Annotated in this window: 46 protein-coding genes (2 of these 46 only partly in view); 20 read left to right on the top strand and 26 right to left on the bottom strand. The window is 53.0% G+C overall.

The genetic code is table 11. From position 1 onward, the window contains the following. Window positions 1-128, top strand: the 3' portion of a protein-coding gene (locus OLTU_RS19910) for a 7TM diverse intracellular signaling domain-containing protein (RefSeq protein ID WP_141734517.1). Its footprint begins 2698 nt before the window's first position; the window shows 128 of its 2826 coding nt (coding positions 2699-2826); its start codon lies beyond the left edge, outside the window; it ends in the stop codon at window positions 126-128. Between the two features lie 15 nt (window positions 129-143). Here OLTU_RS19910 and OLTU_RS19905 read toward each other — a convergent pair whose 3' ends face one another. Continuing rightward, window positions 144-935: a sterol desaturase family protein gene (locus OLTU_RS19905; protein WP_141734516.1), complete on the bottom strand. Its 792-nt coding sequence runs from the start codon at window positions 933-935 to the stop codon at window positions 144-146. A 14-nt stretch (window positions 936-949) separates the two neighbouring features. Beyond that, window positions 950-2002: a DUF2804 domain-containing protein gene (locus OLTU_RS19900; protein WP_176736785.1), complete on the bottom strand. Its 1053-nt coding sequence runs from the start codon at window positions 2000-2002 to the stop codon at window positions 950-952. Between the two features lie 198 nt (window positions 2003-2200). On the opposite strand from OLTU_RS19900, the gene OLTU_RS19895 reads away from it, so the two are divergent. The 4 genes from OLTU_RS19895 to OLTU_RS19880 all read left to right on the top strand — a co-directional run bounded on the left by OLTU_RS19895 (window position 2201) and on the right by OLTU_RS19880 (window position 6943). Further along, window positions 2201-2734, top strand: coding sequence for a (2Fe-2S)-binding protein (locus OLTU_RS19895; protein WP_141734514.1), 534 nt, complete (start codon window positions 2201-2203; stop codon window positions 2732-2734). Continuing rightward, window positions 2731-3726, top strand: a complete 996-nt coding sequence (locus tag OLTU_RS19890; RefSeq protein WP_141734513.1) for an FAD binding domain-containing protein — start codon at window positions 2731-2733, stop codon at window positions 3724-3726. The genes OLTU_RS19895 and OLTU_RS19890 overlap by 4 nt, the downstream gene beginning before the upstream one ends. Next, entirely contained in the window at window positions 3723-5954 is a 2232-nt protein-coding gene (locus OLTU_RS19885; protein ID WP_141734512.1) for a xanthine dehydrogenase family protein molybdopterin-binding subunit, read from the top strand. The genes OLTU_RS19890 and OLTU_RS19885 overlap by 4 nt, the downstream gene beginning before the upstream one ends. A gap of 266 nt (window positions 5955-6220) precedes the next feature. Continuing rightward, window positions 6221-6943 (top strand): M12 family metallopeptidase, encoded by a 723-nt coding sequence (locus OLTU_RS19880; RefSeq protein ID WP_141734511.1) that lies wholly within the window; start codon window positions 6221-6223, stop codon window positions 6941-6943. Window positions 6944-6970: 27 nt separating this feature from the next. Here OLTU_RS19880 and OLTU_RS19875 read toward each other — a convergent pair whose 3' ends face one another. Then, window positions 6971-7645 (bottom strand): class I SAM-dependent methyltransferase, encoded by a 675-nt coding sequence (locus OLTU_RS19875; RefSeq protein WP_141734510.1) that lies wholly within the window; start codon window positions 7643-7645, stop codon window positions 6971-6973. 394 nt (window positions 7646-8039) lie between these two features. Between OLTU_RS19875 and OLTU_RS19870 the strand changes: the two genes are divergently transcribed. Next, on the top strand, window positions 8040-10061 hold the full coding sequence (locus OLTU_RS19870) for a neutral/alkaline non-lysosomal ceramidase N-terminal domain-containing protein (RefSeq protein WP_141734509.1): 2022 nt from the start codon (window positions 8040-8042) through the stop codon (window positions 10059-10061). Here the strand turns inward: OLTU_RS19870 and OLTU_RS19865 are convergent. Further along, entirely contained in the window at window positions 10052-10516 is a 465-nt protein-coding gene (locus OLTU_RS19865; protein ID WP_141734508.1) for a hypothetical protein, read from the bottom strand. The genes OLTU_RS19870 and OLTU_RS19865 overlap by 10 nt on opposite strands. 22 nt (window positions 10517-10538) lie before the next feature. After that, on the bottom strand, window positions 10539-11459 hold the full coding sequence (locus OLTU_RS19860; RefSeq protein WP_141734507.1) for a patatin-like phospholipase family protein: 921 nt from the start codon (window positions 11457-11459) through the stop codon (window positions 10539-10541). Between the two features lie 361 nt (window positions 11460-11820). On the opposite strand from OLTU_RS19860, the gene OLTU_RS32420 reads away from it, so the two are divergent. From OLTU_RS32420 to OLTU_RS19850, 3 genes are all read left to right on the top strand, one after another. Then, window positions 11821-12180 carry a hypothetical protein gene (locus OLTU_RS32420; RefSeq protein WP_218110148.1) on the top strand — a complete coding sequence of 120 codons (360 nt, stop codon included), beginning with the start codon at window positions 11821-11823 and terminating at the stop codon, window positions 12178-12180. A 79-nt stretch (window positions 12181-12259) separates the two neighbouring features. Continuing rightward, window positions 12260-12514 carry a hypothetical protein gene (locus OLTU_RS19855; protein WP_141734506.1) on the top strand — a complete coding sequence of 85 codons (255 nt, stop codon included), beginning with the start codon at window positions 12260-12262 and terminating at the stop codon, window positions 12512-12514. A gap of 56 nt (window positions 12515-12570) precedes the next feature. Next, complete coding sequence (locus OLTU_RS19850; protein ID WP_218110147.1) at window positions 12571-12906, top strand: hypothetical protein; 336 nt, start codon at window positions 12571-12573, stop codon at window positions 12904-12906. A 94-nt stretch (window positions 12907-13000) separates the two neighbouring features. Here the strand turns inward: OLTU_RS19850 and OLTU_RS19845 are convergent, their stop codons facing one another. The 5 genes from OLTU_RS19845 to OLTU_RS19825 all read right to left on the bottom strand — a co-directional run bounded on the left by OLTU_RS19845 (window position 13001) and on the right by OLTU_RS19825 (window position 19998). Next, window positions 13001-13612 (bottom strand): hypothetical protein, encoded by a 612-nt coding sequence (locus OLTU_RS19845; RefSeq protein ID WP_141734504.1) that lies wholly within the window; start codon window positions 13610-13612, stop codon window positions 13001-13003. Window positions 13613-13760: 148 nt separating this feature from the next. Next, window positions 13761-15434 carry a GH3 auxin-responsive promoter family protein gene (locus tag OLTU_RS19840; protein WP_141734503.1) on the bottom strand — a complete coding sequence of 558 codons (1674 nt, stop codon included), beginning with the start codon at window positions 15432-15434 and terminating at the stop codon, window positions 13761-13763. After that, window positions 15431-16069 carry an HAD family hydrolase gene (locus OLTU_RS19835; RefSeq protein WP_141734502.1) on the bottom strand — a complete coding sequence of 213 codons (639 nt, stop codon included), beginning with the start codon at window positions 16067-16069 and terminating at the stop codon, window positions 15431-15433. Before OLTU_RS19835 ends, OLTU_RS19840 begins: the two co-directional genes overlap by 4 nt. Before the next feature lie 294 nt (window positions 16070-16363). Further along, window positions 16364-18919, bottom strand: coding sequence for a DEAD/DEAH box helicase (locus OLTU_RS19830; protein ID WP_218110146.1), 2556 nt, complete (start codon window positions 18917-18919; stop codon window positions 16364-16366). A gap of 155 nt (window positions 18920-19074) precedes the next feature. Next, entirely contained in the window at window positions 19075-19998 is a 924-nt protein-coding gene (locus tag OLTU_RS19825; RefSeq protein ID WP_141734501.1) for a serine protease, read from the bottom strand. A gap of 139 nt (window positions 19999-20137) precedes the next feature. On the opposite strand from OLTU_RS19825, the gene OLTU_RS32000 reads away from it, so the two are divergent. Further along, the gene (locus OLTU_RS32000; protein WP_176736784.1) at window positions 20138-20311 is read left to right on the top strand and encodes a hypothetical protein; all 174 of its coding nucleotides are present in this window, start codon (window positions 20138-20140) and stop codon (window positions 20309-20311) included. A 12-nt stretch (window positions 20312-20323) separates the two neighbouring features. Here the strand turns inward: OLTU_RS32000 and OLTU_RS19820 are convergent, their stop codons facing one another. Further along, window positions 20324-20674 (bottom strand): VOC family protein, encoded by a 351-nt coding sequence (locus OLTU_RS19820; RefSeq protein WP_141734500.1) that lies wholly within the window; start codon window positions 20672-20674, stop codon window positions 20324-20326. A 112-nt stretch (window positions 20675-20786) separates the two neighbouring features. Between OLTU_RS19820 and OLTU_RS19815 the strand changes: the two genes are divergently transcribed. Then, entirely contained in the window at window positions 20787-26711 is a 5925-nt protein-coding gene (locus tag OLTU_RS19815) for a protein kinase domain-containing protein (RefSeq protein WP_141734499.1), read from the top strand. A 43-nt stretch (window positions 26712-26754) separates the two neighbouring features. On the opposite strand, the gene OLTU_RS19810 is transcribed toward OLTU_RS19815, so the two are convergent. Then, window positions 26755-29334 carry a TonB-dependent receptor plug domain-containing protein gene (locus OLTU_RS19810; RefSeq protein WP_141734498.1) on the bottom strand — a complete coding sequence of 860 codons (2580 nt, stop codon included), beginning with the start codon at window positions 29332-29334 and terminating at the stop codon, window positions 26755-26757. 231 nt (window positions 29335-29565) lie between these two features. Here OLTU_RS19810 and OLTU_RS19805 point away from each other — a divergent pair, with 231 nt between their 5' ends. Both OLTU_RS19805 and OLTU_RS19800 read left to right on the top strand, forming a co-directional pair. Then, window positions 29566-31014 (top strand): FecR domain-containing protein, encoded by a 1449-nt coding sequence (locus OLTU_RS19805; RefSeq protein ID WP_141734497.1) that lies wholly within the window; start codon window positions 29566-29568, stop codon window positions 31012-31014. A gap of 277 nt (window positions 31015-31291) precedes the next feature. After that, window positions 31292-32797, top strand: a complete 1506-nt coding sequence (locus OLTU_RS19800) for a hypothetical protein (RefSeq protein ID WP_141734496.1) — start codon at window positions 31292-31294, stop codon at window positions 32795-32797. Between the two features lie 305 nt (window positions 32798-33102). On the opposite strand, the gene OLTU_RS19795 is transcribed toward OLTU_RS19800, so the two are convergent. The 6 genes from OLTU_RS19795 to OLTU_RS19770 all read right to left on the bottom strand — a co-directional run bounded on the left by OLTU_RS19795 (window position 33103) and on the right by OLTU_RS19770 (window position 38646). Continuing rightward, window positions 33103-33519 carry an MAPEG family protein gene (locus OLTU_RS19795; RefSeq protein WP_141734495.1) on the bottom strand — a complete coding sequence of 139 codons (417 nt, stop codon included), beginning with the start codon at window positions 33517-33519 and terminating at the stop codon, window positions 33103-33105. 127 nt (window positions 33520-33646) lie between these two features. Beyond that, entirely contained in the window at window positions 33647-34837 is a 1191-nt protein-coding gene (locus OLTU_RS19790; protein ID WP_141734494.1) for a response regulator, read from the bottom strand. 220 nt (window positions 34838-35057) lie between these two features. Beyond that, window positions 35058-35846 (bottom strand): hypothetical protein, encoded by a 789-nt coding sequence (locus OLTU_RS19785; RefSeq protein ID WP_141734493.1) that lies wholly within the window; start codon window positions 35844-35846, stop codon window positions 35058-35060. A 199-nt stretch (window positions 35847-36045) separates the two neighbouring features. Further along, entirely contained in the window at window positions 36046-37203 is a 1158-nt protein-coding gene (locus tag OLTU_RS19780; protein WP_141734492.1) for a hypothetical protein, read from the bottom strand. Then, on the bottom strand, window positions 37200-37886 hold the full coding sequence (locus tag OLTU_RS19775; protein ID WP_141734491.1) for a hypothetical protein: 687 nt from the start codon (window positions 37884-37886) through the stop codon (window positions 37200-37202). The genes OLTU_RS19780 and OLTU_RS19775 overlap by 4 nt, the downstream gene beginning before the upstream one ends. Next, window positions 37864-38646, bottom strand: coding sequence for a hypothetical protein (locus OLTU_RS19770; protein ID WP_141734490.1), 783 nt, complete (start codon window positions 38644-38646; stop codon window positions 37864-37866). Before OLTU_RS19770 ends, OLTU_RS19775 begins: the two co-directional genes overlap by 23 nt. Before the next feature lie 245 nt (window positions 38647-38891). Between OLTU_RS19770 and OLTU_RS19765 the strand changes: the two genes are divergently transcribed. After that, window positions 38892-39134, top strand: a complete 243-nt coding sequence (locus OLTU_RS19765; protein WP_141734489.1) for an Imm32 family immunity protein — start codon at window positions 38892-38894, stop codon at window positions 39132-39134. 191 nt (window positions 39135-39325) lie between these two features. Here OLTU_RS19765 and OLTU_RS19760 read toward each other — a convergent pair whose 3' ends face one another. Together OLTU_RS19760 and OLTU_RS19755 are read right to left on the bottom strand one after the other, a co-directional pair. Beyond that, window positions 39326-39973, bottom strand: coding sequence for a dihydrofolate reductase family protein (locus OLTU_RS19760; RefSeq protein ID WP_141734488.1), 648 nt, complete (start codon window positions 39971-39973; stop codon window positions 39326-39328). A 69-nt stretch (window positions 39974-40042) separates the two neighbouring features. After that, window positions 40043-40597, bottom strand: coding sequence for a dihydrofolate reductase family protein (locus OLTU_RS19755; protein ID WP_141734487.1), 555 nt, complete (start codon window positions 40595-40597; stop codon window positions 40043-40045). Between the two features lie 867 nt (window positions 40598-41464). On the opposite strand from OLTU_RS19755, the gene OLTU_RS19750 reads away from it, so the two are divergent. Continuing rightward, entirely contained in the window at window positions 41465-42502 is a 1038-nt protein-coding gene (locus OLTU_RS19750) for a hypothetical protein (protein WP_141734486.1), read from the top strand. 424 nt (window positions 42503-42926) lie between these two features. Here OLTU_RS19750 and OLTU_RS19745 read toward each other — a convergent pair whose 3' ends face one another. Next, window positions 42927-43700 carry a DKNYY domain-containing protein gene (locus OLTU_RS19745; RefSeq protein WP_141734485.1) on the bottom strand — a complete coding sequence of 258 codons (774 nt, stop codon included), beginning with the start codon at window positions 43698-43700 and terminating at the stop codon, window positions 42927-42929. 99 nt (window positions 43701-43799) lie between these two features. On the opposite strand from OLTU_RS19745, the gene OLTU_RS19740 reads away from it, so the two are divergent. Then, complete coding sequence (locus OLTU_RS19740) at window positions 43800-44210, top strand: DUF2384 domain-containing protein (protein ID WP_141734484.1); 411 nt, start codon at window positions 43800-43802, stop codon at window positions 44208-44210. 23 nt (window positions 44211-44233) lie between these two features. Next, window positions 44234-44896, top strand: coding sequence for an RES family NAD+ phosphorylase (locus OLTU_RS19735; RefSeq protein WP_176736781.1), 663 nt, complete (start codon window positions 44234-44236; stop codon window positions 44894-44896). A gap of 280 nt (window positions 44897-45176) precedes the next feature. Here the strand turns inward: OLTU_RS19735 and OLTU_RS19730 are convergent, their stop codons facing one another. Continuing rightward, on the bottom strand, window positions 45177-46604 hold the full coding sequence (locus tag OLTU_RS19730) for a PQQ-dependent sugar dehydrogenase (protein ID WP_218110145.1): 1428 nt from the start codon (window positions 46602-46604) through the stop codon (window positions 45177-45179). A gap of 344 nt (window positions 46605-46948) precedes the next feature. Between OLTU_RS19730 and OLTU_RS19725 the strand changes: the two genes are divergently transcribed. The 3 genes from OLTU_RS19725 to OLTU_RS19715 all read left to right on the top strand — a co-directional run bounded on the left by OLTU_RS19725 (window position 46949) and on the right by OLTU_RS19715 (window position 53051). Beyond that, on the top strand, window positions 46949-48139 hold the full coding sequence (locus OLTU_RS19725; RefSeq protein ID WP_218110144.1) for a hypothetical protein: 1191 nt from the start codon (window positions 46949-46951) through the stop codon (window positions 48137-48139). A gap of 19 nt (window positions 48140-48158) precedes the next feature. Further along, window positions 48159-50024, top strand: a complete 1866-nt coding sequence (locus OLTU_RS19720; RefSeq protein WP_141734481.1) for a TolB-like translocation protein — start codon at window positions 48159-48161, stop codon at window positions 50022-50024. A 168-nt stretch (window positions 50025-50192) separates the two neighbouring features. Beyond that, complete coding sequence (locus tag OLTU_RS19715; RefSeq protein ID WP_141734480.1) at window positions 50193-53051, top strand: ATP-binding protein; 2859 nt, start codon at window positions 50193-50195, stop codon at window positions 53049-53051. On the opposite strand, the gene OLTU_RS19710 is transcribed toward OLTU_RS19715, so the two are convergent. The 4 genes from OLTU_RS19710 to OLTU_RS19695 all read right to left on the bottom strand — a co-directional run. After that, window positions 53048-54106, bottom strand: a complete 1059-nt coding sequence (locus tag OLTU_RS19710; protein WP_141734479.1) for a c-type cytochrome domain-containing protein — start codon at window positions 54104-54106, stop codon at window positions 53048-53050. The genes OLTU_RS19715 and OLTU_RS19710 overlap by 4 nt on opposite strands. Window positions 54107-54118: 12 nt before the next feature. Continuing rightward, window positions 54119-54955, bottom strand: a complete 837-nt coding sequence (locus tag OLTU_RS19705) for a hypothetical protein (RefSeq protein WP_141734478.1) — start codon at window positions 54953-54955, stop codon at window positions 54119-54121. Between the two features lie 525 nt (window positions 54956-55480). Beyond that, window positions 55481-57232 carry a coiled-coil domain-containing protein gene (locus tag OLTU_RS19700; protein ID WP_141734477.1) on the bottom strand — a complete coding sequence of 584 codons (1752 nt, stop codon included), beginning with the start codon at window positions 57230-57232 and terminating at the stop codon, window positions 55481-55483. 169 nt (window positions 57233-57401) lie between these two features. Then, on the bottom strand, window positions 57402-57671 hold the 3' portion of the coding sequence (locus OLTU_RS19695) for a TolC family protein (protein WP_141734476.1). Its footprint extends 969 nt past the window's final position; the window shows 270 of its 1239 coding nt (coding positions 970-1239); its start codon lies beyond the right edge, outside the window; the stop codon is at window positions 57402-57404.

The following is a 57671-nucleotide window of genomic DNA, read 5'->3' as shown; positions in this document are numbered from 1 at the left end:
TGCGGATCGTTCTCCTGCCTCAGGGGAAGGCGGCGGATCATCACCGACTCTTCCAGCTGGTCATCGATCTGCCTTTTGAGCTTTTTGAGCAGGCCAAGGATCATATCGAGCTGGATCAGAGTGCCTGATCCCGCCCGTCCGCTTCAGGATACGGAGACCGCATCAGCATCCCGGGATTGAGCCGTCGGTTTTTTCGCAGCCGCCCGCGGTTTCACCACAAGCTCAGAGCCGTGAATCCGATCCCAATGATGAAAGAACGAAGCAAAGTTGCCGTTGAACTTCGAATGATGTTCATCATGAGGTTTGGCCCCGGCGCCATAGATCAGCTTGTGGGGGAACCAGAGACGAAAATTGTAGCCGCTGTGACCATCCAGCGTTTCCAGCACGCGAATGAAGAGCCAGATCCACAGCACTCCGAGATGCATGTTCAGGCCGAATAGAGCCACCAGGACAGGTCCGGCCATGACCGGCAGGGAGTTGGCGACGATGAATTCGATGGGATGCGCATAGAGCGAGGCGATCGCGGTCGGTGTCACGAACTCGTGATGCACCTTGTGAATCTTCTTATAAAGGTTCGGCCGGTGCAGAATGCGATGCGTCCAGTAGAAGAGGAAATCCTCGACCAGCATGAAGAAAACGATCTGCAGCGCGATCATCCAAACCGGGGGCCAATCCTGAAAGGAAAAGTTCATGCCGAGTTGGGCAAAGAGCGGGTAGGTGAGAAAAAGCAGCGGCAGAAGAATAAAGATCTGGTGCTTGAGGATCAAACGGGCCGCTTTTTTCACCTGCTTCTCCGAAGCATAGCGGTTGGCCTGAATCTTGTGTCGGGCAAAAAGTTTTTTCCTATCGATCCAGTTGTAGAACGCGACGCCGATCCAAAACGTACCCATGAGCACAAGGCTGGTGCCCACGAAAAAAAGCATGTGTTCCTGCATGATCCTGATCCCCCTTACCACTTGGAGTAGTGTTTTTCGGCCACTCCAAAGACGCGATCCACGCGATAGGAGTGGTTGTTCACGCTTATGGTACCAGAGTAGTGACCAAAGGCCTGGGTGAACTTCGAGGCCAGGATGCCTAGAGAAACATGCTCGCGTCTGACCCCCATGGGCTCAAAGATCAGATCCACATTCAAGGCCGCGGTGTTGTTGGGATCCACCGCTTCAATGCGCCAGGTCTTGCGATCCAGTTCCTTGTTTTCCGGCAGGACAAAGCGGGCCGCACCGACCTGGTGGCTGCGACCGTCGACCCAGACCGTATTTTCCTGACTGGCCCCGGTGTCATCATCGTAGATGAGCTGCGAAAGGTTCAGACCCAGACGCGTCCCTTCGTGACGGCCAGCGAAGGCTGCATAGTTCCATTGGGTGATGTGATTGGAGAAGCTGCGCGACCAGTCCGAAACGCCAAGGCAATTGTCTGGCGTCAACGCAAAGTTTTCGCCCTGGAATTGCAGATGACCCCGCACGGCGTTGCCGGCTTCCTTGTGCGTATAGCCCGCCCGGCTCCTGGCCAGCGGAAAAACCAGTGCCATCGCTTCATCCCGGATCATATGAAAGCTGGCCGTCAGGGAGTCCAGCTTCAGCTCGATATCCCAGCCATTGGGCTGATTGTCGATCACGAGATGCGTGTTGCGGTTTTGCCAGATGGTTTTTCCCTGAATGGACGAGTCGCCAAAACGCAGACTGCGCCCCAGCGGCACGCGTTTGCCCCATTCGTGGATGCGTCCGCTGCGCTTGTCGACGACATAGGCGAAAAAATTGGATACATAACCGAGCTGCGCGACCGCCAGGGCCACGAAAATATCGGGATGATTGATCGATACGAAATGCCATTCCTTGAGTCGTAGCGAGCGCAACCAGGTGTTCCAGCGCGTCGGCTGACGAAGCCAGCTGGCATAGTCTTCCAGATAGCCATCCTTGATGTTGGCGTTGGCGAAAGGCAGGGTGTAGCGCCCAAAAGCGCAGCGCCCATCGGCATCGACGATATAAGGCATTGTCCCAGCCACAGAAGTCTCCATGTATTCGGTTCATCCGATCAAGCAATCTACTAGGAAACGGGAAGGCTGCAAGTGAGAATTTTTCGCAGAACAGACGTATGCGTAATTTCCCCCGAGCGGCCACGGGCCCATGGATGGATCCTGACATGGCCTTGCCTTTGCATGCCGGATGACGATTTCCCAAACTGAAGCTGAAAGGGACGTTTTATGGAGAGACCAGCCACTGGCGAAGGCACGGGACCTGCCCTGCGGAGAAAACCCTTATCACCGACGGCGCAGTCCATACATTTGACTGTAAATGGCGTCAGCAAGCGGCTGCATGTGGAAGCGTGGACCTCGCTTCTCGATGCTCTGCGCGAGGACCTGGGATTGACGGGCACGAAAAAGGGCTGCGATCACGGCCAGTGCGGAGCCTGCACGGTTCTGCTCAATGGGCGTCGCATCAATTCCTGTCTGACTTTGGCGGTGATGAAGGATGAGGCGGAGGTCGTCACCATCGAAGGCCTGGCGCAGGGTGATGAACTTGCGCCTCTGCAAAAGGCTTTTGTGGAAGCCGATGCCTATCAGTGCGGCTACTGCACACCGGGACAGATCTGTTCGGCCATGGGTCTGATCGCCGAGGGTCGTGCGAAAACGCGGGATGATATTCGGGAATTCATGAGCGGCAACCTGTGTCGCTGCGGAGCCTATCCGCATATCGTGGCCGCGATTGAAAAGGTGATGAAGGAGAGCCACTCATGATGCAGTTTACCTATCAACGATCGGCTGATATCACAGGGGCGCTGCATCATATGAGAAACGCCAGCGCCGCGAAGTTCATCGGTGGCGGCACCAACCTTCTGGATCTGATCAAGGCGGATGTCGAGAGACCGGCGGAGCTGCTTGATATCAATCCCTTGCCCCTGGATCAGGTCACAGAACAGGATGATGGGCATCTGCGCATCGGTGCGCTGGTAACGAACAGTGATGTGGCCTGGCATCCCCTGGTGGAGGCACGTTATCCTCTTCTCTCCCGGGCCATCCTCGCGGGTGCCTCGCCGCAGCTGCGGAATATGGCGACCACGGGCGGCAACCTTCTCCAACGCACGCGCTGTTATTATTTTTACGATAAGGCCACAGCCTGCAACAAACGCGAACCCGGCAGCGGCTGCAGCGCCATCGGTGGTTGCAATCGCATGCATGCGATCCTGGGAGCCAGTCCCTCGTGCATTGCGGTGCATCCCTCGGATATGTGTGTGGCGCTGGCGGCTCTGGAAGCTGAGGTGCGCGTGCAATCCTGTGAAGGGGAACGGGCTATTCCTTTTGCGGACTTTCATCGCCTGCCCGGAGACACACCGGAGCGTGATACCAATCTGCGTGAGGATGAGCTGATCACCGCCGTGGAACTTCCTGTTGAAGGTTTCGCCCAGCATCACAGTTACATCAAGGTGCGGGATCGCAGTTCCTATGCCTTCGCACTGGTATCCGTGGCCAGTGGTCTTGTCATCGAGAATGGTTTGATTCAAAAGGCCCGCATCGCTTTGGGAGGGGTTGCGCATAAACCCTGGCGGCGCCCGGAAGCGGAAGCCCTGCTCGAACATCAGCAGCCGACGGAAGCCCTATTCAAGGCCGTGGCGGAAGAACTCCTGCAGGGAGCAGAAGGGCAGGGGCAGAATAATTTTAAAATTGAACTGGCGCGTCGCGTCATCATCCGTAGTCTGAAAGAGGCCGCGGGTCTGGAGGTTGCATCATGACAGAGTCCATGATTGGTCGCGCGCTCCCTCGTGTGGATGGGCCGCTTAAGGTCACCGGCCGGGCGCCTTACGTGGCGGATATCACGGTTCCTGAACTCACCCATGGTTATGTGCTGTCCAGCCGCATTGCCAAGGGCTGGATCCGTTCGATCGATACGCAAAAGGCGCTGGACATCCAAGGTGTTCTGAAAATCTTTACTCATGAGAACCGGCCACGGACGGCCTGGTTTGATCGCAGCTATCGGGATCAGGACAGTCCGGATGGATCTCCATTCCGCCCGCTGGCTTCCGAACGCATCTATTTCAGTGGCCAGCCGGTGGCCCTTGTGGTGGCGGAAACGCTGGAAATTGCCCGTTATGCGGCTTCGTTGATCGAAGTGGAATATGGGGCCGAGCCGCCGACGACTTCATTGGAAACACAAAGGGATAAGGCCTTTGATCCCGGCAAGGCAAAGTCAGGTTATGAACCGCCACCGAATTCGCGCGGCAATCCGGAGGAGGCTTTCACAGAGGCGCCGATTCAGATCGAGGCGCATTACAGCACGCCGATGCAGCACCATAATCCCATGGAAATGCATGCCTCCACAGTCATCTGGGAGGGCGATGAACGGCTGACCGTTTATGATAAAACACAGAGTGTTCTGAACAGTCAGAGTTATGTGTGCAGTGTCTTCAATTTGAAAAAGGATAAGGTCCGCGTGCTCTCCCCTTTTGTGGGGGGAGCGTTTGGTTCGGGTCTGCGGCCGCAGTATCAGCTGTTTATGGCGGTTATGGCTTCGCTGGAATTGAAGCGATCGGTGCGCGTGGTTCTCACCCGACCCCAGATGTTCACCTTTGGGCATCGACCCCGATCCTTGCAAACACTCAGGATGGCGACGGATCAGGATGGACAGCTGCAGTCCATCACGCATGAGGCCCTCTCGGAGACCTCACAGTTTGAAGATTATGCCGAACAGATCGTGGCCTGGTCGGGATCGGGATATCAATGCGACAATATCCGGTTGGATCACAAGCTCGCCCGACTCGATACGTATACACCACTTGATATGCGGGCTCCGGGCGCAGCCAGCGGCGTCTATGCGCTGGAAACAGCGATTGATGAAATGGCCTTTGCGGCCGGTATCGATCCCTTGGAATTTCGAAAGAAAAACCACGCGGATCATGATCACCTGCATGACAAACCCTTTTCGACCAAGGAACTGCTCGCCTGTTTTGAAGAGGGCGCAGCGCGTTTCGGTTGGGCCGGGCGACCCCAGTCCCCGCGTTCGATGCGTGAGGGGCATCAGCTGGTGGGATGGGGTATGGCCTCGGGGATGTGGGAGGCTTATCAAAGACCGGCGAGTGCCCGCGCGATCCTAACGGCTGATGGTCGTTTGATCGTCAGCAGTGCGACCGCGGATTTTGGAACGGGCACCTATACCGTCATGAGCCAGATCGCAGCGGAAACCCTGGGCCTTCCTCTCCGCGATGTCGTCTTCAAACTCGGTGACAGCTCCCTGCCGTTTGCACCGCTTTCGGGCGGATCGTTCACGGCCTCATCGGTGGGTTCCGCTGTGCTGGCCGTTTGTCAGAAGCTGAAACGCAAGGTCTTTGACCTGGCCTCCGGGCTGAAGGATCTTCCGTTTTACAAGCACTCCTTTGAAGAGGTGGTCTTTGCCGATGGCTTCCTGCATTTGAAGTCGCATCCCACGCAGCTTCTTTCGATTGCGAGCATTCTGCGTTATGCCGGTGTCAGTTCCCTGGATGAGGAAGTGAAATCGCTGCCCAATGTGGTGAAGCAGGAACGCTTTTCAAGGGTTACGCACGCCGCAGTTTTCGTCGAGGTGAAAGTGGATGAGGATTTCGGAACCGTCACGGTCTCGCGTGTGGTTTCAGCCGTGGATGCCGGAATCATTCTCAATCCCCTCACGGCCCGCAGTCAGATCGTGGGAGGTGTCGTCTGGGGCATCAGCATGGCTCTGCAGGAGGAATCCATCATGGATCATAAGCTGGGGCGTTTTATGAATCATGACCTCGCGGAATACCACATCCCGGTTCACAAGGATATTCCTGATATCGATGTGATCTTTATTGAAGAGAAGGATGAGATCGTCAATCCTCTCGGAATCAAAGGTCTGGGTGAAATCGGAATCGTCGGTGTTCCAGCTGCCGTGGGGAATGCCATCTTTCACGCCACCGGACGGCGTCTGCGCGATCTGCCGTTTACTCTGGATAAAGTCATCGCTTGAACATTTTTCAATCATTCTGACCGCAGGTTGTTGCCTGCGGACAGCAGAAATTTTTATACGAAAATCCCGCATATTGTAAACTTCGTTCGAACTCGCTATAAACGGTGCGCGCTCACCGGTCGAGCTTTTAAGCCGTGCGATTGATCATCGCACCTGTCTCCCAGTCATGACACAAAACTCGCGCTGATTAAGAATAAGCCTTTTTTCAAGGCTTGCTGGGAGACCTTGTTTTTTCATCACAGGTTGAAGTTGAAAGGGAAAAATTGATGAAATTTTCTGCAAAAAGCACCGCGCTTCTGTTGCTTCTTATGGGCTGTGGCGGAGTGGAGACAGATTCCACAACCGATGCCGTTATTGATGCCGATGCCACCCGTTGGACCAATCCACGCTTAATCCCTATCTGTTTTGTGAACAGGTCGGCGGTGAGCGACGAAATTTATCGGGATCTTCTGCGCACAGCGGTCAATGAGTATGCACGGGCTGGTGTTTACTTCCAGAAATGGCGTGACTGCCGGTCTGAGGATTACTCCAAACCCATCATCCGCGTGAAGTTCAAGCTGGGTCACAACTGGGATGGAAACGGCAGTTACAGTTATGGTGGTGGCATGTCCAAGGTGGGCATGACCCGCTATGGAATCCAGGGTGAAAATGGAGCCACACTTTGGATTCGTATGGATGATCATTATCCGTATTCAAACAGATCCAAACGGAAAACCGTAATGGCTGGAACCAGGGCGGCCTTTCTTCATGAGATAGGTCACGCGCTGGGTCTTTTGCATGAACACACGCGTACAGATTATCGGCCGGCTCATGGCGAATGCCAGGCTGGTGCCAATCACGCCAATGTTTACGAAAATTCATCGGTCGATTATGTGGGACGGCCCGATTATGACTCGGTGATGTCGTACTGCAATTTGAAGGCGGAGCGACTGTCCGCGGGTGATATCGCCGGGATCCGGGCCCTTTACCCGGTCCTGAAACGCTACTGATCCGACGTTGAACGGAGCTGGCTGGTTTCACTTCTTGAAGAGTTTCTCGGCCAGCTCCAGATGTTTCGAACTTTCCAGATCCTTGCCCTTGGTCGACATATCAAAGAGTTTCAGTCTGGCTGCATCCTTGTCATGTGGCTTTTGCGCCAGACACTGCACCACATGTTTGCCGTCGACCAGGCCCTCCTGATAAAACAGGATTCGCAGACCCTTGATCTCCCGCAGGATCTCATTCGAGGTGTAGTAGAGGTTGCGATAGGATTCGCTTTGGGGAATCGCCTCCGGCATTTCCGGAACGCCCAGGGATTCAATCAGGAGCGTGGCGCCCTGCTTCATTGCACTCATGATGTTCGTGTAATAACGCGAGACCGAGGGGCGGAAGCGGGTCATGATAATGCTGTCGTATTCCATGATGCCGAAAAGATAAAGATCGAGGTCGGCGGTTTGCGCCTCGATGGTCACCCCGGTCTCGCGAGCCAGGGTTTTGGCCCGTTCCACAGCGACCTTGCTGATGTCAAAGCCTTTGACCTGGAATCCCTTCTGCGCGAGGTAAACGGCATTGATGCCTTCGCCCATCGCGATGTCCAGAACCTTGCCTTTTTCGAGGCGCGGCAGCATTTCCACCAGAAATGGATTGGGGGCCTTGCCCTGCGCAAACACTTTTTCAGTATAGTGCTGATCCCAGTATGTTTTGGCATCCATAGCCACCCCCCTTTCCCCTGGACATGGTCACGGGTTGAGGCGTCAACCCTACTCCCTGTTTTAACAAAGGTTTCATGAAAGACAAAGCCAGAGTGAAAAGAGGGGGAGTATAGGGTGGGGTCAGGTGTTCGATCAAGTCACAAAAATTCGATTCCCGTGGCCCCGTGGGCACACTATCCTCAGCCGAACAAAAGCTCACAAATGAATGGTTGCGGGCACCTGGGGGAATCCGCTCCGGGTGCCTCTTTCTGCCTCGTCTCTTTGGGGAGTGTGAGTCGCGTCGAGCCGACCGTGATTATTTTTTTCTACTACACCTCCGTAGCCGCCTGATCCATAGTGTGGGCAGAAGAATCGCACATTCATAACAACGCTGGCATGAGCCTGAGGGGGAATCATGATACTGCGAAGAATGTTCCCGGTCGCCCTGAGCCTTGGTTTTTGGAGCCTTATGCAGACCTTGCAGGCCGCCCAGCCTTGTTCGGTCCCAGGCTATCGCGTGGGCGCCGCCCAGGACGATATCACCGGGCCGGTTGCGGAACTGGGCATGCTCGGTTACGCTGATTTGGGCCAGGTTGGCGAGGGGCTGCATATGCGGCTGCGAAGTCGCACCCTGGTGGTGAGCAACGGCTGCGGCCAGGAGCCGGTGGCCATGGTGATTGCCGACCAGGCGCTGATGTTTCATGGCGTGAAACAGGCGGTCCTGGATCGCTTGCAGAAGGAATTGCCCGGAGTTTTTCAACATAGGAATCTGATCCTGAGTGTGACCCATACGCATGCGGGGCCGGGCGGTTACGCGCATCATGCGCTTTACAACGTGACGACTCTTGGTTTCAGTCGGGCGAATTTTGAAGCGATCGTGGCGGGAACCGCGCGTTCGATCGTCAAAGCCTGGCGGCAGCAGCAGCCGGCTGAGCTGTTCATCAGCCGAGGGGAACTCGATGGCATTCAATTCAATCGCTCGCTGGAGGCTTATGAAGCCAACCCCGATCACCAACTTTTCGGGCAGGCCTCCGATCCCGAGATGATTCAGATCAAGGCGGTGGCAGAGAACGGCCGGCCTCTGGCTTCGTTCAACTGGTTTGCCGTGCACGGCGTGTCGCTGCCACTCAGCAATAAATTTGTGAGCGGGGACAATAAGGGCCTGGCGGCCTATCAGTTTGAAAAAAGAATGGGAGCCACCTATCTGAAGGATGGCGAGTTCGTTGCGGGATTCGTGCAGGCCAACTCCGGGGATATCAGTCCCTATGATATTTCCCATCCGGTGCCGGCGGAGGTGGATGGTTATCCCCGCAATTCAGAATCGGCGGATGCGCAGTACAAAAAAGCTTTTGAACTTTTCGAACAGGCGCAGGAGGAGATCAGCGGACCTTTGGGGGCTGTGCATTCCTTTGTGGATATGGCTTATCATGAAGTGGATGGTGCCTATACCGGTCACGGGCCTCAGAAGACCTGCAACGGCGCGCTCGGTGTGGCCTTTGCCGCGGGAACGGAGAATGGTCAGCCGCTGAGCATCTTCAAGGAAGGCACGGTCTATGGCGTCGACTGGCCGAAGATCACGCTTATGCCTCAGGAACAGGCCTGTCATGCGGAGAAGGTGATCCTTCTGCCGACTGGCTTTGTGCTGCCGCATCCCTGGACAGCGCGCGTGGCTCCGTTTCAGATGCTGCGCATTGGGCAGCTCGTGATCGTGGCCGCACCTTTTGAAATTACGACCATGGCCGGGCGGCGTTTGAAAAAAGCGATCCTCGATATCATGGCCCCGGCAGGCGTGAAATACGTAGCGCTAAGTGCTCTGGCGAATGAATATCTGCATTATGTGACCACACGCGAGGAGTACAGCAAACAAAATTATGAGGGGGGTTCGACGCTGTTCGGACCCTGGTCCCTCGCGGCATATACCCAGATTTACAGCGAACTCGGAACCGCCCTGCGGGATGGACGGGCGGTGGATCCTGGTCAGCCGCCGCCGGATCTCTCGGATGATCAGCTGATTGTGAAACACGGCGTGATATTTGATACGGCGCCGTTCGGCAAAAAATGGGGTGATGTGAAGCGGGATGCGGCCGCGGTCTATGCGGCGGGTGCCCGGATTGATGTGCAGTTCTGGGGGGCGCATCCGAATAACAGTTTAAACGGAAGGGATCGGACGCTGCTGACCGTGCAAAAGCTTGTCCAGGGCGGCTGGCAGGCGGTGCGCTATGACTGGGACCCGGATACGTTTTATCATTGGCAGCGCGATGGGATATCCGATTCCCTCATCACGGTGAGCTGGCTGACCGCAGCGTCCACTGCGGCCGGGACCTATCGCATCTGTCATCAGGGGCATGGAAAGCAGATTTTTACCGGGGTGTTCAAACCTTATCAGGGTTGCACGCGGGCCTTTGAGCTGGCCACGCTGCCGATGGCTCAGAAGTAGTAGCGTCCGCCGATCGCGATATCGATGATAAAGGCGGATTCATCCACGATCACGAGGGCCGGTCCCAGCTCGCCGAAGAGCTGGATCGGGACCTTGCGGAAAATGTAAGCCACGCCCACCGGGAAGCGGATACCGATTTCGCTTTCGTCGTCGTTGTTTCTTTTTTCGTGCTGGTAGTAACGGGCGCCGACGCCGAAGTAGAGATCGATCGGTATGCGGTCGATCACAATGATATCCCGGCGGTACCAGAGGTGATCCAGATTCAAACGCAGGTAATCGTCGCCCCAGCCGAGGGCCGCGGCAAAGCTCTTTTGCTTTTCGTGATAGTAGTTGGCACTGATCCCGGTGGGATCAATCAGGGAAATACCCAGGCCGAAGGGGCCGTGCGTAGCCGCATGGGCTGGTGAGGCGACAGTCAGCATCAGCAGGGTGGCGCGCAGAAGTTTGCGTAACATGCGGTCTCATTCTCCTTTGTCTTCAGACCCAAAAGCCTTCGAGCCATCGTTCGACCGGGTCGATATCGAATTCATTGGCGAGACCCACGAGTCGCGAGATGCTGGAAATATCATCCAGATCGATAGGGTCCTCCAGTATAGTATCGAGACGTTGGTAGCGGGCGCCAAGGTAATTTCTCATTTTATAGTCGACGGCGCTTTTCGCGGCCGCATCCAGGATCATATCGATCAGGTCCGCACGGAACCAGTCAAGCCAGCCGAGATTATTTTTGGGGGTGCTCAGGACTTTCTTCCCGCGCGTCGTGCCGATCGACAGGACCACGACCTTGTGCCAGTCGGCCCCACCGTGATCATCGCGCACGGCTTCGCTCAGAGCGGTATCGCTGGGATTGTTGGCCCAGAGTCCACCGTCGATGTATTTGGTGACATGACCTTCGACATCGGTGGTATTCACAGGAAAATAAACCGGAGCCGCACTGCTGCTCATCACCGCATCGACCAGGGTGGCATCGCGAAGAGGTGAGCCGGGGAAGTTGCTGAAGGAAACCGTCTGCCAGATGCCTGACTTATGCCTGGCATCAAAGCTCGGGATCACCATGGTCCTCTTGACCTCGGCCAGGGTTTTTTTTCCAAAGTACTGCTCAAAGAAACGGCGCCGGCCTTCCCCATACTTGCTTCGGTTCATGTAGGCGAGGTCGTCCATCATCCCGGGATAAACCGTGCGCTCGAAAATATCCGGGCCGTCCTTCGCAAAGAAATCCACGATCTGGCTCGGGGACCAGCCGCAACCCAGGCCGGCGGCGATAATCGCCCCGCCGCTGACGCCGGCGATCATATCGACCTTGTCCAGGATCTTGAACTGATCGTGCAAGCGGAAAAGAAGCTGAGCGGAGTAAATCGAACGCAGACCACCACCATCCAGCGCCAGGATCTTATAGAACATCCAGACTGCCTCCAAAATCTTAAGTCGGGACACTGACGAGGGAAGTGCCCCTGTTTTGGTGTTTGCTCAAGGCTATGAGATTATCTCTATTGAGTATAGCTTGAAATGAGGGGGGCGGGAATGATGGATTGTGGGGTGTGTCCGGTGAGGGGCTGGCTCCTCACTGGAGGGATGAGTGAAGTGGGCTTTTCAAACGCTTTCTCATTTATAGGTAGTGAACGAATTTCATCGATCATGTTGGCTTCAAAATAGGAGTGCAGTTTTGGATACATTGCTTTGAACCTTTTATTTGTACTTCTGTTGCAATGAAAATCATCAAAGCTCGAGGCAAAGAACTCAGTTATACGGGACATCCGATAGGATGAAATCGGATCCGCTATTGACGGTTAGCTTGAAGTTACCTGACGTAATTTGTGATTCATTTGAGATCAATACTGTCGATCGCACTGGTTCGGGTGACTCCTTTGAGCGCTATACTGTTAACAATGGTGGCTTCATTATCGGGGATCGTGGCAAATCGCGAGGCTCCGGCATTGAATACATTGATCGCCATAAGGCATATGTCCTGGTCAGGCTTCATTCGAACAATCTGCCGCTCTTCAAAGCTGATGGTTCACAATTCAGTAAGCTGGAAGCTGTGAGCACCATAACCGAACCTTTCCTGAACATGAATTTACGCCGCAGGCTCTGCTTGAATGCTAGAGACTCAGGTGGCAAATAGAGTAAATGGTGACCAGTTCCCTATAGTTTATCTTAATGATATTATTAAACCAATTAACTTTCCAGGAAAGGATGGGATCATGGTTCGAGTGAAGTGGGAGAAGGTTACGAAATTTGCAGAACGCTTTGGAAAAAAAATAGCGCCCTTTGTTGGATTCTTTTTCATGGCCCTGGGCATTTACCTTGGAATCAAGAAAGATGAAAGGGAAACCTTCGAATATGAAAAGGCAGATATGGTCGTCAGCCGGGTAATTTCACTGAAGTCTCAACTTTACGCGTACTATGAAGCGGTCAAATTTTTCCAGGTAGAGCGCAGAATGTCGCGTCACCACTAGGCGATTCAGAGTTTGAGTTGCTTGAAGATACCTATGTCAAGCAGATTGGAAAAATCGTGAGCTCTATTGACGACATGATCAACGACGGAACTTTGTTGATGCTTTTTCCGTCCGATTCGCAGGAATTCATAGAAATTCTTGCGCTGCGCTACCACCTCAGTGTCGAGATGTTGGAAAAACACCCTCTACATTCCGAGAACGGGCAGGTTACCAATACACTCTCTATTGGCTTCACGATATTGAGAAGTTCCATCAGTATCATGGATCTACTTGCGAAGCAAAATACCCAGAAGTTGCATCAAAGCGTGAAAGTGCGAATGAAAGATCTGCAGCTTCTGGATAATGCCCCTGAGATTGAACGAGCAAAAAGCATTCTCCAAATTGCTCACTGATAAGCTCGTCCGATGGCTGCACGATGAGCGACCCGCTCGATGCTGTTGTCGGCCAGGACTCCAGAAATTAAACGTGTCGAATGAGTATATATGCCTAGAACGAAAAGCCCAACGTCAAATTCAGTCCCATAAAAGATGATTGCTTGATGGCCTTCTCGATGTTCTTATCCCAATAATCTGTCTCAGACTGAGTCCAGGTTCCGTCCGGATATTCATTTTCATACTTCCAGCTGGAGCTACTGATAACACCCACCCACTCCGCACCTAAATAAAAATAATCCCACTGCCATTCGTTTCCTATGACAAGGTGTGGACCGATCGATTGACCCTTGGAAGTGAGGTAGGTTGTGACACCGCCGGTTTCCGGAATATAAAAATCCCGAATCGTGATCTCAAGATTTCTCTGTGTAACGCCCAACGCATAGTAAAAACTGTTGCCTAGAAAGGATTGGAACTCAAGGCTATAGAGATTTTCCTTGTAGGTAAGACCCAAAAACTCGATAGATGACATGGAGTAAGATACATCAATCCGGTTGTCCCCTGGGAGAAAGAGACCGAAATTGGATCCCGACCCATTGACTCCGCCATGCACCCCTGCCTGGACGAACTTGTCTTTCCGAACCTTGGCGCTTGAACCGGAATCTGCCAGGGCGTATGGGATGTTGAGTAACAATACAAAGACACTGATGGTCCGAAGAGCTTGCATGACAGTCTCCTTGAACGGAACTGATGCGACCTATCGACCTGCTCTCCGCCATGAGATAGTTAATTTTTTAAGTCATCGGATTGATTTGGTTTTGTGTGAAAATTGGGTGCCCCCTGCAGAGGGGGCGTCTGACGAAGCAGGTCCTGACTCATTTCACGCTGACCGCGGGCGCGACCGATCTGATCGGATGCAGCATGGAGTGATCCTGGGTGAGGTAGACCATCTTGTACTGGGTTTCCCGAATTCCTTGACTCACTCGCCAGGCCTTGAATCGTTCATAGGCGTTCGGAAGAGTGACTTGAATTTCAATCGGATGAAGGCGCATTGTGGTGCGCTTGGATCTGTATTCCATGTTGATCGCTTGCAATTGGGCATCGACTTCACGAGCGAAATTTTCGCACAAAGGCGATCCTCCACCCGATGTTTCCACAAAAAGATCATAACGCGATGCCGCCACATTCGCAAATGCCAGGTAAAAGGAAAGTTCGACTTTCAGTTTTCGACTGACTTCGGACACGGCACTGATCAACTGCTGTTCGTAAAGCTTTTCACCACTGATGCTGGTAATGCCTTTGCCTTTCTGCACGAAGACGATTTCCGGAGTGCTATTGCAGAAGCCGGTGACCTCGACGATATCATGGATGTTGTAGCGGTAAAGGCCACAGTAGTTGGTGATGATAATATAATACTGCTGGCCCTTTTCCAATTCATGAGCCAGGTAAATACGCGGCTGGCTTTCGTCGATGTCCTCCACCTTAATAAATTCATAAAAATTGTCATTGATCGATAAAACGCCGCTTGGATCATTGAGACGGAGCGGCATGGATCCCCTTAACTCGGAGGCCACATACCCGGGATCTTTAATCGAGACCTGCCCGTAATACGCAGGGAGGCGGCTCAGGTAATTGGCGCAGTTTCCCCCCGTCCAGCAGCCCAAAACCTTTAAATTTTTCCAGACCTGTGAGGGGCGAAGTTTTCGTTCAGGGTCAGACGCAATGCACTGTCGCAAAACCTCAGCCCGACGAGGATTCGGGGCACGCTTGAGTTTCTGTGTGATGGCGAGGGGGACGTTGGGATTGCTGCAAACGCCGGATTCCAGATCCTGGATGAGCGAGTCCTGCCACTCCTCCAACTTTTTCCCCAGGAGGAGAAAGGTGCTTGGATTGGCTGTCATCATCATACTGATATTCTGATCCAGGCTATAGAGTAGGATGGCATAATATTTTGCCTCGGCATCACTGATGCCGTAAATTTCGGGGGGCAGGGCATACATGGATCGGACCACGCGATTGGCATTCTTCATAACGTTACCCGTGGCTGACCCAATAGCTGCGCCCCCAGGCGCAAACTCTTCAACGACGGGGCTGGTTATATGAAGGATTTTTCCGGAAAAAGCTTCCGGGCAGCCCTTATAGATAAGATAGGCGCTGGCCTTGGAAAACGCCTTGTTGGTTACCTCTTCGGTAAAGGAGCTGATGGGGATGTACTTGGGCTTGCCTGTTGAACCACTTGTGGAGGCATAAAAGTCCGGCAACCCTTTGACGACGGCGTTCGGCTTGCCATCCATGCTCGCCTCAACGAATGGCCGTATGTCTTCGTACTCCATGATCGGAACACGACGTTGAAATTCCTGGATCGACTCAATTCCCGACAGCCCAAGCTTTTTCCCTAGATCGGTCGAGGCATGAGCTTTCAAAATATTCAACAGCGTCTTCTCCTGCGTTTTTTCCGGGTCATCCGTGCCGTTGAGGATATGCTTGAGCGCTTTTTTGCCGGAAACGGCCAGGCCTAGAGAGAAAAGCTTTTGCATCAGAGGCTTCATCGAGACATCTCCAACATTTTAAACAGGAGCGACCAATCTTCGTTGCTTCGAACCGTATGAAATCCGGCTCCCAGGTCTTTGGCTGCTCTTCCATCTGTTTCCACACGATCACCGACGATCAGGATCTGATCCGCGTCAAGATCCAGCTCATTTAAGATCTTGAGATAGCTGAAGAGCTGAGGTTTAAGATGGCCGTTTTCCTCGGCTGACGTCATGACATCGAATAGGTTGATGTCAATGCCCAAGGCCTCGAGACGCTCCGAAACGAAACCGTAGTCAGAGCACACCGCAAGCTTTATCCCTTGATCCTTGACCTTCCGCAGCAGCGCTCCGGCTCCAGGTCTGACCATTTTCGGCTTCAGAATGGAAATGAAACCAGGATAGAATTTTTTTTCATACCAGGTCCGAAAAGCCTCAGGGTTCCTGGGAGAGGAGACCCTTGATGCCTCGGCCACAAGGCTCTTCTGGTCGGGAAAACTTGCAAAGCGCACGGCGTCCCGTCCCCATTCCAGGCGCATCAGGAACGGCAGAAAGAAAAGGTTTCTCTGGATGAGTTGAGGCTTGAGCCAGCGGGACTCGTAAAGCGTCCCGTCCAAATCAAAAATAATGCCCTTAAACCGTGACCAGTCTTTCATGTCTCAGACTCCTTGAAGCAGGCCCCTGCTTATTCAAGAAGCACTCCAATTTTTTGGTGCCATAAAAGTCTGTAATTGCAGCTGGTTGATTCGGTGCTTCGGAGGGAGTCGTTGGCCGTGTGTGCAGCGGATTCACCGCGGACCCTGAGCTGGGAAGGAATTTGATAGGGTTTTCGGGAGATTGACTGTCTAAAAAGGAAAATCGGTCTGGAGTATCCAGGAATGCGACAGCCGAAGGCTGGATTTACACTTCTGTGAGCCGCCGTCATCTTCAGGACGGCGGCTTACAAGGCTTCAACCGTCGTCAACATGCCCAATCTTAAGAAGCTCCAGAACCGGACGGTTCTGTTCCCGCGACTTTTGCCGATCGATGAAGAACGTCAACTGCCAATCATTATGGTCATCCGGGTCAATCAGTGTTTGCTCAACCTTCCAACCCTCCGGATTCTGCTGCGGCCTGACCCGGCAGTGCTGGGGATGGCGGGCCTGGCGATCGGTGATGATGGCCTGATGATCGTCGAAGTAAGGGGTGATGGCATTGGTGAGGGAGGCCACGGTCCACTGGCCGCCTTCAATCACAGCCAAGGCTCCTTCAGCATCACCAGCCGCCAGCGCGCGAACCAGACGGAAGACCTCGTTGCGGATTTGTACCGTGAAGGCCCGCATGTCGCGGGTGATATCGGGTGCTTCAGGCGCGGCTTCCGCAGTGGCCTCTTCGAGGATCGCGGTGGGGTTGCGCAGCTTTTCCCACTCGTCGAGGAGGCTGGAGTCGATGTTTCGGATCATGCGCCCGAAGTAGTCGATCATGCCTTCGATTTCCTCGTTGCGGTAGGACTCAGGAACGGTTTGCACCAGTACCTTGTAGACTTCCATCAGATAACGGAGTAGCAGGCCTTCGGCTCTTTGCTGCTCGTAGTCGCGGATGTATTCCTCGAACGAGAAGAAGGACTCATACATTTCGCGGGCGATCGACTTGGGTCGGATGTTTTCATTGCCGACCCAGGGGTGCGTTGCTGCGAATTGGTTGAAGGTTTCATAGATGAACTCGCGGTTGGGCTTGGGATATTCCAGCTTTTCGAGTTCGGCCATGCGTTCTTCATACTCAATGCCATCGGCCTTCATTTCAGCCATTTTCCGCGACTTGATGCGATCGAGCTGCTTGCGCAGAATCAATTCCGGGTTTTCCAGAATGGATTCAACCAGGGTTAGAAGATCGAGTGCAAAATCCGGAGCAAAGGGATCGAGCAGCTTGATCGTATCGAGAAGATACAGAGCCAGAGACTGATTCAGCGAAAAATCCGTCTGCAGGTTGCTGTCGACCAGGATTTTCTTATGACGGTATTCCGCCAGCCATTCAAAGCGGATGATGCCGCGTTCCACGAGCGAGCGGAACATTTGAAAGGCGGTTTTGGTCAGCGTTCGTTTCGCCTGCGGGGTCTCATGACATTCGCGGATGAGTTTTTTCATAGCGCGACAGCCATCGCCATCGCGACTCAGGATATTGAGCAGCATGGCATGCGAAACCTGGAAGCTCGACGTCAGCGATTCCGGTGGGGAACTGATCAAGCGGTTGAATGTGTTCACATCCCAGTGCACGTAGCCTCGTTCCGGTGGCTTCTTTTTGACGATCTTTTTCAGTTTTTTGGGATCACCGGCGGCCTTGTTTTCCATCGACAGGTTTTCGACCACATGCTCGGGAGCCTGGACCACGACGGTGCCGTGATCATCGAAACCCTTGCGTCCGGCACGACCGCTGATCTGCTGGAAATCGCGGACGCTCAGGATAGTGGCCTTGCTGCCATCGTATTTACAGAGCTTGGTGAAGAGCACCGTGCGGATCGGGACGTTGACGCCGACGCCCAGCGTGTCGGTGCCGCTGATGACTTTCAAAAGACCTTTTTGCGCCAGCTGTTCGACCAGCAGGCGGTATTTCGGCAAAAGGCCGGCGTGATGCAGACCAATGCCGTGTTTCAAAAGGCGCTGAATTTCCTTGCCATAAGGGCTGGAAAATTTCACGCCGGTGAGAGCCGCGGTGATGGCCGCTTTTTCCTCTTTGGTGGCAAAGTCCACCGACATGAGTTTCTGGGCTTCCTCGGCGCAATCGCGCTGGGTGAAGTTGACGAGATAGATGGGAGCCTTGCCGCCAGCCAGAAGACTCTTGATGGTCTCGTGCAGCAGCGTTTCCTGATAGACGAAGGTCAGCGGCACCGGCCGATCGTTGGAACGCACGACAGTCGTTTCGCGTCCGGTGAGGTCCTTCAGCCCCTTTTCGAAAAACGTGGTGTCACCCATGGTGGCTGACATCAGAAGAAAACGCGACTTCGGCATGGTGAGCAGGGGCAGCTGCCAGGCCACGCCGCGTTCGCGGTCGGAGTAATAGTGAAACTCGTCCATGATAACATCATCAACCGGCGCGTTTTCACCTTCGCGTAAGGCCATGTTTGCGAGGATTTCCGCGGTGCAGCAGATGATGGGAGCTTTGCTGTTCACCGAAGCATCGCCGGTGATCATGCCGACCTGATCAGCGCCGAATTCCCCGCAGAGTGCCAGGAATTTTTCATTCACCAGGGCTTTGATCGGGCAGGTATAAAACGACCGCCGGCCATGGGCCAGCGAGTGAAAATGCAAGGCGGTGGCGACCAGGGATTTGCCGGACCCGGTCGGGGTATTAAGAATGACATTGCCGCCATCAAAGAGCGCAAGTATGGCTTCTTCCTGGGCCGGATAGAGCTCAACCCCGCGGTCCTTGACATAGTCAAGAAAGCCGTCGAGCAGGGAGCCACTATCAGTGGAGGTTCCAGGGGCGGGCAGGCGCCGTAAAAGGGGCGCCTCTATCGCATCACGATTCACAGTCCGTCCTTTGTTCTTGGCGGGGCTCGGAAGCCCCGCGCGAGTGGATGGAATGTTGTATCACGAAGGGGGAGTGGGGTCAGATGGAAAAAGGGCCTGGACGTCTCCACGCTTAGGAGGCCAGGGATCCAGGCCGCGCGGCCCAATGTTTTGTTTCAGTAGTACTCAGAAACACGCGTGTAGATGCCTGGGATATCAGGCTGGGCGCAGCCGAGGCCCCAGCTTACGACACCGACGACCGTGAGCTGGCTGCCGTCATAGGTAAAGAGTGGACCGCCGGAATCCCCCTGGCATGAGTCGGTGGCAGGCGCATAAGCACAGAGACTTGTGGGGAAGATTTTATCGCTGAAGCGCACGCCGGCGGCATCGGTGAAGATTCTGCCATTCCGATCGCGCAGGCCATCCAGTGCAGTTTTGCAGGATGCGTTGCTGAGCGTGCTGACGGCTGTGTACTTGAGGGTGTCGCTGCTGGATCCTCCCTGGGAAGTGGCGCCCCAGCCCGCAGCATAGGTCGTTGTCCCGGTTGATGGAAAAGACGCGCTGGTGTTAACAACCGCTGGCGGAAGGCTGCTTGTCCCGTCAAGGTCGACCCAGCCGATGTCATGGATGCTGGTGTTCCGCTCATATCCTTCATGGATGGAAAGTTTTTTCGCCCGGAATCGCTCACCGCTGGCATTGCGTTCGGTGCCTATGTCCGCAGGAGCATCGCTCAGCATGCGGCTTCCCAGCACTACACTGACGTTGGTCACCATAATTCCATCAGCATCATAGGTGCCAATGTCCGCGAGACAGTGAGCGGCTGTGAGGATTGTATCGGAGTCTATGAGTGTCCCGCCGCAGAAGGCTTGATTTCTGGCAACCAGCCTGCCGTCCTGTTCGCCCGGCTTCTTATAATAAATGTCACCCTGAAGGGAGGCCACGGATTGAAACAAACGATCATAGAGATCCTCTGACACCTTGGCTCCACCAACTATGTCAAGATTGCTGTTTGCATGGTCCGGATTGACCTTGCCGCAAGCTGTCATGACTGACCAGCCAGTCAGGAGTAGGATCGGGATAACACTTAATTTTCTCAACATGTTAATTTTCTCCTAATTCACATTTGCTAATTGTTAAACGCGGGTCCCGGAGAAATCGTGCATGGATAATCAAAAAAATTAGCTCGCTGGCCAATTTCCTGGCGCAAGATAGTCGTGTGCGTCGATAGGTCCAGAAGCCGTGCCTGGAACGAGGGAAGTTGGCGAACTCAACAACCTTGGCTACGAGTATTTCGGAGAGGCTGGCATCAAGGGGCTCCTCTGCCTGCGCAAGCGTGGAAAATCCAAATACAATATTTCGGTGGTCCAACATCAAAGCGATCTTTGGAATGACAACAACATACTCCGCGACTGAAGTCTCACCCAATCAAAGATGGGAAAGGATATTGACCAGCTTTCCGAAAGGATCGCGAACGTAAAACCGCCTCACGCCCCAGGGCTCGTCCGTAATCTCGTACTCGATTTTAAACCGAGCCTTTTTCATCTGGCGATAGGCCTCGTCCACATCATCCACCTCGATGGATATGTCGGGGACCGCCGTTCCCGAACCCCCTTCCGACATGAAGCTGATTTGAACGCTCATTTTCGCCCTGGAGCCATAGGTTGCAATCCAGCCGAGATCCATTTGAACATCCAGGCCGAGAACGCCTTCATAAAACTTCTTTGCGGCCGAAATTTTTTTGACCGATACATTCGTTACAATGCGCTTTACCTTCACGTCCTTTGTCCTTTCAGCCTGGATTAACCATTCTTCCGAGCTCCACCGAGGAATGCTATGATGGAAGTATCGTGATCTTTCTCAATCAATTTATCGATGGATCCTGGAGCTGATGGTTAAAATTACTGGTTATCAAACAGTACAGGAAATTTTCAGCTCCAACAATTCCCGCGTATTTCGTACCATTCGGGCCAGCGATCAGCAATCGGTCATCGCCAAAGTCCTGGTCGATGAAAACGGCCATGTGAAAGACAAGGCAGCTCTGAGGCGCGAGTATCGCCTTCTCAAAATCGTGGACTCCCCTCACATCATCAAGACCTTGGGTATCATCGAATCGGCGGATCAATACGCCCTGTTCACCGAAGACTTCGGTGCGATCGATGCCTATGCTCTCCGGCAGCAGCATTCTCTGCCTTTGGCCGAGGTTCTGCAAATCGGACTGGCGACCGCGCAGGCCATTGAGGTGCTGCATCGGCACAAGATCATTCATAAGGACATTTCTCCACAGAATATTTTGGTCAATCCTGAAACATTCGAGATTAAGGTCATAGATCTCGGCATTTCTTCCGAGCTCGAACGGGAAAGCCAGGAAATCTCGACTGAAAGTGGGCTGGAAGGAAACCTGGCCTATATTTCCCCGGAACAGACCGCCCGCCTTTCACAGGATTTGGATTATCGTACGGATTTCTATTCCCTGGGTGCGACGCTTTATTTCCTGATCATGGGCGTGCCTCCGTTTGAAGCCGAAGATGAGCTGGGTTTTATCCATCGTCACCTGGCGGCGACTGCAAAAAGGATCGACAGCATCCGGCAGGACGTGCCCAAGGTCGTGGCCGATATCATCGAAAAGCTCCTGATGAAGGATCCGGAGGATCGCTATCAGAATTCCTTTACACTGATTCAGGATCTCAGTCGTTGCCTGCAGGAATTGAAGCAAACCGGAACCATCAGGACGTTTTCGATCGCTGAGAACGATATACCCGAAAAATTCAGTCTTACGCAGCGGCTTTACGGTCGGGAGCAGGAACTCGAGACCTTGCTGCAATCCTTTGAAAACGCCTGCCATGGACAGTGTGAAATCCTTCTGCTATCCGGTCAGGCCGGAATCGGCAAATCCCGTTTCGTTGCGGAACTTAAAGCTCGCGTTTTCCTGAAGAGCGGTATCTTCATCAAAGGCAAGTTCGAGCAATTCTCCCGAAACCTTCCTCTCAGTGCCCTGCCTGATATGATGGCCGAGCTGGCCGATGAGATCGCCCGCCGACCCCGCCATGAATTTGCGCGCCTGCGGGATGATCTCAGGCGGGCCGTAAGCATCAACGGACAGATCATCGTGAATATAGCCTCCGAGTTCGAAGCCATCCTGGGCAAGCAGCAGGACCTTCAGGAGTTGAACCCCGACCAGGCCCAGGTGCGACGCAAACTGACCATGATTGACTTTTTCCAGGCCTGCGCCCGCAAAGAACACCCCTTGATTATCTTTCTGGATGACCTGCAATGGGCCGACACAGCGTCCATCAATCTCATTCAGGATCTCATCCTGTCGCATCGCATCCAGCATATGCTGATCATCTGCGCCTGGCGAAACAATGAAGTTGGGATCACCCATCCTTTCGCAGAAATGATCGAGAAGCTGAACGAAGAGGCCTGCTCTCCGCGCCAGCTCAGGCTGGGTCCCATCCGGGAACAGGATGTTGAAAAAATCATCGCCGATACTTTGCATAAGAGCCACAGCGAAGTCTCTGACCTTACGCATGTCATCTACAAAAAGACCGAGGGCAATCCCTTTTTCATCAACGTCCTTCTCAAGACTTTGTTTCATGAGGGACTCATTCGCTTTGCCCGGGACCGGGGCTGCTGGATGTGGGATCTTGCCGCAATCGAAGCCTATCCTGCCCCTGATGATGTCGTTCAGTTCCTGATTGAAAAGTTTGGAAAACTGCCGGAGTCTTCGACAGAGGCCCTGAAGATCGCCTCCTGCCTGGGGAATGAATTCGATCTGGCAACCCTGGCCGAACTTTTGCAAAAAGATCGCGCGCATGTGATGAGCGATCTCCAGGATTCGATCAAGACCGGTCTGATCATGCCGTTGAGTTCTCAATACCGCTACCTCTCGGACACCGCGAAAATCGATCCGTCCCATATCAATATCAACTTGAAATTCCAACACGACAAGATCCAACAGGCGGCCTATAACCTTATCGGCCATGAAGTGCGACAGAGAACCCATCTGAGCATTGCCCGAATTCTTGACTCAAGTCCTAAACACAAGGACCGGTACCTTGAGATCGCCAGGCATTACAATGAAGCTCTTTCGTTCATCACGAGCGAGGCCGAGAAAAAAGAGGTCATCGCGATCAATCTGAAGGCATTGAAAATCGCCAAGGACTCGACGTCCTATGCCGCGGCCTTTCAACTGGCGAAAGCGGCCGAGTTCATCCTGGGAGATCAGCCCTTCCGGGACCATTATGAATTGGCCTTTGCGGTGCACCATGAAATCTGTGATCTGGCCTTCATGCTGGGCGACTTCGCACAGGCCGAGCAATATGCGAATGTGCTCTTGACTCATTCGCGAGATCAGCTCGATCGCGAGCGCGTGCTTCACCTTAAAATGGTCCATTGCGAATCCCTTTTTCAGCCGGAAAAAGGCATCGAAGTGTTCAGGGAAAGCTGCAGGAACCTGGACATGCGGTTCCCTCACCGTCCCACCCATCTTCATTTCCTCATGGAGTTTATTTGGGTTAAGTGGAAATTGAGGAAGATCAAGCCGGACGAGATTCTCAGACAGGAATTCATAACCGATCCACTCATCCGGCATAAGATCCAGGATCTGAGTGTGGCTCTGGTTTTCTACTACATGTCGAACAAAACCGCGGCGACGATGACGGCTTTATTGCGCTGCATGAGACTGACTTTGAAACATGGTCTCGCGCCCGAATCGTCCTATTTGTATGCGACCTTTGCCACTCTCCTGCATTTCCTCGGCGATCATAAGAATGGCAAAAAGTTCGCGGAGCTTGGCCTCAAGTTGGCGGATCGATGCGATGACATCACATGGAAGACCAAAACTTATTTCATCTATGAAACAACGCTTCATTTCTGGCACTTCAGCCAGCATGAAATCAAAGCGTATATTGACAAGGTCACGGACCTGACCTTGAAGTCGGGGATGAAATTCTCTTTTTTGGTTTTTCACCACCGGGCTTATTATCCACCGCTTCATCATGTGGATGATTTCATCAATACCATTGATAAATACCATGACACCATCAAGGAATCCCACAATCAGGACCTTATCGATGGCGTAAGGCTGGCCCAGAGTGTTTATCTGAATCTCAAAGGCTTAACCGCTGGAGCGGATAGTCTGAGTTGGGAGCACTATGATGAACAGCAGGGCATACGTAAATTCAAGTCGGTTATCTACTATAACCTTGCGAAGCTGTTCAAGGGCCAGATCCTCTTTTTCAACGGGCATTACCGGCAGGCCGTCGAGGAACTCAAAGTCTCATGCCAAGGCATCGCGCTGGTCGGCAATGTCGCGGAATTTTGGGCTCTCTACTGCTATTTCCTGGCCGCGGCCGCGGACTATGCCACCGCCCGCAGCTTCCGTAAACTCAAGATCCGCTGGATCATGTTCCGTATTTATCAGAAAATGCGCGCCTTCGCCGACCACAATCCCGACAACTTTCAGCATGCCAAACTCCTCTTTGAAGCGGAATACGCCAGAGTCCGGAAAAGGCCCTTTCTTCAGGCGATCGAACTCTATGAACGGGCGGTCGATTCTGCCAAAGCCTATTCCAAGGAAGCGGAAGTTTACGCCCGTCTGGTGACTCTGCGTTATGTCAAGGAATGCGGGGCCACGGCTTTCGTTGGACAATATCTTGACAAGGCCATCGAGGCTTTCACGGAATTTGGCGCCACGCGTATGGTGGAGCTGCTGAAAAGCGGGAACCAGCAAGTGACGGCGGCTGATCCTGTCCAGGGCAGGCATACCAGGCTGAGCGCCTCGTCCACCTCCATGGCGCGAAAAGGGGGCATCTCGGAGCTTGACCTGAAATCCCTGTTTAAGGTTGCGGAGTCACTTTCGGTTGAACGGAATATCGATAAGGTTCTGATCAAGCTGATGCATGTCCTGGTGGAAAATGCAGGGGCTGAAAAGGTGGCTCTGATTATTCACAATGATAGCACGCAGCAGTTTTGCGTGAGAGCCCGAAAGCTGGCAAAGAATCTCGAACCCGAAGTGCTGAACGTTCCTTTGGAACAGTGCGAATATCTTCCGATTGAACTCATCGAGGCCGTGATTCGGCTTCCGAAGATCACCGTCATGACCAAACCCATCTCCAGGCTGCTGGTTCCCATCATGTACCGCAGCAAATTATCCGGAGTCATTTATCTCGAGAACAATGACGTCAAGGGCGCCTTTCGCAAGGAACGTGTCGAGGTTTTCAGTGTACTGGCCGCCCAGGCCGCCGTGTCGATTGAAAATGCCGAATTCTATGAGGAACTGGAAGAGAAAGTTCGCGTCCGAACGCAGAAGATCAGGTCCATCATGGAACACATCCAGCAGGGCATCCTGACGATTCTGCCTGACAAAACCATCCACGACGATTACTCCAGGCATCTGGAACAACTCTTCGAGACGCAAAATATCAGCGGCCTCGATGCCATGAAATTTTTGTTCGGTCATGCCAACACCGGCAGGGATCTGAAATCACGATGTTCGTCTGCTCTCGATGCCTGTCTGGGCGAGGATGAGATCAGCTACTCGCTGAATAAGCAGAGTTTCATCACCGAGTTCGTGTTCAACGGTCGAGACAGGCAGAAGCTCCTGAGCCTCGACTGGCATCCTATCGTGGACGCCCAGAGGCACATTGAAGGCATACTGGTCACCATCAAGGATGTGACGGAACTGAGGTCGGCTCAGGAGGAAGCCCGCGCTGGCCGCGAGGAGTTGCACATTATCGAAGAGATCCTTGACATGGAGCCAGGTAAATTCGAGAGCTTTATCAAATCGACGACGTATCTCCTCACGGAAATCAACAGCATCCTCGCCCAGGCAACGATGGATGAAGGCGGCATAGGCCAGATGTTCATGAATTTGCATACGTTGAAAGGCGTGTGCCGTGCGTTTGACTTCCGCAAGCTGACAACGCGCGTCCATGAATCGGAAAGCTACCTTGTGGAAGTTCGCCAGGGTTCAAGGAAATTCGATGGCGACGAATTCAAGGTCATTGTCAATGGCGTCTGGCAGACCCTGGACATGTATGTCGCCACCAGCCGGAGTCGGCTGAAAAGGTCGGACAACGGTATGGATGGCATCATGGAAGCCATCGGAAATGCCATAAAAGCCCTGGAGTTGAATGAACACCATGGATCAGGAAGTCGCGAAGCCATTTATCGCAGTCTGTTTGAAGACCTGTCCTGCTACTATTATACGGCCGCGCACGATCTCTTCGCTGAGATTCTCAACGATATGACGCGATTGGCTCCGGATCTGGGCAAAGCTCATCCGAAGATCGTGATTAACGACGCTAACGTGAGTTTCCCTCCCGACGTGTGCAGACTTTTGAAGGACGTGTTCGTTCATCTGGCACGAAATTCGATCGATCATGGGATCGAGTCCGTTGAGCAGCGGCGCCGGTTGGGGAAACCTGAGCAGGGCCTGATTCAGATCGATATCGAAGTCAACCGCGATCGGACGCTGTTGATCCGTTTCAAGGACGATGGGGCAGGCCTGGATTTGGATGCGATTCGTCACATTGGGCTGGAGAATGGATTGATCCGATCGGATCGTGACCATACCCCGCGTGAATTGAGCGAGCTGGTATTTTTCTCGGGATTCTCGACCAAGCAATCGGTCGATGAGATCTCAGGGCGCGGAGTCGGTATGGATGCGGTGCGACGGTATCTGGAAAAAGTCCAGGCCAGTATCGGGATTGAGTTTTTGAATGACAAAGGGAAAGGGTGTGTCCCCTTCGCCTTCAAAATCATAGTGCCGCAGAGTTTGTACCAAGTGGCAAGGGCACGTGCTGTGGCGTGAATTTCTGGTGCCGACCGGCTGGGCCAGTCGGCACAGAGTATTCCTAGAACGTCATGCCAAGGCGCAGGTAATACTCGCGGCCCTTGATATGATAGATGCTGGAGTCGACGTCACCAAAGTTGGTGTCGTCGATACCACCCTGTTTGTCGAGCAGGTTGATCACACCCAATGCCAGGCGGCTATTGTCGGTGATGGCATAACGAACCTGAGCGTCATAGCGGGTATACTGCGGCAGCCGATCGCCCCGGTTGGTAAACTTCTGATGCGTACCAATCGTGGAAGCGGTGAGCGTTGCTCCGTAATCGCGTGCGAAGTTGCTGTCGACCTCGTTCATCATCTTCCACTTGTAACTGCCGTTTTGGCCCAGCTGGTCTTCCATCGGCTTGTTTTTAGGTTCATTCTTGTCTTCCAGATACCAGGTCCCGAGGGAGCGGAACTGCGTGGTGACATCACCCGTGCGCAGGGTGTAGTTCAGGTTCACGTCCACACCGGAGCGGATGATGGTCGACAGGTTCTGCAGAGGGTAGTCGATGTGAAGGATCTTGTTGTTGTCATTGGGGTCGCGCACAACCAGAGGATCCGCTTCGTCGACCAGATCCTGCAGATCGCGACGGTCGATCAGATCGCGCGAGATGATTTTCCAGTAGTCGGCCGATACCGAGAGATCATCGATAGGCTGGACCACAAAACCCAAACCGTAGACGAAGGATTTTTCAGGGTCAAGGTCAGGGTTTCCGCGGCGCAAGTTTTTCACCTGGCCGGCCGTGGTCACAGGATCTGCTTCGCAATCCTCGCGGCTGATGCCATTGGCTTCGCAGTAGGGATAGTCCACCACGCTGTTGAATGACACGCCGGTGGCGCCGTTCAACTGGTCAAGACTCGGGGCCTTGAAAGCCGTTCCCACACTGCCACGCAGTTTCAAGAAATCCGACGGAGTCGACAGCAATTGCATCTGCGGGCTGAACGCGGCGCCGAAATCCGAATACTGGTCGTAACGAGCCGCCAGGCCCACTTCGAGCGCGCGAGCAAACGGCAGGTTGGTTTCCACCGCAGCAAAGGATACGGTCCGATCACCTTTGCCACCGGCACCGGCGACGTTGATGAGGGCGTCGAGCTGCGAGGATTCGTCGTCGAAACTCACTTTGTAGGTTTCGGCAAGGAAACCGGCAGCCACAGCAAAGCCGATGTCACCACCACCGAGCTGCCCCAAAGTGGTCGTGGCCGAGGCTTCCAGACCGCTGGCCATGGTTTCTTCGGAGTAGCTCGAATCCGTCACGAGGCGAGCACGAATGCCTTCCAGGTCGCGTTCCGGATCCCAGGGAATGTACTCACCGGTGGTGATGATTTCATTGAAAACCGAGGTACGCAGCTTGTTGCTGGATGTCGAATCGGTTTTGGAACTTGCGGTGTTCAAGGACAACTTCCACTCCCAGCCGCCGTCCGTGGCGCCGCCGATCCCGACCTGAGCGCCCAAAAGATCCGCAGTTTTTTCCGTCGTGGAATTCCCGAAATCGTTCAGGCGCAGCAGCATTTCCACACCACCGCTGGCGGGCTTGGCGCCGCCGAAGCCCGGGAAGAGTTGATCGAAACGAGCCTGGGGCATGGCGTCGATCACGGACTGGTCGATTACGGTGGCCTGGCCGCCTGCGTTATTCTCGGGGCGCAGTTGCGACCTTGTCACCTGGTGGGTCGCGATCACTTTACCCGTGATGTCGAAATTATTCATGGGATAAGTGAAATTATAAAGGCCCGACACGCGCTCAATGGAAGGCAGAAGCGCATTGTAGGTATTGTAATTGAAGAGACAGGAGGTATCCTGAACCGGGACGCCGTTGGCGTCTTCCGCATAGTTGGGACAGCCTTCCGCCGGCCAGTAGCCGACATCATCCGGCGTGGGACCTGTGGAACCACCATAAACGCCGGGGTAACCGAAGCCGCTCACGCGGTCCTTGGAGAAGTCGCGATCCTTGGCAATCAGCATGTCCTCTTTATGTATGTTGATGACCAGAGTTGATTGAAGGTTCCCTGAGTTCAGGCCAATCACGCCGTTGAGAGAGCCGGAGCCACCACCTGGCCTTGTGGGCTGCGAAACCTGCAGTTCCACCATGGTGCCTTCGAACTGTTTACGCGTGATGATGTTGATCACACCGCCGATCGCATCGGAACCGTAGATGGCGGCCGCGGCCTGATTCAGAACTTCGACCCGCTCAATCGCTGCCAGAGGCAAGGAGTTGAGGTCGAAACCTTCCAGCTCGGGATGTTTCGGCATGCGAACGCCATCGATGAGGACCAGCGTGCGTCCTTCGCCCAGGCCCTTCAAGCTGATCGCACTGACGCCACCGGCGACACTGGATCCGCCGCCATCGAAGGCGGACGACGTACCGGAAAAGTTACTGAGCAGTTCGCGCACCGAAGTTACGCCGGAATTATCGATCGTTTCACGATCAATAACACTGACGGGTGATGCTCCTTCGACATCAATGCGTTTGATGCGGGACCCTGTCACCTGAATTTTCTCGGATCGTTTCTCTTCGGTTTTCGCTGCTTCCTGGGCCAGAGCCTGGGAGCCCTGTGCTCCCAGGAATATGGCCAAAGGTATAATGGCTGCCGGCTTCATAGTCATGTTTGTCCTTTCCACTAGTTTGCCACAGTGTTAGCACACTTTTTTTTGCAAGTCAGTTGTTGTCATGGGTGTGGAAGCGAGGGGGTTTTGTGGAAGGCACTAAGGCTTTTCGGCTTGGACTAAACTGTGTTAGCATAAACGAAAATTTCAGGTCGAAGTATTATCCGTCTATCGTAGGGAGGCAGATCATTGGCCAGGCATTATGCACGAACAGGCCCCCTGGGGTTGGTGATGATTTTATGGTGTTTCAGCTTTTCAGAAATTTGCTTTGCCAACAAACCAAAGGTTGCGGTCGGCTCTGTCAGCGAAGTCAAGGGGGCGCCGGATGTGCTTCGCGAACCTTCAAAGACCCTCACTCAGGACATGAAGGCCAAGTCCAGGACGGACGGCTATGCGACAGTGCTTTACAACAACTATTACTGGAAAGCGTACCCGATTATTCCCGGCCTGAAAATCTACTACGGTGATGTGCTCAGCTCCGGACCTGAGTCGAAGATGGTGCTCACGCTTCAGGATGGATTCAAAATCATCCTGGCGAAGAATACAAAAGTACGCCTCACTCCTAACTTCATCAAATCCAATCCCGATTCCATTGTTAAGACCTGGCTCTATTTGCTGAACGGCAAAATCCGGGCTTATCTTCTGAATCACGATGACAAACCCGAAACAGAGTTCCGCACGCGTACCATCGCGATGGGAGTTCGCGGTACAGAATTCATGCTTACGGTGGATGAAGGACACAGCAAACTGCTAACCATCGACGGCGAAATTTACGCGCGCCCCGTTGAGAAGCAGGAGGCTGACCTTTTTGAGAGCGCGACCGAAGCGTTCGTAAAACAGGACGAGCCGCAACTGGCGCAACAGATGAATCAACTTCAGGCCGTGGAAATTCGTAAAGAGATTCCACTCCGACGGGGCCAAAAAATTGAACGGGATGAACTCCCTCCGGCTCAACAGACAGAATTCATCAGCCAGGCGGTTCAACTCAAAGATGTCGAAGAGGCCCAGGAAATCGGCAAGAATATTGAGCAACTGGTTCAGGATAAGAGGCAGGATGAGCTGGACTCGCTTGCGGACGAATCCAAGCAGCCGCCTGAAAATTCGGAAGAGTCGCCGGCCACGCCTCAGTTCAAACCCATGCTCGCCAGACTTGGTGTCGGCGCCCTCGGCCTTTCACATGACGACATTGAAGCAAGCGAAGGAGGCCTTTCCGTAAGCTTTGATTATCTGCTGAATCCCTACGCCTTTGCCAGCCTGGAGCTGGGTCATGGCGATTGGGAAGTTGATGCTCTTAACAGCCATTCCGATGCTGGTCCCAAGGATTTTGAAATCAGGAAAAAGGACTCCACTCGTTATCTTGTCAGCATCGGGGGGCGATGGCCTTTCACAGAAGCATTCAGCGTGGCTGCTGCTCTCAGCTATGTTGGAGGCAGACATCTTGCTCTCCAATATGGAAATCGGATAGCCTTGGACTACCGTATCCAGCCTTCGGCACTGTTCCGCCTCGAAGTCAGCTATCAGGTTTGGAATGATTGGCAGGTGTTCCTGGCGCTTGGCAGCGGTGAGGGGGAGGCCAGGGTTCAGAGCGGCAGCATGAACAACAATCTTGAACCTTATACGATAGATTTTGATCAAGGGTATGGACGAATTGGAATCGGGCGTTTTTTTGATTTTGATTGAAGGAGACCAATCGGAAAACCCTCTGCTTCTCGGCATGGGGAATTTAGCTGTTCCGGCCTGCAGACTTCCTTGCTCTGCTGAATCGTAGCCTTTATCACGATGGATATGTATTCATTTTGCGGACTTATTCAGCATCCAGCTTAGGCTGGATGCAATATATTTCGCTTAAATGGGTCTCTGCACGAGATTGGCGGGAACGGCCATTGCTTGATCAGAAACTTGATTAGAATTAGTCTATTACAACTTCATCATTTTCCCGCCGGAAATGGAGCCATCAATGAATTCCTTCACCAAAGTCCTAACGGCTTACGTTGTGTTAAACCTCGCGACAGCTGGCCACTCGGCCGCTGCGTCCGCTTCGAGACTTGGCAATATTGGTTCTTTGCCAAGGAACCCAACCGACGTGGCCACGGGGTCAATGAATGCAACCTGTAAGATCACCAATACTTGCAAAGCACCGACAACCCCAACCCGCACCCCAACCGCGATCCCAAAGAAATCCCTGGCTCGTAATATTAAGATTGAGCGGCTACTGAATTCTGACGTTGAAACCATTGGAGCTCTTATCGAGCACGATGCCGCGCGTCAGAAGCTTTCCCAGCATGAGCTTGATGCAGCCAAAGCGAGATTTCTGGAAATCTTTGATAGGCTTGACTACACGGAAAAGGTGGAAAAGTATCGGCCTGCCTTTAAAAATGAGCTGTCGAAAAACCTTGCTGGCTTAAACCAGGCGCAATTTGCAGCGAGCCTGGCCGGATTCACAGATTCACTCAATGCTGTTGGGCAAAGAGAGCTTGTTTCACAGACCAATGGCATCCTCAAGGATCTTTCCCCCCATACTGTCGATTACCTGGTAAACTACAGAGGCTTTGAAGCTCCAAACGACCTATCGCCTGATGTGATTCAGATAAAGGGCGGCTTATTATTTGGCGACTTTAATAAGCCCGGCTCCACTTCTGCACTTGTATCTCATACTGGTGGCGTTAAACTTTCTTCCTCATCCAGCGAAAATGCAAATGAAAGCCAATGGACTCACGAAGACAGGGCCTACGCCGCAGTTGTAAACGGAGCTGTCAGAGCTTTTCAAGCTGGAGGAGCTGGAGCTACGGTCGGCGCAGGGGTTGGCTCGGTCGTGCCCGTCCTTGGAACAGGCGCAGGCGCCGTTACAGGTGCTACCTTTGGAAGCATCCTGGGAGCGGTTTGGGGAGTCATGGAGGGGTATAATAATCCAGAAATGGCAGGTATTCCCCCGTCAGGAGTCCAATCAACAACTGAAACAAAGACTCACGTGGAGAAAAACAACTCGACTGATGAAAAAACTGGCATAATTACAACTGAGACGACAACCACCACTACAAAGAAGACTACAAAGAAGGATCTGGAAACAGGCAAGGAAACAATTGAGGAAACGACTGTTGTCGATAAGGAAGTTGAGAAGAGTTGCAAAGCCAATTCGCCCTGTAAACCCGAGGATCTAAAAGACAAGGGAAATGCTGGATACGAAAAGCCATTTGATCTTGAGGGTGATGGTAATATGTCGGCAGAAGAACGGAAAAAAGAGGCAGAAAGAGTTAAATTAACTCGTAAGCTGTTGATGGACTCTTTGATCCTTACTATTGAGCCGACCCATCGGCATCAGCCCATAAGCAAACTTTTTATCGAACTGAAGAAGAGTGAGCTTATCAATCCAGGACGAGCCCAGGACGGTAGCTCTGCAATAGGTCCTTCAAGGAGCATTCATGATAGGTTGGATCCTTTGTATGATCCAGCCAGCCCTCATTGATGGAGTTAGGAAATGCTCATTCGAGAAATTAGAAGCGCTCGATATGTCCTTGCCAATATTAGAAAACGCGAAAGATTTTCGTTGTTGCTTATTGTGCTCCTGTTTGGGTCCATCATAATAGGAGATCTCATTTTTCGGCACGTAGCGGATATCCATGTGGACTGGACGCAAGTTTGGGCGCGGGTCTTCTTTACCCTGTTTCTAGTAACAACATTGTTTCTTTTCAATGCCTTGCAAGTTCTCGACGATGAGCTGAAAAAGAAGTAACAGGGAACGGGCACCTCCCATGGTCGCCCGTTCTCGCGTCAGGGTATGAGTGCCAGGACGTTGCGGGCGGCAATGACCATCAGCACGAACGACGACAGAGTGAAGGCGAGAAAACGCAGCGGCACAAAGTTGATGGTGCACTGGATCAAAGAATGAATGACCCGCATTAAGACATAAGCCCAGGCCAGCTGAATGTTCAAGGCATCAGCAACCCCTGCCAGATGCGAGTAAAAAGCCAGGGCGAAGAATACCGTGGGCTGCTCGTGCAGATGGTTGTAGTTGTCGGCCACCTGCTTCACCGATACAGGCAAAGCATCGAGATCATCCTTGCGCTTAATGCGGCGGGCATCGATCCTCGCCTTCCGCATGGCTGGCAGGCGGGTAATATACATCCAAAACCATAGCACAAACGTCCAGACGACCAGAGCCAGCACAGGGACCAGTATGTTGTTCATCGCGGCGCACCTCAAGACGGAAGGTTAATGGGCCCCATCCTATCAGTTTCAGAAAGGCAAGCCGATAAAAACCTGCCGACGCAGGGTCTCTGCGTCGGCACTTTGGGTCCATTGCTGTCCGGCAGCTTCACGCGCTCCGCTGAACTTTCTTCAGTTTCTCCAGCATGTGCTGCGCTTTTTCATAATTGGGGTTTAATTCAAGGGCTATTTCCAGGTGACGGATGGCCTGGGCTACGCTCTTCGGATTTTTGCTTTTGAGCATGGCCAGAGCCAAATTAAAATGAATCGCGTGCACGCTTTTATGCTTGGGATAGTAGTTGAGGGCGCGGCCGTATTCCGTGATCGCTTCTGGAAGATGTTCCGTTTGAGCCAGGACCACACCCTTGTTATTGAAGTAGGTGACGACCTCCTGGGGACTGGTGGTATCGCGGCAGAAGGCGACGGCCTCGTCGGAAAAGCCGTTATCCTCAAGCTTCTTGAAAAGATCGAATTTAATTTCCGGGCGATCCGGATTGAATTCTATGATCTCTTTTCCCTTCTCGATGGCCTGCTCGGGGATGCGCATCTGCAGGTAAAGGTCCACCATTTGCGTGACGCGCTCCAGATTCCGCGGTGCCTGCTGATCAGCCTCCTCGAAGGCTTTCTGGGCATCCTCCAGTCGGCCGAGTTTCAAATAGAGCCGACCCAGCATATTGAGGCGGCGCAGGGAGTCGATCTTTCCCGGATCGAGGGACTGGATGAACTGCAGCGCCTCCCGGTAATTCTTACTCTTTTCATAAAGCTCGAGCTTGAGCGGGATGTACTCCTCTTCCAGAGCATTTTTCAAGTCATCGAGCTTTTCATTCACTCGGTTGAATTCAAAAGTGCCGTTCATCTCACTCACGATATCGGTCCGCATCTTATCGATCAGCTCGCGTTTAACAGCCTGACGGAAGGCTTTTTGTGCGATTGAAACGAGCGGCCCCCAGGCCAGAGGTTTGCCCACGGTTTGAATCTGGCCCAGCTCTTCCAGGAGGGCCATCTGTTCCTTGGTCATGCCGCTGTTATTGGTGACCATGACAAATGAAGCCAGAGCCTTTTCCCGGACGGGATGCTGCCTGAGGCGTTGGATGATGGCGACTCCATCCAGTTCCGGGAATTGCTGCTCCACCAGGACCACTTTAAAGAACTGCTTATTGAAACGGTACATAGCCGTTTCCAGATCATGGGCTGCAAAAATCTCAACCTTCATCTTGGAAAAAGGTTCGATCAGAGGCCCAAGTACAGTGCGATCGGAGTCCATAATCAGTATCTTGGGCGGGAGATTATCAGTCGTCATGACTTTCCACCTTGTTATGAGGGCCTTGTCAATTATACACAAAGCCACAGCTTTCGGGAAACGAGCGGTGGAACTTTCGCCAGTTTCACACCGTTACAATGCTCAGCGGGTGGCGGAGGGGAATGTGGCGGTCGACCCCAGGTCCGGCATAACCTCCGAAAACTTCTGATAATCCTGGTATTCCTGGTCATTCTTTGTGCAGGCCGCAAGTTGAGTCCCTTCACTGCTTGCGCAGGATGGCCTTGAAGTCATCCACACTTTTTTTGGAGGGACTGCCGAGCATCCTGAGAAAAGGATCTCCCGAGGAGTTTGGCCCCCTATAGATGAACTCCAGGACAAAAGTTTTCTGATCAGAATAGAGGATGGTCCCATGATTCCTGCCTGACAGCAGGACGCATCCCCCTTCGCTGATCGGCAGCTGCTTCGCTGCACCTTTTCTAAGCAGAACAGCAGAAACCTGACTGGCAGGAATGCCTTTTCCTTCAGCATCGAACAATTTGATAATCATACCTGGCACGAATTTGTCGAAATCTTTCAAGCTTCCGCAGGCGACGTAATGCATGGGATCCATCCGGGCTGGGATCGTTTCCAGGCGGATGGGATGGATGACGCCGGGCTTGAAGGCGCTCAGCTCAAGGTTCCTGCCTTGAGACTGTTGATGGTCGAGGATATGGGCCTTGGCCCAGGACTCATCCACAACCAAACATCCCGACTCGTCCAGCCTGGTCTCTTTGGAACTCACCGCGACATCGAAAAAATTAGGAGCTTTATTCAGGATCACGACAACATTCTGTGTGTCGGTCCTGCTCGAATCGATGTTGATAAAATGGAAATAGCGCATCTTGGAGTTGATCGTCAGGTCACCGCAGCTCGGCCGGGAACTTGTGGCTGTTTTCTTTGGACTTGTGAGGGATTTTTTGCTTTTGTGGTCTCTGCCCTGCGGACCCGTATGAAAACATGCGCCCAGGAGACTTGATACAAGCAAAATACGCGGAATGTGTCGGCTCATATCATCTCTCCCTTCGCCATAGCCCCGGTTCTGTTCGGCAAAAAAAGGAGGATTCTGAACATCCACTGAGGCCTGAGCCATGCTTTGCCCGAGCCCACGCCAACGTCCAGCGAATTTCGCCGTCGTTACAACTCTTTGAACTCTCTTCCTTTTCGGTGAAGATTGGTTTACGGCCGCTCAGCTTTTGCCGTTGAAATTCCTACTGAATACTGACTTCCTGCAAACTCGATATGACCTGCGACGTCGAGATTCGGACTTTCGCATAGGAACCGGGCGTGGGCAGCGTATAGGTCCCAAAACGTAGAGGGGTGGCTGCATCAAGTCCGATGGAAAGAAAGTTATCCGGATCATCCTGCATTGCCGCCTCAATGATCAGGGTCTGAGTGTCACTGCTACTGAACTGGAGGTTGTGCAGATTGATGCTGCTGATCAGCGTATCGTCTTCCAGGTCGATGGTGACCGAGCGCGTGTCATAGGCCGCAAAATAGTTGACGTCATTGAATCGGCCATTGGTCAGGGAGGTGATGGTAAAGGGAATATTCTCACCCTGGGCTTTTTTCTGCAAGGCGCGGTTGGTGAAGGGACTGCTGATCACCAGCGTGCGGCTGGGCGTCAGACAGGAGGTATGAAATTCATCCTCAAAGCGATAGAAGACTTCAATGGCATAACGCAACGTCGAGGCCTGAAAGATGCCTTTGGGCAGGCTGAGCTGCGTGGCCGAACCTTCCACCCGGCTGGCCCAGAGCAGGGAATTGTCCTGGGCATCGGCGATGCGGATTTCATAGTGGTCGAGGGCATAGGACGGCTGAGACCATGACCAGTCCAGTGTCTGCGCATTTTCCTGAACGGTCTCGCCCAGGTCGCAGAGAGCAATCGGCTCCAGCTGCGTTTCCTGGGCCTTGATAACAAAATTGTACTTGGCATAGGATGCGCTGGTTCCATCCCCGTCATTGATCAGGGTGATATTGATGCCGCCCTCGGCATCGCGCAGGGTTTGATCGGCACGCATTTGAAACGTGAAGCTGCCATCCCTGGCCGTCACAGCTTCCTTCAAAAAATAATTGGGCTTCACCTTCACGGGCCGGGTGTCATAGCCGGGGAACATGGGAAAGGCCAACGCGAGAAACCAGTTCATGGTTTCCGCAAAGTATGTTTGACTTGGATTGATATAAGCAAAGATTCGCAGGTTGCGCAGGGCGATGCTGGTGGACGGAAGACCCTGGCTGTCCTGATCGAGAAACTGTCCGCTGACGGTCAGGATATCATTATCTTCAAAATACGGGGATTTGCCGGGATTTTTTTCACCTGTGCAGGCCACGGCGGCCAGCCAAGGAAGGAGGATCATCATATTCTTCATGGGATGAGGATATCCTCCTTATTGAAAGTGAGAATGGCCTTGGGTGAATAGGCATGGGAATAATTCGAGGTGAAAAAGCGGCTGCTATTCTCGGCATTGTCCTCGCTCGGCAGCACCTGCAATAGGAAGCTTTCAATCGTCACTCCGGCGCCGATTGCAGCGATAATGGTATCGGTCACGTTAAAGAGCAGTTTTTTGTGGCTGACGCCAACGCCGGCTTTTTCAATATCGGGGGCAATCGCTGGCAGATCCATAAGATCGCCTCCGGGTGTGTCCCATTCCTGATCCGGTGCCAGCGAAAAGCGCGAATTCCAGGTGGAATAAGGCGTCATCTTTCGGCTCATAAAGCCCAGTCGAATATTCTCGGGATTGACCGCAACCTCGCTGGCAACCATTTGTATTTCGATATGGGCGATTGAGCTGAGGACCACGTCCTCTTGAAAAAGCGACAGGATATCAGGAATGGCGAGCAGCATGCGGGTCTCATGGCCGTCGGCGGTCTGTCCAACCAGAGCCGATTCCGACTGATATTCATAGCTATCCGGCAGCTGGCTTTGAATGGTGATGTCAAAGACCTTGGCCTCGACGGCGATGACACTGTCCTGCTTGTCCTCTTCATTGGCACAAGCGGACATCGCGAGAATTAGAAACCCGAGTGTTTTAAAACGCGAAACCGATGCCAAGAGAACCTCCATCGTAGGCGTCGCGATGTATGGCCGAGCCGATCAGTTTGTGGAAATCGGAGCGGCGATTGTGATCCTGCAAGACCTTATGAGCTTCCAGGCGCAATAGCGTATTATTACCGCCTTTCAGAACGAGCGCGGCCTTGCCGTAAGTGACAGCTCGTAAGGTCAGCATGAAATTCTCGCCCAGGATATCAAAACGGCCCTTCAGATTATCCAGGCGTCCCGTTTCCCCCTGGATTTCCAGCGGCCCAAGTTGCAGCGTTATGCCGGCCGCACTTTGCTGATGGGGATAGGGATTGAAGGTCAGATCAAAGGAATCAATATGAGTGGTCGCCGATCCCACGGGAATGTATGAGCGGGAAAACGCATGCAGGGTGAGGATGGAAAGGTCCAGGCGGAGGGCAAGGCCCAGGACGCTGCGCGAGATCCCATAATCGACCTCATCGAGGGCATATTTATCGAGCGAGAAAAGATAGCCGATGTCTGCGCTCAAACGCAGAATGGCGAAATCAACGCCCAGTCCGCGGGAAAGCACTTCCACAGAGTCATGAAGGGTCTGGCCTTTGGCATGGTTCAGGCTGATGACCTCAAAATCCGTGAGTTCGCCCTGATTTTTGGCCGCTTCCAGGGTATAGAAATTGTCCTTTTGGTTCGCCTGCTCAAGAGCACCATAGCTGAGCATGAGAGTGGCTGCCTCAGCCTGGGTGCATAAGGCCCACGAAATAAGTGCAAGCTGCGAAAGGCTTCGCCAAAGCATCGGTTGTCTCCACATGCCGTTTGCGAGCATGGCACGTATGCTGTCCTGGGGTGAATCTATTATAGGGGGTGATTGCGGAATCTACAAATACTCTGTCGCATGTTTTTATGGGGGCAGGAATTTGGATTCCTCGGCAATCGCAGAGCAAATGGTCATCGACCAGAGAAGCTTCTCCTGTATAGACTAGGGATAGGTCGCTCAATCGGCAATTGCGGTTTGGGTAAGCTTCAAAAGACGAGAACTTCATGAAAATTACTGTTGAGTTAGTGCCAGATCAAGCAGGTGGGAATCCTGCTCAGGTGGAAATTTACTTCGACAGAGAAGGTTTGGAATACCTGATGAAGTATTTATCCAAGCTGAAGAAGGCAGGTGATCATTGCCACTTTATGACCGAGGCATGGGGCATGTACGACCTTTCTGAAGATATCCAAAAGGAAGGCAATAGCCTTGTCCATCATCTTAGAGTGACGCTTATCGAGGAACCTTGAAGTTGCTTCCAGGCCAGTGAGAAGTAACTTTGAGCGCGAGGCAATAAAACGTGGCGTTTGGCAATTTCATGCTCTGACGGGGAAGAGTCATTTTCAAAGTTCAATTGCGACTTGCTTCCAAGGTTGATATATGACCCAGATACATACAGTCACCTGAGATTCAGGAGAACGAGATTAACCTCGGCGCTCATCTAAATACGCTTCACCAGGCGCACGTGAGTCACAGTTTCAGAAGCAGTGTACTCGGCGCAATCATAAGTTTTCGATATCTCATCCGTGCCTTCGAACAGGCGTTCCCCTGCGCCCAGGAGCTTGGAGGTCAGCACCAGGTGCAGTTCATCAATGAGCCCAGCCCGAAGGTACTGCTTGATCACATTCGCTCCGCCTCCCAACCGAACATCCCGACCTTTGGCGGCTTCGAAGGCTTTTTTCAAGGCGACTTCGATGCCTTCCGTGACAAAGTGAAAAACGGTGCCACCTTCCATGGGAATCGAGGGCCTTGGATGGTGGGTTAGAACAAAGACCGGCGTATGATAGGGCGGATTGGGCCCCCACCAGCCTTTCCATTCCTCATTGAGCCACGGCCCCCGCATCGGACTGAACATGTTGCGACCCATGATGGTCGCGCCGATGCCTTGATCCGCCTGCCTGGCGAAATCATCATCGATGCCTGTGCTGCCACCTTCCTGGCCGAACATTTGCCGGAATGTTCTGGTGGCCAAGGCCCAGTCCATAATCTTGATTCCATCGGTCCCAAATGGGTTCTCAAGACTTTGGTCGCGAGCTGCCGAGAATCCGTCGAGAGAAAGCGTAAAGCAACGAACAACAAGCTTAGCCATTCATCATCCTTTCCTTACCCAAAAATGATTGCCATCATGGAGAGTCCATTCCCTCGCCGCAAAACACATCTACCTTTTCGCTTCGTATCGCATCGCGACCATTCCGGAGTCGAGTTCCTGATGGCTCACGAGTTTTAAGTCGACGTACTTCGATAGCCCCGCGAGCAACGTTGGCCCGTGGCCTGCCAGCCTGGGCTGCACGACGAACTCATACTCGTCGATCAAGCCCATTTCCGCTAGCGCCAGGGGAAGCTTCACGCCTCCCACCAATAGCTCCTTGCCAGGCTCTCGCTTGAGCTTTTGGACGGCCTGCCCCAGATCCCCGAGCACGAGCTCTGCGTTCCAGTCGACTCGATCGAGCGTGCTCGACACAACGTATTTCTTGGCCGCGTCGATCGTCCGGCTGAAGGGTTCCATCCAATCGGCCATCCATTCAGGCCTTGCACCCGACCGCCACCTCCAGGCTGACTCCATCATTTCGTAGGTCACCCGACCAAAGAGGAGGGCATCGGCCCGGGCGAGGCTCTCGGCGTGGTAGCGATGCAAGGCTTCGCTCGGCTGGCCGGCTTGATGGTCGCAGCAGCCGTCCAGCGTGATGTTGATGCAGTATCGAAGGGTTCGCATTATTTGCTCCTGCCATGGGCTGGTCTGTGTTTACCGAATGGGTTACTGCGATTTTCGCAGATCGAGGGTACAACTTCAACGCAACGTGGATGGTGCGGCACATGGACATATTATCTGATTGACGAATCGAGGCGACGCCCACAGACTTTGGTCGCGAGCCGCCGAGAATCCGTCGAGAGAAAGCGTAAAGCAACGAACAACAAGCTTAGCCATTCATCATCCCTTCCTTACTCAAAAATGATTGCCATCGAAATATTGATGTTTGCATAAGTAATGCCGCAAAGTGCAAGCCGGGTGAAGATCGGAGCGAAGGAGGCAATGTAGCGTTCTTACTTATGCAAGCTTCAATAAGTTGCTTCCAATTTCTTTGCAGGAACGTATTTTTTCAATATTACAAATCAGCGCATGCGTGAAACTTGGTATTTTATAGGGCCTTTGTGAGGGCCAGCCGATCACACTCTCTACAGTAGAGTTTGCAGGTATCATCTCCGCTGAAGTGCAGAGTCTTTCACAGAATGACTTAAAGTCCAATGCATATTCCGCAGCGAGACTCTGCGCCCTACGCGTGCCGTGGCGCTTCTTGCAGCATTGCGGCCTGATCTTTCTATCCTTTGATGGCTGCAAGAGCATTTCGAGCGAACCCGATTGACTTCTCCTCATTCCTGCCGACACAATATCAGTCTGACTCGAACTCCTGAATATTGGGAAAGGTAATTCATGAGATCCATTCCATACTATCTGATCGGAGTGCCCGTACTATTGCTTCTGAGCTGTAAAACCACACCGCATGGATCGAATCGACGAACACATGAACTGGATCGGGGGGCCATACCAGCTCCTCCGCCTCAGGAGAATACTGATTCACCTGTGGAAACGGTTCAACCAGTGACCAAAGAGGAAATTCAGTCGGTTCCTCCTCTTCCCGCACCAATCGCTGAACCAGACAGCAAGCCAGCTGACATGGTCATGGTGCCGGAAATCGGCAGTGAATGCAAAGCGCCGGTCACCGCGAACTGCCTGAAAATTCCTTATCCCGTGACCGATATCTCAGTTTTACAGTTGAGCCCCAATATTATCAAGAAATATAGCCGGTCGTTGACACCAGCGGAGCATAAGTGTCCCTATTTCAACAATCGCATCCCCAATTGGAAAAATATCAGCTACTTCCCTGACGCCATCCTATACTGGGATGACCGGGGCGGAGGCTCTGTCATTTACAATGCTTTGCCCATTAATTTTATATTTTCTGCTGGCTGCGAGATTGGAGAAGACATAAAGAATCCCTATGCATCCGAAATGAATGCGACGACCGCTTGGGACGGCAAGTCGACCTTGAAGAGTCTTGGTTATCGCCTTGGTACTGGACAGCCTGTTCCATCGAACTTTGCTGCTGATCGACTGAAAGCCGAAAAGGTTACCATGAATAGTCAATCCTGCTCTTTTGCAGCAAGACCCATGATTTATGTTTTTCCAGATGGCGTGATTTACCAGTTTGTAGGAGGATCCACGCTCAATATTTATCCAATGACGCAGGTCAAGGGCGTTGGGTGCACAACACCCGCAGGGATGATCGAAGCAATCGCCGCCGCAATGCCGAAATGTGGGCAAACAACTTTTAATAATGATTCGACTCAGAGCAAGACGTTGAAGGATTTGGGAATTGCTCCAGCACTCAATAATCTGTATCCGCGGCGATACTTAAGCCAGGACCTCCTGAATCTCATCGAACAGAATGGAAAGCCCATCAGCAAGGAGGTGATGAACTGCGCTTTCGTTACACGAACAAAAATTCATCAGTTCGCTGACGGAATCGCCTTTGTCGATGATTTGTGTACGAATGCCAACGTCTATTCCAATGAATATTTGAAGAAGCAGAAGGGATGCACCGTACCAGAGTTGCCTTGAAGCCTGATCATTGGTATCTGTGTGTCCTGATGTGGCAATAGCAGGCGCTTATGGGGAAGGGGTGCGCAATATTGGGCAAAGAGTATAAAAAAGGTAGAATCCATTATTGGTTACAAACGAAATCAGCAGGAGTCAACCTGAAGAGAATTCCAGCTTTCGTATTGACCTCATTGCTTTTATCAAGTTGCGCAACCATGCCGACCGAGAAAATTTTTTCTGGGTATGTTGGCTGCCCCTATGAGGAAATCAGGATAAAGGAAATAACCGAGGATATTAACATTCATACGTATACCGCCATGTGTCGAGGGAAACTCTTTTACTGTTCCATCTACCACAGCAGCGTGCTGTTCCTTTTTCCAATTACCACGTACTCGTGCGCAAGAGCTCTGTCGAAAGACGCCAAAGGTAACGACTGACTCTCCTGTTAGGGACCGGGGTAACTAATAATTCTTTCAACGATTTCACCGTCCGCCAGGCCATAGCAGAAGTATTCGGGCGGTTTGATTGCATCGAGGAAAGTCCCAACAGGATCGGAGACCCGCGACGCGGAGCAGTCCAAAAACTCAAAGGTATCTGGGTTGATTGACTGTTGGAGGCTGTTATTAAAATAGACGGCTCCGTTTACTTTCACAAACCAGCCACCATAGTGAAGAAATCCCGTTGGATCTATGGGAGCATCGATCTTGAGTTTTTCTGCCAAATCCCTGCCGTAGTCGTCAAAAACCTTGAAAGCATCCTTATAGAAGAACGTCCACTGAGTTCTATTTTTTTCGAGGTGACGGACTTGCACAACCTTTTCAAAGGTGGACGGATCAGCCCCGGCGAGAATCTTTCCTAGGAAATAGACATGGTTTCGATCCTTGTTGAAGTCGTCGTTGATATACACAAAAGTGGAGGCATCGACGTCCTTGATCAGCTGCGAGCCAAAGTAAGCCTGGCTCTTATCGCGTGCGGAATTGTAGCTGAGAGCTTCAAAGGTGGCCGCATCGGACCCAGTTAGGATGCCGTAGATGTGGTGGGCTGGACCTGTCCTGGTATCGACACCGTAATTGTCGTTCAATATTTTGAAGTCCTGGGGATTTTTTTGAAACGAGCCTACTCTGGGAGCAGGTTCAACCGATGCCTTCCCTGAGAGTGACCAACCGCTTAAGGGATTTCTACCATGAGATTGGGATAATGTATGATTTCGTACACAAATAAAGCTGGCAAAATCAGCATGTTATAAATTTAATTAAGATTATAGTTGAAATCACCCGAAGAGGAGACTAATCTCCCTGTGAGAGATGGAGGTGTCGTTATGACACAGATTCCCATAGAAAAAAATCGTCCCAGCCAGGAGCAGTTGCAGCGAGTCCTGGGCAATGCATTTTGGAAGATAGCCGAACACTATAGTTTGACGCATAAAGAAATAGCCTTGCTGCTCGGCATCAAGGAAAATCGTCAGCGTCTTGCTGCATTAAAGAAGAATTCAGAGATTCCTGAAGATCCGGATAAATTGCTGCGTGTCAGCCACCTTGTAAGTATTCATAAGAATCTCCGCATACTATTTCCGCAAAATCGCGAAGTCGTCTATGCCTGGCTCAAAACAAAGCGGGATCTGTTTCATGGGAAATCCGCATTGGAATTTATTGCCGAAGACCCTATGCAATCGATGACTCGACTCTTCACAGTACGCCGTCTACTTGATCAGCTTAGAGTGTCAGCATAATGAAAGCGCCCCTTCCGGATCTGATGATTCAAGAGCAAGGAACATTCCTGGCCTATCGCAACATTGCGACTTGCAGTCCAAGCCAAAATTTATTCGATGATCTCGCTCCAGAAGACGATTGGTCCGTCCTGCAATACGCCGACAACCTCTCGAGTGGCATCGACCACCAGGCTCCACAAAGACAGCGTTTTGAACAATACGCGCACATCGATGACAGCATGCTTTGCTTTGATGAGCAATTCTGGAGCTGGGGCCGCTTTGGACAAAGAAACCATGGGGTGTGGTATGGAGCGCTTGAAGAGGAAACCTCGATTCGCGAGGCTCTTTATCATCGTCCTGAGATTGATGCCAACGATCTAAAGAATTCTCAATCGCCTATCATACAAGCTCGACGCATGTTCAAGGCAGACCTTTCAGCCGAGAAATATGCCGACCTGAGACCGCATGCCAGCAGCCACACCTTGCTTATTCATCCCCATGATTACAGTTTTTGCCAGGATCTTGGAAAGTATGCTGTCGAGCAAAGTATCGATCTTTATCTAACACCTTCTGTACGTTATTCAGGTGGCACTTGCACTCCGGTTTTCTCAAGCCGCAAGATCATTCGGGATCAATCAATCCGAACGTATTTTTTTCATTTTCCCTTGGATGAAAGCGAACCCTTTTACTCAGTAAGACAAGACTGAATAAAGAATTGTCGAAGCGTCCCGCTAAGCCCAAAATGCCACAGATACCGAGACGACATCAGTTTGAGAAATCATGTGTGATTTCGCCGGGAACCAGGCTGGTGGCCAATTGCATAAGGCACTTTAGGATTTCCTTAATTGGCTTCGGGTATGAAGGGCATGCTGCTGAAGGTGTTGGGCTGTGACCCACCAGGAGTTGATCAGAATCTGAAGAAGCTTGCGAACTTCTGATCCCCTTCAGCATGAGCTTGCGAGGTAGCGGGAATCGAACCCGCCCCTATCAATTCCCCTGATAATAAACCCTATAAATCGCCCCAGTCTGATCATCACTCAGCAGCAGCGACCCATCAACATAATTCTTCACATCCACCGGACGTCCCCAATTGGTCTGGTCCGCATCATTCAACCAACCCGAAATAAACGGCTGATAGCTGCCCACTCCATTCTCGCCAAACTGCACAAGACTCAAACGGTAACCATTCTTCCGGGACCGATTCCATGAACCATGTTCCGCCACAAAAATGGAATTCTTATAAGCCACAGGAAACATCTCACCATCATAGAACGTCAGCCCCAAAGACGCCACATGCGCCCCGAGTTCCATCTCAGGCTTGGTGAACGCATCACTGCTGCAATCCTTATTTTTACCATAGGTCGGATCACTGATAGTCTTCGCATGGCAGAAGGGATAACCAAAATCCTGTCCCTCACTCACCAACCGATTCAACTCATCCGGCGGCATATTATCCCCGAGCTGATCACGACCATTATCAGTAAACCAAAGCTCCCTCGTTTCCGGATGCCAGGCCATACCCACCGTATTCCGCACGCCACGAGCCACAACCTCAAAATCACTGCCATCATCATTCATACGCACAATGTTCGCATAGGCATCACGATCCGGCAGACAGATATTACAGGGCGCGCCGATATTCAGATAAAGTTTCCCATCCGGACCCACGCTGAGATACTTCCAGCCATGGTTCGCCTGATTGGGAAGGCCAGAGTAGACCACAGAATAGGGCGCCGACTTCTTACCCAAATTTTTATCGACATTGGCTTTCACCCAGCCGACCGCATCCGTGAACTTCAGCACACGGGTGACTTCCGCAACATAAAGGTCGTTGCCCTTCAAAGCCACACCATTCGGATTGTTCAAATTCCAAGCCAAGGCAATAACCTTACGACCGCTGGCCGTGGGAACAATGGCATGCACACGCCCATTCGGGTCAACATTCGAAAATCCACCCGTCCCGACGAAGACGATGCCTTCCGAACTGACAGCGAGCGAACGCGCCCCTTCCGCCTTGGCAAAGACTTCGATGTTGAAACCGGAGGCCAGCTTCAACGTCGACAAAGGCAGCCCCATGCTATCCGGCGTCGCGGTCAAACTCTTTACATATTGAACGAGGCTGTTGCGCTGGGCTGCTGTGATTTGCTGAGTTGGAGGAGCCGTCCGCGGCGGCATGCTTCCTTCCTGCACACGAGCCAGAATGCGATTCGAATAAAGCTTGACCGCATTCCAATCCACTTCACCGGTCGCATCAGTCAACTTGGGGCTGACAAAGCTGTTGTGACAGGAAGCGGCGCATGAATTTAAAAAAATTGAACGCGCCTCTTCCTTCAATTCCTCTGACGTCCCTTGTGCCCAGGCCGCACCTGTCACGCAGCTGGAAAGCAGAAACGCCTGCAAAATCTTCCGTTTCATATCGACTCCTATCAAACATGGATCATTAACGGGCTTGGAACGATGCTTTTACTCCGTTCGATGATGAAGGACAAGTGTCATGAATCGAAGTCATCTTGCAATCCCGTATACGCTCTGATATTCACGGCGCTTATCATCGCTTTGTAGGGGAGTGGATGATCAGTAAAATTCACCAAATCCTAAGTCTTCTTCTTATAACTCTCGGGCTGCAAGCCTGTAATCCAGAGCCCTTGCCAACCTCAATAGTCGAAAGCGATGCAGTGGGAAGGCGGGTCCTTCCTCTTCCCGATCCGTACTCACCACTATGGGCCGGGCCTGCGGTGGATGAAACGTTGCAAGGTTCCATGGAAGCCACGAGGCAGTTAGGCTGGAAAATTTTTGCGGAGGTGGTGGAGCCCATAAGCTTTGTCACGCGAACGAACGAGGGCCGTATGCTGCGCGGTCAGGTCCCGCGTTTTCTCACCTGGTTCACCGCGGAGGATGCGCAGCGCTGGTTTCGCTATGCTTTGCAGCAAAGCCGTCTCTCCATGATCGAAGCCGGCCAACCTCTTACCGATGCGACAATCCATGACGCGGATCTTTTTTTAGCACGTGAACTCGATACCATGCCCGAACCTTTACAGAATCGATTGAAAACCTGGTTCGAACAGCACCCGGAACCAACGCTGCAGGACTGGTCCGGTATTGGTGGTACGAGCCGCATTTATTACAGCCCGGATATGATCCATGCTGTGCTGCAGAATTACGCAGAACTCGGGAAATGCTTCGAGGGATTGAAACGACCGTCCGCGCTGGAGGAAAGCTCATCATGCTTCACCCGCGAATGGCCGCGTGCTGCTGCCATTGTCAAAGCCGCCTGGTGGAATGGCAAAAGCCCACTGAAAACTTATCCCACCGATGCCGCTTCCCTGCAGAAGTTAATGCAGACCCCGGACGGCAGCTGGACCCAGCTCGCCCAGGAGCAGGCGATGCCCGACTCCATGTTTTCCGTGAACGTCGGCTCCGCACAACTCTTCCTCCCGGGTCTTCATATCATGACCAAGGATCAAAAAGATTGGGTATGGATCACAGCCTGGTGGTCCGCGGATCCCGACGGTGATTTTGGAAGCGACCGTCCGGATTTTATCAAGGACCTCGGCCCTCTTTTTCACCGTTATAAGATTTGCGCGGTCACACGCTTTCAGGATGATGCCGCGGACTGGGATGAACTCGCCCAGAAATACCCGGATCTCGTCGCAGCCCTGAACGCCGCCCGGAATGGCAATCCCGGAGCCAGCTGGTGCAGCAATCCCTATCTTGAGTTCGGGGCCCACAACCAGCGAACGAATTGCATCGGCTGCCACCAATTCGCGGGAACGGACGCGCGGCAGGAAAACATTCTGCAGGACGCCATCCAATTCCCCCAGCACGGAAGCCGGCGCCAGCGCTCCACTTTTGTCACCGATTATGTCTGGTCCGCTGCCCTGGGCGGACAAAGCCTGCATCAATTGATTTATCGCAACCTGAACTGGCGGAAAACGCTGCCGGAGAAATAATGTTTGGAGGAGGAGATCCATGAAACGCGTATTCATCAGTCTTGCCCTGATGGGACTGTTGGCTTGCCAGGGTGGCAAGACCAGCAGCCCATTGCAAGGCGAGCCGAGCCCGAAAGAAAAAGTCGAAGAACCCGGCAATCCCTTTCCCATTAATCCCCTGACTGAGGATGAGATTCGAACGGTGGCGGCTCGTATTGGTTACGTGGAAGGCGATGGGCACCCCGATAACGGCAAGTGCATCGGCTGTCATCAGAACTTTAACAGCATCGATGAACTCGATCGGCTGTATAACGCCACCTCCTGGTCCTACTCCTGTTTTGATGCGGGTGTGAAAACCCCGGACAAGGCTCAGGAGGTCTTATCCTGTCTCGCCACTCTCGCCCCCGATGGACAGGATGTGACCCAGGTCGATCCCAAGGGGCTGGGATTCATGGCGGCCGGTGTGGAGCATCAGATTTTCAAGGACCTCTTCCAGACGGCAGGACGTGAAGCGGATTACGAAAAATTCAAAGCCAACGCCCGCATGCCACGGGGTTCTTCCGCGCTGGCGGATCAGGATTTTGAAAAGCTCCTGTCCTGGGTACTTCGTTACTATCCCGGACTCGCTGATTTCCTGACCCATGACGGACCGGATGTCTGCCGTTCTCCTGCGGATACGCATATCGGGTCGGAATTCCAGGATTATGTGCGCCGCATGAGCGAGGGCAGTGAGGGCTGGGAGCATGTGAACCAGGCCCGTGGCCTGCCCATGTTCGCCTGTGTGGACGACGATAAACATGCATGTTTTACCCAGAAAACCAAAGACGGCCGGGATGTATTTCCATCAAAGGATGAATGGAAAGCCCCCGGTCTGTCCGGTCATATGCGGATCCTTCATCAGTATGATGAGACCACCCAATACTGGATTCGCTCGTCCGCCGATGGGCGCTTTGTCGCCAACGGTGGGGAACCCAGTGCCATCATCGACCTTCAGGACAAGCTCCTGGGTCGTCCGGCCCGCCGGATCACGGTCGAGGCCTTGTATGATCCTGCTTTCCTTCCGGATAACAGCGCCTTCATGTTCCAGGGTGATCCCCATGGCTCACGGATTTGTGAGCAGAGCATCCTCGACCATGCGGATCTGGTGACCCTTGACTTCATGCAGCTCGGCTGCTCGAAAAGCGATCTGCAGATCGGTCTTTATCAGGCCATTGGCAGCAGCCTCGATACGGGTGAGATCCGCACGCTGGCAGGATACTACGGCTCGGATGATGGCTATTCGGTGTTCCGTGACATCGCTCCGCTCTTTGGCAGACAGGCGGCGCTCGACGTGGAAACCATACGCCGCGTGAATGATAGCGGTTTTGAAAAGGTCAGCACCCGCAGGTTCCCGACGCCCCATCATGGCAACTGGATGATGTCACCGGCCAATCAGATCGCCGTCGCGATACTGTCCGCCTCGACGGATGGCAAGGCACGGCATGGCGGTTATCGCCTTTTCCTGATGAATGAGACCTTTGGAGCCAACGACCAGTTGCCGGACTGGAACGATGCCTCCACAGCGTTGCTCTGCATGGGCGGCGGTGAAAAGCCCAATATCTCCTTCAACGAAAGAATGATGACGTTCTATCGTTATGCGAAACTGGACGGACAAGTCGGAGACCTGGATTCCTCAGCTGACGGGGGGAGCAGAGACCTGAATTCTTCCGCTGATATTTATGTTTATGACCTGCTCAAGGGCGGGGAACCGGTGGCTCTGACGCAGATGCCCAAGGGTTTCTATGCTCAGTTCCCACATTTCCGTTCGGACGGCTGGCTCTATTTCACCGTTTATAACGCTGCCAGTGGTGAGCGTTTTGTGGTCGCCACGGATACAAGCCTATATGTGGAACATACCATTCCCTGAATTTTCCCAGGCCCCTGCGGCGAGCGATCGAAAAGAGAATCGTTCGCCGCTTCTATATTTATGCGATAAATCCCTGTGATGGCTCATTGATGTGAAAAAATTTCAATAAAGTTATGAGTCTGTGACAAATTCCGCCGAAGGTATCTTCCATAGCTTGGGAGGCCCGGCATGGCACAGTTTGAAAAATTACGTTGGCATCAAAGCCTTGGTTTCAAAACCCAGATCGCTGTCCTGGTTCTGGGAGTTTGGGTCCTCGGCGGCATCGTTCTGGTGATGAAATCCATGGGAACGGAAAAAGTGCTCGAAGAGAGCCGACGCCTGATCGAACAGACCGGTAATAATGCGGTCGGCGATCTGCAGAACCGTCTGATTGAGGTCGATGCCCTCGCCCGCACCTTTGCTGAAACGAGCAAGGTCCTGCCCAAGGATGACAAGGTCATTCATAACTCCCTGCCTCCTCTCGTCAATTTCCAAGGCGACAATGATGTGGCCGGTGGAGGATTCTGGCCGGAACCCTATGCCTTTCACCCCAAAAAGGAACGCAGCAGTTTCTTCTGGGGACGCAACAAGGACGGTCAGCTGGAGTTCTTTGACGATTACAACAAACCCGGAGCGGGTTACCATCACGAGGAATGGTACGTGGTGGTGCGGTATGCGCAGCGCGGCAAGTGCTTCTGGAGCCGCTCGTATATGGACCCTTATAGCTACCAGCCCATGACCACCTGTACGGTCGGCATCTTTGATCAGGACAAATTCATGGGCGAAGTCACCATCGATGTGAAACTCGAAGGTCTGCATGCCCTGGCGAAATCCTGGCAGAAAAAGACCGGTGGCTATGTCTTCATCATGGACCGCAACAACAAGTTTCTGACCTTTCCGAACGTCGACCTGGTGAAAAAAATCGGTCAGGACGATAAGGGCAATCGAACCGAGGACTTCGTCATGGCCAGTGACCTCGCGCAAAAGGAGCCCCACTTTGCTCCCATCGCCCAGGCCCTGGATGCCATGAATCAGGATATCCTGACGACAGCCCGCAGCATGCCGGGCTTCAATCCCACGATTTCGACAAAGGTGGATGAGGACAGCTACCAGATCGATGAAAAGGAAGCGGAATTCATCAATGCCATCACCATGGATCCTCTGAATACCCGCACCCAGCAGACCAAACTTTATCAAAGCCTGGAACTGGATCGGGACTTCGTCACCGGATCACGTTCGCTGGCCTATATCTTCCATGTGCCTTCCTCCTACTGGAAGGTGGTGGTCGTGAAACCCCTGGCTGAGGCCGCTGCGGTCGCCGACTCGATCACCCGCATGCTGATTCTTTACCTGGTGATGACCGTTGGAGCGGTCGGTCTTTTGGCCTCATGGCTGCTCTATCGCATGGTTCTGATGCCCCTCAAGCAAACCACCGCCTCGATCCAGGAGATGGGGGAACTCATTCAGAAAAATGATACCGACCGGATTCCGCGCACGCTGACGGAAAAACTGCCCCACAATGAAATCGGCCTTTTGAAATCCGTCTTCCATCAGCTCACCGTGAAAGTCCTGGATGCACGCGTCAGCCTTGAAGATTATTCGAAGCAGCTGGAAAAAATGAATTCCAACCTGGAAGAGCGCGTGAAGGAACGCAGCCGGGCACTGCAAACGATTTTGAACAACGTGCAGAGCGGTTTCCTGCTGGTCAATCGCGATGGCGAGATTCAGGAAGGATTCACCAAATCCTGCCAGAACCTCTTTGATAATCGCGTGCGCACCGGTATGCTCCTCTCTAAACTCCTGAACATGAAGCCCGCTCATGCCGGCTATTATCAGCTGGCCATCAGTGAAATTTTTGAAGATATCATGCCCGAGGAAGTGACCACCGAACAGCTGCCCCAGCGTTTCCATGTGGGGGATAAGGCTCTGCGCCTTGTGGCCAGTGCGGTGCGCAATGAGACCGGCAAGGTTGAACTCGTGCTCTTTACCATCACCGATGTCACCGCGCTTGAACAGGCGGAAATGGAAAACATCAACATCAACGCCGTCCTTGGAATCCTGCGGCAGCGGGAAGCCTTTGGTCTTTTCCTGACCGATGCCCGCCGTTCGCTGGCGGAGTTGAAGGCCAAGGATGCCATGCAGGATCAGGCCCGTGCGCGAGCCATCCTGCATACCCTGAAGGGCAACTGCGGAGCCTTTGGTCTGGTTGAAATGGCCAGAACCATTCACCAGATTGAAGATGAACTCGTGATCAGCATCGATCATGTTCATGAGGTGGAAGGCAAGCTGAAGGATTTCCTGATGGCCAACTATCAGCTGCTGTCCATCAGCTATGAGGAAGAGGTCGGCAGCTGGGTGCAGCTCGATCAGAATTCCATCAAGTCGCTGGAACAACGCGTGGGACGCGTCGGAACGCTGGATGATGCGCGGCGCGAGCTGGCTCTGTGGATCCAGACCATCCTGATGAAAAATGCCCGCGATCTGGTCGGCCCCTTGCCGGATTTTGTGAAACTGCTGGCGGAGCGTCTGGACAAGAAAGCGGAACTGGAAATCATCGGCGGCGATGTGCGGCTTGATTCGGATGTGTTCGCTCCGGTTCTGCAGAACCTGACCCATCTGATCCGGAATTCCGTTGATCACGGTTTGGAAGCACCGGATGAGCGCGGCACGAAGCCACCGGTCGGGCATCTGCGACTGACTTTCATCGAGGCCGAGTCCGGCTGGACGCTGAAACTGGCCGATGATGGCAAGGGCATCAATACCCAGGCGGTGGTGCAAAAGGCCATCGACTCCGGATTGGTGCAGCCCGAGGAAGTCGCCCGCATGAGTGAGCAGGAGAAGCTGGAACTGATTTTCCGCGATGGGCTGTCCACGGCTGAACGGGTGTCGGATATCTCCGGACGCGGGGTCGGCATGTCGGCCGTTGCCCGAAGTCTGGAAGCTGTGGGTGGAACGATCCATGTCTCCAGCCGTGTCGGTGAAGGCACGGAATTCGAGCTCTGGATACCCAGAGCTCAGAAGGGAGTAGGGACGCGACGGGTGGCTTAAGGACCCGACTGCTGGACTTCATCGTTCTGCGATTCTTCCGCAGGCACGTCTCGCCCCGGTTGCGGCTCAGGTATCTGAACCGGCTCATCCGTGACCGGAGCGGGTGTTTCCACCAGACCTTCTATATACGAACGAAAAATCTCCAAAGCCAAAGGATCAGGGCGAATACTGACCGGAGGCATCCGGGATGTGTCAGCCGATATTTTTTGGAAGAGGATGGAATCATCCGGTTTGCCAGGAAAAATTTTTCCCAGGCTGAGAAGATGGGTGTCCACTGCTTCCAAACGCATATCCATGAGGTTGGCCCCCTTGGGGCCGCCCGGGTTGTGACAAGTCGCGCAGTTCACATGCATATAGGTGCGAGCCCTGCTATTGATGGGAAGGGCCTTGTCCTTCACATCATCGAGGGGCTTGACCGCCAGCATGCTTTGCACGTCCGGCCCCAGAACCTTAAGTTCCGACAGCTGCTGGATCTGGTTATCCCGATTCAGCTGCTCCAATGAAAAGCCCAAGACTTCGGCGTTTTCGCGATGACAGGTGGTGCACTCCTTGGGAGAGGGGATGCGGTAGTCCTTGCCACCCACCTGGACGGTACGGGCGCGGTCGAGCAGCTCGGTGCTCCCGTCCTCCTTCCAAAGATAGGTGCCGTAGACCCACGTGCCATCCCCGTTGAGGACAATGACCCGGGTCTCAACATTAAGGCCCGGATCATTGTCGCTCTTAAAATGTTTCACGAAGACAGAACCCGTGGGGAAGTCCAGCTTCGTGCCATTGAAAGAGACCGCTTTGTCTGTGGGGGCAAAAACAAAGCGATCTTTTTGGGCTCCATCGGACCATAAGGGCACGCGGACGTCGTACCGGTGCAGGCCTGGACTCAGAGCTGCAAGGTCGCCATCCTTGAAGAGACCAGTCTCCATCAAGGTGGGTGGCAGCGGGCCTGATCCCAGCGTCACCATCGGCTGCTCGGCATCGAGCTCACTGACGGATTTTTTCTTCGCCTTGCAGGACACGATGAGTATGAGCGCGACACAAGTCGCCACATTCCTTATGATCATGGTCGTATCCTGTTATGGTTTCGGGCCTTGCTTGATACCCTGATCATTGGCCAAATGCTCTTCGAAATAGAGCTTGGTCAGCGTTTCGATATCGCGCGTCTGCTTGCTGCGCAGATAGGCGACCACACCCTGGAGTTCCGCATCAGAGTTGAATTCCCAGGCATGCTCAACCTCGGCCACGCGACCATTGAGTTCGCCTGTCTTGAGCCAGGTGCTGGCGTCACTGTCGGAAATCTGCATGATGCGGCCCAGCTCATGAGGAGGGGCATTGTTATCCGCTGATTCATGGCAGGACTTGCAGCTCTTCAGAGTCCCCCCGGCGTCGGTTTCATAGCGGGCCTTGCCCAGCGCCAGGTCTTCAGCTGAATACTGCTTCACAACAATGCGGATGTTCTTGGAGACGGGGAACCCGGACTGACCTGTGCCGGGAGGTCCGCCACGACCACCTGAAGTGGCCACATACAGAGTCCCAGCCTTCAAGGGTGTGATCTTATAGGACGTGCGTTCCTTCCTGAAACGCTTCTTGAACTTTTCCTCATCAAAATTGGGGTTCTTGGCCTTGGACTGGGCCACCAGCTCATTCAACAGTTCATCGGAGAGAGTCACCTTGATCTCTTCGAGTTTGGCAACCGATTGATCCGCAAGGGCATACTTGCGAAAATCCGGAAGCAGGATGCTGTAATCCGTCGTGCCGTCGTAACCCGCGTAATAGGTGGTCTCGGCATTGATCAATTCGTCGCTGCCTGCACCCGTGTTGCCGCTGCTCTTGTCAGCGCTTTGTTTGGCGCTGCTGCAGCTGATGGCAATTGATGCGCTGATGGCGAGTGCCACTTTCCATCTCAAATGCATGATGTTCTCCTTAGCCTAAGCGTTGCGTGTTGACCTAATGCTTACGTTTCGGAAGATTTTGTTTTTCATTAAGAGAAAATTTTACAAAAAGTAAAAAATTTAGTGAACGCTTTGTGAAACAATGCACTACGCAATAGATGATGATTGTGCTTGAAAAATAGGGGTTCGAAAGCAGTCGCGTGGCGCGATGTCGGCCAGAGATGTGAAGTGATCGTCGCTGTGCGAGCGCGTATCATATGCGCGCAAAGTGTGAGTGAGATTCACTCGGCTTTGCATGCGGAACATTCGCGTTCACGGGCCCCAAAGCAATTGCCATGCCGCACCGAACTCGGCATGAATCACAGGCATTTGTCCCGCATGTTGTCCAGGATTGTCTGCTACGTTAGGCAGAAGGAACGTAACGTTGTCCAAACCCTTGACGGTCAAACCAGGGATGGAAGGACGTCGTTGAGGGTAGGTATAAGTCGGCGGAAGGCTTGGGGAAACACGATGATACCGGGGTGGAGAGCACCCCGGTGAAGACATTCAGGATGATTTTTTCAAGGGCGGTGGCATCGACGAGTCACTGATCTGCGGCGAGACAGCCAACCTTGGAATCAGATCGCCAAACTTGATCAGATTCTTCTTGTGCTGGATCGTGCCGATCGCTTCGGCAAAGTCCTGGATCACTTTGTTGGTCTGATACTTCGAAGGCAGATCCATGAAGACGCTGTGGATCGCCATGTCGATCGCTTTCAGGTAGTTCTTGACCGTAGGTTCGATCAAAGCCTGCAGTCGATCCTGCTCCTGCTGGCGAATTCGAGTCAGCTCCGCATCCCATTGAGCCGGGTCGGGAACTTCCCGCCTGATCTGCTCCGCATAGGCGTCCGCCTTCGCGCGGATTTTGTTCGCATCGTCGGTCGCATGGGCCAGGATCGCTTCCACGGTTTTTTCGACCGTCTTGGCCCGCCCACGGGCTTCTTCCACGATATTCAAAGCAATCTTCTCGGCGTCGTGGGTGATGGCAGAAGCGGACTGTCTGGCGGATTGGAACATGGAATTCTCAAGAGCCTTGAGCTCTTCGAATTTGAAGTTCTTCTCGTTGTTGGCGGTGTCAATGATCGCCTGGGCACGCTCCCTGGCACTGGCCAGTATCGAGCGGGCTTCATCTTCCATGCGCTTGCGTTCGGCCGCGAGCTGGTCTTCCGCGTCCTTCAGCTTACGGGCCAGGAGGGCTTCCTGTTCCTTGGCCTGGCGGAACAGTTCCGCACGGGATTTTTCCATGTACTCCTGAGTTTCCTTCTCAGCGGCATTGCGAGCCTGGCTGATCTTGCTGTTGGCCGCAGTTATCTTGGCTTCATTTTCCTTTTCCACTTTATAGTGGATTTCACTGGCTTCCTTCATGGCCGCCGTAATGATGTTTTGGGCCTCTTCCTTGGCGTTCGCGACCATGAGTTTCATTTCCGCGAGTCCATTGTTTTTCTCTTTCAGGAAACTCACTTCCGCGTTGTGGGTGCGCCGGCGCACTTCCTCGGCTTCATGCTGCGCAGCACGGATGATGTCCGCCGCTTTTTGATTGGCTTCGACCAGAAGCCTCTTGGCTGCGGCTTCCGATTCACGGTGCACTTCCAAGGCGGTGGCTTCGGTGGATTTGATCAGAGCCTCGTTTTTACTGCGACCGTCGTGCAGAAGTTTGGAGACGGTTTCCTCGGCTTTTTTTCGAGTGTCCTGGATCTCAATTTCCAGCGCCCGCATGGCTTTCTTGCGGTTCTGGTCCAGTTCCTCGGTCAGCTGCTTCATTTCCGTCTGGGTTTGATTGCGATGAGTTTCGAACTCAATGGTGAGCCGTTCCTTTTCCGCTTCAAACTCATGCTGGATGGATTTGAGCTTATCGTCGGTGTCGGCCTGGAAAGCCGCGATCGCTTCCTTGCTGCGTTTTTCGGCAATATCAATCGTTTCCGTCAGGTTGCGAATACGCTCCTGCTGGTTGCTGATGGTGGTCTCATGCTTCTTGACTTCCGACTCAAGAGTCACGAGTTCACGCCGTTTGCTGGTGTTCAACTCCTCCTGGGCCTTATGCTCCGCTTCGGCCTGCTGGCGGAGGCGGCGGAAATCCTCGACCTCCTTTTCCAAACGCTCCGCATGCCCTTGCGAAATGGCAATGCGCTGGGATAAGTGCTCCGCGACGCCGATCAGCTCCGTGATGCGCAGCTCCAAAGCATCCTTTTCCGCCTTGCGCGGTCCGCCCTGCTCGACGGCGATGGAAAGAACACGGGCCTGTGCTTTTTGCTCGCTCATACTTATCCCCAAAGGTTTGCGCTTGTCTTATATAGGGACTATGTCGGTGAACGGGAAGGCCCGCATTAAAGGATTTGTCGCAGGGATGTTTTTCTTAGTAAATTCGGCGCAATATAGAATATTTTTTTAAACATTACAGAAGAAAAAAATGCGGAAATCCACACCCTTCTCAGAGACTGCCGGCGACGTACTGCATACGATACGCCGCCAGGTAATATTCGAACCTGGCCTGGATGAGGGAGACCTGGGCCTGCAAAACATCCTGTTCCGCATTCAGCACATCCGAGAGACCGCGCAGCCCGCTTTTATACTCCAACTCAAAGGCCCTCGCCGCCGACTCGGCTGAATTCACGGCGACTCGCAACGAACCCAGGTTTGATTTCGCGGCCAAAAACTGGGAGAAAATCTCGCTGCTTTCCTGCTGGAGCTCCCGCTTGAC

The organism is Oligoflexus tunisiensis (genome assembly GCF_001748245.1).
Taxonomy (GTDB): domain Bacteria; phylum Bdellovibrionota_B; class Oligoflexia; order Oligoflexales; family Oligoflexaceae; genus Oligoflexus; species Oligoflexus tunisiensis.
The sequence above is the reverse complement of the archived record's forward strand: the minus strand, read 5'-3'. Positions and strand labels throughout refer to the sequence as shown.

Coding starts and splice junctions, on each gene's coding strand:
- OLTU_RS19880 (WP_141734511.1), top strand. CDS start 6,221: ATGAAATTTTCTGCAAAAAGCACCGCGCTTCTGTTGCTTCTTATGGGC.
- OLTU_RS19730 (WP_218110145.1), bottom strand. CDS start 46,604: ATGAAACGGAAGATTTTGCAGGCGTTTCTGCTTTCCAGCTGCGTGACA.
- OLTU_RS19770 (WP_141734490.1), bottom strand. CDS start 38,646: ATGCTTTGGCGAAGCCTTTCGCAGCTTGCACTTATTTCGTGGGCCTTA.
- OLTU_RS19715 (WP_141734480.1), top strand. CDS start 50,193: ATGGCACAGTTTGAAAAATTACGTTGGCATCAAAGCCTTGGTTTCAAA.
- OLTU_RS19890 (WP_141734513.1), top strand. CDS start 2,731: ATGATGCAGTTTACCTATCAACGATCGGCTGATATCACAGGGGCGCTG.
- OLTU_RS19855 (WP_141734506.1), top strand. CDS start 12,260: ATGGTTCGAGTGAAGTGGGAGAAGGTTACGAAATTTGCAGAACGCTTT.
- OLTU_RS19810 (WP_141734498.1), bottom strand. CDS start 29,334: ATGACTATGAAGCCGGCAGCCATTATACCTTTGGCCATATTCCTGGGA.
- OLTU_RS19725 (WP_218110144.1), top strand. CDS start 46,949: ATGGAAGCCACGAGGCAGTTAGGCTGGAAAATTTTTGCGGAGGTGGTG.
- OLTU_RS19755 (WP_141734487.1), bottom strand. CDS start 40,597: ATGCGAACCCTTCGATACTGCATCAACATCACGCTGGACGGCTGCTGC.
- OLTU_RS19805 (WP_141734497.1), top strand. CDS start 29,566: ATGATTTTATGGTGTTTCAGCTTTTCAGAAATTTGCTTTGCCAACAAA.
- OLTU_RS19705 (WP_141734478.1), bottom strand. CDS start 54,955: ATGCATTTGAGATGGAAAGTGGCACTCGCCATCAGCGCATCAATTGCC.
- OLTU_RS19845 (WP_141734504.1), bottom strand. CDS start 13,612: ATGCAAGCTCTTCGGACCATCAGTGTCTTTGTATTGTTACTCAACATC.
- OLTU_RS19835 (WP_141734502.1), bottom strand. CDS start 16,069: ATGAAAGACTGGTCACGGTTTAAGGGCATTATTTTTGATTTGGACGGG.
- OLTU_RS19760 (WP_141734488.1), bottom strand. CDS start 39,973: ATGGCTAAGCTTGTTGTTCGTTGCTTTACGCTTTCTCTCGACGGATTC.
- OLTU_RS19740 (WP_141734484.1), top strand. CDS start 43,800: ATGACACAGATTCCCATAGAAAAAAATCGTCCCAGCCAGGAGCAGTTG.
- OLTU_RS19825 (WP_141734501.1), bottom strand. CDS start 19,998: ATGTTGAGAAAATTAAGTGTTATCCCGATCCTACTCCTGACTGGCTGG.
- OLTU_RS19700 (WP_141734477.1), bottom strand. CDS start 57,232: ATGAGCGAGCAAAAAGCACAGGCCCGTGTTCTTTCCATCGCCGTCGAG.
- OLTU_RS19735 (WP_176736781.1), top strand. CDS start 44,234: ATGATTCAAGAGCAAGGAACATTCCTGGCCTATCGCAACATTGCGACT.
- OLTU_RS19865 (WP_141734508.1), bottom strand. CDS start 10,516: ATGTTACGCAAACTTCTGCGCGCCACCCTGCTGATGCTGACTGTCGCC.
- OLTU_RS19710 (WP_141734479.1), bottom strand. CDS start 54,106: ATGATCATAAGGAATGTGGCGACTTGTGTCGCGCTCATACTCATCGTG.
- OLTU_RS19795 (WP_141734495.1), bottom strand. CDS start 33,519: ATGAACAACATACTGGTCCCTGTGCTGGCTCTGGTCGTCTGGACGTTT.
- OLTU_RS19905 (WP_141734516.1), bottom strand. CDS start 935: ATGCAGGAACACATGCTTTTTTTCGTGGGCACCAGCCTTGTGCTCATG.
- OLTU_RS19840 (WP_141734503.1), bottom strand. CDS start 15,434: ATGAAGCCTCTGATGCAAAAGCTTTTCTCTCTAGGCCTGGCCGTTTCC.
- OLTU_RS19875 (WP_141734510.1), bottom strand. CDS start 7,645: ATGGATGCCAAAACATACTGGGATCAGCACTATACTGAAAAAGTGTTT.
- OLTU_RS19870 (WP_141734509.1), top strand. CDS start 8,040: ATGATACTGCGAAGAATGTTCCCGGTCGCCCTGAGCCTTGGTTTTTGG.
- OLTU_RS19780 (WP_141734492.1), bottom strand. CDS start 37,203: ATGAAGAATATGATGATCCTCCTTCCTTGGCTGGCCGCCGTGGCCTGC.
- OLTU_RS19765 (WP_141734489.1), top strand. CDS start 38,892: ATGAAAATTACTGTTGAGTTAGTGCCAGATCAAGCAGGTGGGAATCCT.
- OLTU_RS19790 (WP_141734494.1), bottom strand. CDS start 34,837: ATGACGACTGATAATCTCCCGCCCAAGATACTGATTATGGACTCCGAT.
- OLTU_RS19800 (WP_141734496.1), top strand. CDS start 31,292: ATGAATTCCTTCACCAAAGTCCTAACGGCTTACGTTGTGTTAAACCTC.
- OLTU_RS19860 (WP_141734507.1), bottom strand. CDS start 11,459: ATGTTCTATAAGATCCTGGCGCTGGATGGTGGTGGTCTGCGTTCGATT.
- OLTU_RS19785 (WP_141734493.1), bottom strand. CDS start 35,846: ATGAGCCGACACATTCCGCGTATTTTGCTTGTATCAAGTCTCCTGGGC.
- OLTU_RS32420 (WP_218110148.1), top strand. CDS start 11,821: ATGAAATCGGATCCGCTATTGACGGTTAGCTTGAAGTTACCTGACGTA.
- OLTU_RS19885 (WP_141734512.1), top strand. CDS start 3,723: ATGACAGAGTCCATGATTGGTCGCGCGCTCCCTCGTGTGGATGGGCCG.
- OLTU_RS19815 (WP_141734499.1), top strand. CDS start 20,787: ATGGTTAAAATTACTGGTTATCAAACAGTACAGGAAATTTTCAGCTCC.
- OLTU_RS19720 (WP_141734481.1), top strand. CDS start 48,159: ATGAAACGCGTATTCATCAGTCTTGCCCTGATGGGACTGTTGGCTTGC.
- OLTU_RS19895 (WP_141734514.1), top strand. CDS start 2,201: ATGGAGAGACCAGCCACTGGCGAAGGCACGGGACCTGCCCTGCGGAGA.